The 57,671-nt window shown below is 58.0% G+C and carries 54 protein-coding genes (2 of these 54 cut by a window edge); 17 read left to right on the plus strand and 37 right to left on the minus strand.

Translation table 11 applies throughout. The features are described from left to right. Positions 1 to 407, plus strand: partial view of a UDP-N-acetylglucosamine 1-carboxyvinyltransferase gene (murA, locus tag PKO02S_RS00550; RefSeq protein ID WP_127578929.1) — the 3' portion only. Its footprint begins 880 nt before the window's first position; only the last 407 of its 1,287 coding nucleotides appear in the window; its start codon lies off the left edge, out of view; it ends in the stop codon at positions 405 to 407. A gap of 94 nt (positions 408 to 501) precedes the next feature. Here murA and PKO02S_RS00555 read toward each other — a convergent pair whose 3' ends face one another. Next, positions 502 to 1,035, minus strand: a complete 534-nt coding sequence (locus tag PKO02S_RS00555) for a YceI family protein (RefSeq protein ID WP_127578931.1) — start codon at positions 1,033 to 1,035, stop codon at positions 502 to 504. Positions 1,036 to 1,238: 203 nt separating this feature from the next. Between PKO02S_RS00555 and PKO02S_RS00560 the strand changes: the two genes are divergently transcribed. From PKO02S_RS00560 to PKO02S_RS00570, 4 genes are all read left to right on the plus strand, one after another. Further along, positions 1,239 to 2,012 (plus strand): hypothetical protein, encoded by a 774-nt coding sequence (locus PKO02S_RS00560; protein ID WP_127578933.1) that lies wholly within the window; start codon positions 1,239 to 1,241, stop codon positions 2,010 to 2,012. Between the two features lie 54 nt (positions 2,013 to 2,066). Continuing rightward, positions 2,067 to 3,023 (plus strand): helix-turn-helix transcriptional regulator, encoded by a 957-nt coding sequence (locus PKO02S_RS00565; RefSeq protein ID WP_127578935.1) that lies wholly within the window; start codon positions 2,067 to 2,069, stop codon positions 3,021 to 3,023. 874 nt (positions 3,024 to 3,897) lie between these two features. After that, positions 3,898 to 4,026 carry a hypothetical protein gene (locus PKO02S_RS33560; protein WP_281280392.1) on the plus strand — a complete coding sequence of 43 codons (129 nt, stop codon included), beginning with the start codon at positions 3,898 to 3,900 and terminating at the stop codon, positions 4,024 to 4,026. 18 nt (positions 4,027 to 4,044) lie between these two features. Further along, positions 4,045 to 4,305, plus strand: a complete 261-nt coding sequence (locus PKO02S_RS00570; RefSeq protein ID WP_174819861.1) for a hypothetical protein — start codon at positions 4,045 to 4,047, stop codon at positions 4,303 to 4,305. Positions 4,306 to 4,392: 87 nt separating this feature from the next. Here the strand turns inward: PKO02S_RS00570 and PKO02S_RS00575 are convergent, their stop codons facing one another. From PKO02S_RS00575 to PKO02S_RS00615, 9 genes are all read right to left on the minus strand, one after another. Next, a complete protein-coding gene (locus PKO02S_RS00575; protein WP_127578937.1) occupies positions 4,393 to 4,572 on the minus strand; it encodes a hypothetical protein in 180 nt (59 codons plus the stop codon). Between the two features lie 314 nt (positions 4,573 to 4,886). Then, on the minus strand, positions 4,887 to 5,582 hold the full coding sequence (locus PKO02S_RS00580; RefSeq protein ID WP_127578939.1) for a helix-turn-helix transcriptional regulator: 696 nt from the start codon (positions 5,580 to 5,582) through the stop codon (positions 4,887 to 4,889). A 328-nt stretch (positions 5,583 to 5,910) separates the two neighbouring features. Beyond that, positions 5,911 to 8,664, minus strand: coding sequence for a discoidin domain-containing protein (locus PKO02S_RS00585; RefSeq protein ID WP_127578941.1), 2,754 nt, complete (start codon positions 8,662 to 8,664; stop codon positions 5,911 to 5,913). Between the two features lie 126 nt (positions 8,665 to 8,790). Next, entirely contained in the window at positions 8,791 to 10,197 is a 1,407-nt protein-coding gene (locus PKO02S_RS00590; RefSeq protein ID WP_164821221.1) for a sulfatase-like hydrolase/transferase, read from the minus strand. A 78-nt stretch (positions 10,198 to 10,275) separates the two neighbouring features. After that, positions 10,276 to 11,160 carry a carbohydrate ABC transporter permease gene (locus tag PKO02S_RS00595; RefSeq protein WP_218033900.1) on the minus strand — a complete coding sequence of 295 codons (885 nt, stop codon included), beginning with the start codon at positions 11,158 to 11,160 and terminating at the stop codon, positions 10,276 to 10,278. A 51-nt stretch (positions 11,161 to 11,211) separates the two neighbouring features. Continuing rightward, positions 11,212 to 12,111: an ABC transporter permease gene (locus PKO02S_RS00600; RefSeq protein WP_127578947.1), complete on the minus strand. Its 900-nt coding sequence runs from the start codon at positions 12,109 to 12,111 to the stop codon at positions 11,212 to 11,214. A 78-nt stretch (positions 12,112 to 12,189) separates the two neighbouring features. After that, positions 12,190 to 13,893, minus strand: a complete 1,704-nt coding sequence (locus PKO02S_RS00605; RefSeq protein ID WP_127578949.1) for an extracellular solute-binding protein — start codon at positions 13,891 to 13,893, stop codon at positions 12,190 to 12,192. Between the two features lie 117 nt (positions 13,894 to 14,010). After that, on the minus strand, positions 14,011 to 15,660 hold the full coding sequence (locus PKO02S_RS00610) for a response regulator transcription factor (protein WP_127578951.1): 1,650 nt from the start codon (positions 15,658 to 15,660) through the stop codon (positions 14,011 to 14,013). Further along, on the minus strand, positions 15,645 to 17,471 hold the full coding sequence (locus PKO02S_RS00615; protein WP_127578953.1) for a sensor histidine kinase: 1,827 nt from the start codon (positions 17,469 to 17,471) through the stop codon (positions 15,645 to 15,647). The genes PKO02S_RS00610 and PKO02S_RS00615 overlap by 16 nt, the downstream gene beginning before the upstream one ends. A gap of 181 nt (positions 17,472 to 17,652) precedes the next feature. On the opposite strand from PKO02S_RS00615, the gene PKO02S_RS00620 reads away from it, so the two are divergent. Further along, positions 17,653 to 19,704 carry a heparinase II/III domain-containing protein gene (locus tag PKO02S_RS00620; protein WP_127578955.1) on the plus strand — a complete coding sequence of 684 codons (2,052 nt, stop codon included), beginning with the start codon at positions 17,653 to 17,655 and terminating at the stop codon, positions 19,702 to 19,704. Positions 19,705 to 19,803: 99 nt separating this feature from the next. Further along, the gene (locus PKO02S_RS00625; protein ID WP_127578956.1) at positions 19,804 to 21,138 is read left to right on the plus strand and encodes an S-layer homology domain-containing protein; all 1,335 of its coding nucleotides are present in this window, start codon (positions 19,804 to 19,806) and stop codon (positions 21,136 to 21,138) included. Between the two features lie 186 nt (positions 21,139 to 21,324). On the opposite strand, the gene PKO02S_RS00630 is transcribed toward PKO02S_RS00625, so the two are convergent. From PKO02S_RS00630 to PKO02S_RS00710, 17 genes are all read right to left on the minus strand, one after another. Next, complete coding sequence (locus PKO02S_RS00630) at positions 21,325 to 22,233, minus strand: glycoside hydrolase family protein (RefSeq protein ID WP_127578958.1); 909 nt, start codon at positions 22,231 to 22,233, stop codon at positions 21,325 to 21,327. A 15-nt stretch (positions 22,234 to 22,248) separates the two neighbouring features. After that, complete coding sequence (locus PKO02S_RS00635; protein WP_127578960.1) at positions 22,249 to 22,452, minus strand: hypothetical protein; 204 nt, start codon at positions 22,450 to 22,452, stop codon at positions 22,249 to 22,251. 200 nt (positions 22,453 to 22,652) lie between these two features. Next, positions 22,653 to 23,531 (minus strand): PHP domain-containing protein, encoded by an 879-nt coding sequence (locus PKO02S_RS00640; protein WP_127578962.1) that lies wholly within the window; start codon positions 23,529 to 23,531, stop codon positions 22,653 to 22,655. Then, entirely contained in the window at positions 23,528 to 24,484 is a 957-nt protein-coding gene (locus PKO02S_RS00645) for a sugar phosphate isomerase/epimerase family protein (RefSeq protein WP_127578964.1), read from the minus strand. The genes PKO02S_RS00640 and PKO02S_RS00645 overlap by 4 nt, the downstream gene beginning before the upstream one ends. Beyond that, entirely contained in the window at positions 24,474 to 25,694 is a 1,221-nt protein-coding gene (locus tag PKO02S_RS00650) for an alpha-D-ribose 1-methylphosphonate 5-triphosphate diphosphatase (protein ID WP_127578966.1), read from the minus strand. Before PKO02S_RS00650 ends, PKO02S_RS00645 begins: the two co-directional genes overlap by 11 nt. Positions 25,695 to 25,706: 12 nt before the next feature. Beyond that, entirely contained in the window at positions 25,707 to 26,417 is a 711-nt protein-coding gene (phnL, locus tag PKO02S_RS00655; RefSeq protein ID WP_127578968.1) for a phosphonate C-P lyase system protein PhnL, read from the minus strand. A gap of 25 nt (positions 26,418 to 26,442) precedes the next feature. Then, positions 26,443 to 27,342 (minus strand): ATP-binding cassette domain-containing protein, encoded by a 900-nt coding sequence (locus PKO02S_RS00660; protein WP_127578970.1) that lies wholly within the window; start codon positions 27,340 to 27,342, stop codon positions 26,443 to 26,445. Positions 27,343 to 27,345: 3 nt separating this feature from the next. Further along, on the minus strand, positions 27,346 to 28,221 hold the full coding sequence (locus PKO02S_RS00665; protein WP_246066773.1) for an alpha-D-ribose 1-methylphosphonate 5-phosphate C-P-lyase PhnJ: 876 nt from the start codon (positions 28,219 to 28,221) through the stop codon (positions 27,346 to 27,348). Then, a complete protein-coding gene (locus PKO02S_RS00670) occupies positions 28,172 to 29,377 on the minus strand; it encodes a carbon-phosphorus lyase complex subunit PhnI (RefSeq protein WP_127578972.1) in 1,206 nt (401 codons plus the stop codon). The genes PKO02S_RS00665 and PKO02S_RS00670 overlap by 50 nt, the downstream gene beginning before the upstream one ends. 1 nt (position 29,378) lies before the next feature. After that, positions 29,379 to 30,113, minus strand: a complete 735-nt coding sequence (phnH, locus tag PKO02S_RS00675) for a phosphonate C-P lyase system protein PhnH (protein ID WP_127578974.1) — start codon at positions 30,111 to 30,113, stop codon at positions 29,379 to 29,381. Beyond that, positions 30,100 to 30,537 carry a phosphonate C-P lyase system protein PhnG gene (phnG, locus tag PKO02S_RS00680; protein WP_127578976.1) on the minus strand — a complete coding sequence of 146 codons (438 nt, stop codon included), beginning with the start codon at positions 30,535 to 30,537 and terminating at the stop codon, positions 30,100 to 30,102. The genes phnH and phnG overlap by 14 nt, the downstream gene beginning before the upstream one ends. Positions 30,538 to 30,542: 5 nt before the next feature. Continuing rightward, on the minus strand, positions 30,543 to 31,385 hold the full coding sequence (phnE, locus tag PKO02S_RS00685) for a phosphonate ABC transporter, permease protein PhnE (RefSeq protein WP_127578978.1): 843 nt from the start codon (positions 31,383 to 31,385) through the stop codon (positions 30,543 to 30,545). Beyond that, a complete protein-coding gene (phnE, locus tag PKO02S_RS00690; protein WP_127578980.1) occupies positions 31,382 to 32,170 on the minus strand; it encodes a phosphonate ABC transporter, permease protein PhnE in 789 nt (262 codons plus the stop codon). Before phnE (PKO02S_RS00690) ends, phnE (PKO02S_RS00685) begins: the two co-directional genes overlap by 4 nt. A 24-nt stretch (positions 32,171 to 32,194) precedes the next feature. After that, positions 32,195 to 32,938: a phosphonate ABC transporter ATP-binding protein gene (gene phnC, locus PKO02S_RS00695; RefSeq protein ID WP_127578982.1), complete on the minus strand. Its 744-nt coding sequence runs from the start codon at positions 32,936 to 32,938 to the stop codon at positions 32,195 to 32,197. Between the two features lie 24 nt (positions 32,939 to 32,962). Continuing rightward, positions 32,963 to 33,949, minus strand: a complete 987-nt coding sequence (locus PKO02S_RS00700) for a phosphate/phosphite/phosphonate ABC transporter substrate-binding protein (protein WP_246066774.1) — start codon at positions 33,947 to 33,949, stop codon at positions 32,963 to 32,965. Between the two features lie 22 nt (positions 33,950 to 33,971). Next, positions 33,972 to 34,721: a phosphonate metabolism transcriptional regulator PhnF gene (gene phnF, locus PKO02S_RS00705; protein ID WP_127578984.1), complete on the minus strand. Its 750-nt coding sequence runs from the start codon at positions 34,719 to 34,721 to the stop codon at positions 33,972 to 33,974. 883 nt (positions 34,722 to 35,604) lie between these two features. Next, the gene (locus PKO02S_RS00710; protein ID WP_307720002.1) at positions 35,605 to 36,249 is read right to left on the minus strand and encodes a DapH/DapD/GlmU-related protein; all 645 of its coding nucleotides are present in this window, start codon (positions 36,247 to 36,249) and stop codon (positions 35,605 to 35,607) included. A 174-nt stretch (positions 36,250 to 36,423) separates the two neighbouring features. On the opposite strand from PKO02S_RS00710, the gene PKO02S_RS00715 reads away from it, so the two are divergent. Next, a complete protein-coding gene (locus PKO02S_RS00715; RefSeq protein ID WP_127578986.1) occupies positions 36,424 to 37,158 on the plus strand; it encodes a YwaF family protein in 735 nt (244 codons plus the stop codon). Positions 37,159 to 37,170: 12 nt separating this feature from the next. Here PKO02S_RS00715 and PKO02S_RS00720 read toward each other — a convergent pair whose 3' ends face one another. Next, on the minus strand, positions 37,171 to 37,467 hold the full coding sequence (locus PKO02S_RS00720; RefSeq protein ID WP_127579133.1) for a DUF6509 family protein: 297 nt from the start codon (positions 37,465 to 37,467) through the stop codon (positions 37,171 to 37,173). 178 nt (positions 37,468 to 37,645) lie between these two features. On the opposite strand from PKO02S_RS00720, the gene PKO02S_RS00725 reads away from it, so the two are divergent. Continuing rightward, entirely contained in the window at positions 37,646 to 38,128 is a 483-nt protein-coding gene (locus PKO02S_RS00725; protein ID WP_127578988.1) for a cupin domain-containing protein, read from the plus strand. A 131-nt stretch (positions 38,129 to 38,259) separates the two neighbouring features. On the opposite strand, the gene pyk is transcribed toward PKO02S_RS00725, so the two are convergent. Beyond that, the gene (gene pyk / locus PKO02S_RS00730; RefSeq protein WP_127579135.1) at positions 38,260 to 39,693 is read right to left on the minus strand and encodes a pyruvate kinase; all 1,434 of its coding nucleotides are present in this window, start codon (positions 39,691 to 39,693) and stop codon (positions 38,260 to 38,262) included. A gap of 133 nt (positions 39,694 to 39,826) precedes the next feature. Between pyk and PKO02S_RS00735 the strand changes: the two genes are divergently transcribed. After that, positions 39,827 to 40,657: a helix-turn-helix domain-containing protein gene (locus PKO02S_RS00735; RefSeq protein ID WP_127578990.1), complete on the plus strand. Its 831-nt coding sequence runs from the start codon at positions 39,827 to 39,829 to the stop codon at positions 40,655 to 40,657. Between the two features lie 18 nt (positions 40,658 to 40,675). On the opposite strand, the gene PKO02S_RS00740 is transcribed toward PKO02S_RS00735, so the two are convergent. Further along, positions 40,676 to 41,428, minus strand: coding sequence for a DUF975 family protein (locus PKO02S_RS00740; protein WP_127578992.1), 753 nt, complete (start codon positions 41,426 to 41,428; stop codon positions 40,676 to 40,678). A 100-nt stretch (positions 41,429 to 41,528) separates the two neighbouring features. On the opposite strand from PKO02S_RS00740, the gene PKO02S_RS00745 reads away from it, so the two are divergent. Further along, complete coding sequence (locus PKO02S_RS00745; protein ID WP_281280393.1) at positions 41,529 to 42,077, plus strand: GNAT family N-acetyltransferase; 549 nt, start codon at positions 41,529 to 41,531, stop codon at positions 42,075 to 42,077. 19 nt (positions 42,078 to 42,096) lie between these two features. On the opposite strand, the gene PKO02S_RS00750 is transcribed toward PKO02S_RS00745, so the two are convergent. After that, entirely contained in the window at positions 42,097 to 42,855 is a 759-nt protein-coding gene (locus tag PKO02S_RS00750; RefSeq protein ID WP_127578993.1) for an aminoglycoside 3'-phosphotransferase, read from the minus strand. A gap of 321 nt (positions 42,856 to 43,176) precedes the next feature. Between PKO02S_RS00750 and PKO02S_RS00755 the strand changes: the two genes are divergently transcribed. After that, a complete protein-coding gene (locus tag PKO02S_RS00755) occupies positions 43,177 to 45,786 on the plus strand; it encodes an ATP-binding protein (protein ID WP_127578994.1) in 2,610 nt (869 codons plus the stop codon). 79 nt (positions 45,787 to 45,865) lie between these two features. Then, on the plus strand, positions 45,866 to 46,711 hold the full coding sequence (locus PKO02S_RS00760) for a hypothetical protein (RefSeq protein WP_127578995.1): 846 nt from the start codon (positions 45,866 to 45,868) through the stop codon (positions 46,709 to 46,711). 175 nt (positions 46,712 to 46,886) lie between these two features. On the opposite strand, the gene PKO02S_RS00765 is transcribed toward PKO02S_RS00760, so the two are convergent. From PKO02S_RS00765 to PKO02S_RS00785, 5 genes are all read right to left on the minus strand, one after another. Then, positions 46,887 to 47,822 (minus strand): PhzF family phenazine biosynthesis protein, encoded by a 936-nt coding sequence (locus PKO02S_RS00765; protein WP_127578997.1) that lies wholly within the window; start codon positions 47,820 to 47,822, stop codon positions 46,887 to 46,889. Then, a complete protein-coding gene (locus PKO02S_RS00770) occupies positions 47,819 to 48,742 on the minus strand; it encodes an NAD-dependent epimerase/dehydratase family protein (RefSeq protein WP_127578999.1) in 924 nt (307 codons plus the stop codon). Before PKO02S_RS00770 ends, PKO02S_RS00765 begins: the two co-directional genes overlap by 4 nt. A gap of 39 nt (positions 48,743 to 48,781) precedes the next feature. Further along, a complete protein-coding gene (locus PKO02S_RS00775; RefSeq protein WP_164821222.1) occupies positions 48,782 to 49,657 on the minus strand; it encodes a GNAT family N-acetyltransferase in 876 nt (291 codons plus the stop codon). A 125-nt stretch (positions 49,658 to 49,782) separates the two neighbouring features. Next, positions 49,783 to 50,652, minus strand: a complete 870-nt coding sequence (locus PKO02S_RS00780) for a phytanoyl-CoA dioxygenase family protein (protein WP_127579003.1) — start codon at positions 50,650 to 50,652, stop codon at positions 49,783 to 49,785. A 104-nt stretch (positions 50,653 to 50,756) separates the two neighbouring features. Next, positions 50,757 to 51,596, minus strand: coding sequence for an AraC family transcriptional regulator (locus PKO02S_RS00785; protein WP_164821223.1), 840 nt, complete (start codon positions 51,594 to 51,596; stop codon positions 50,757 to 50,759). A 161-nt stretch (positions 51,597 to 51,757) separates the two neighbouring features. Here PKO02S_RS00785 and PKO02S_RS00790 point away from each other — a divergent pair, with 161 nt between their 5' ends. From PKO02S_RS00790 to PKO02S_RS00805, 4 genes are all read left to right on the plus strand, one after another. Beyond that, on the plus strand, positions 51,758 to 52,465 hold the full coding sequence (locus PKO02S_RS00790) for a histidine phosphatase family protein (protein WP_127579006.1): 708 nt from the start codon (positions 51,758 to 51,760) through the stop codon (positions 52,463 to 52,465). A gap of 159 nt (positions 52,466 to 52,624) precedes the next feature. Continuing rightward, a complete protein-coding gene (gene ald / locus PKO02S_RS00795) occupies positions 52,625 to 53,755 on the plus strand; it encodes an alanine dehydrogenase (RefSeq protein WP_127579008.1) in 1,131 nt (376 codons plus the stop codon). Between the two features lie 8 nt (positions 53,756 to 53,763). After that, on the plus strand, positions 53,764 to 54,921 hold the full coding sequence (gene alr / locus PKO02S_RS00800) for an alanine racemase (protein WP_127579010.1): 1,158 nt from the start codon (positions 53,764 to 53,766) through the stop codon (positions 54,919 to 54,921). 97 nt (positions 54,922 to 55,018) lie between these two features. Continuing rightward, entirely contained in the window at positions 55,019 to 56,257 is a 1,239-nt protein-coding gene (locus PKO02S_RS00805) for a PucR family transcriptional regulator (RefSeq protein ID WP_127579012.1), read from the plus strand. Between the two features lie 266 nt (positions 56,258 to 56,523). On the opposite strand, the gene PKO02S_RS00810 is transcribed toward PKO02S_RS00805, so the two are convergent. After that, positions 56,524 to 57,671, minus strand: partial view of an IS256 family transposase gene (locus PKO02S_RS00810; RefSeq protein WP_127579014.1) — the 3' portion only. The gene runs 31 nt beyond the window's last position; the window shows 1,148 of its 1,179 coding nt (coding positions 32-1,179); its start codon lies beyond the right edge, outside the window — the gene reads right to left on this strand; the stop codon is at positions 56,524 to 56,526.

Here is a 57,671-nt window from a genome sequence, read left to right on the forward strand (position 1 = left end):
TCCGAACCGCCATGTACCCGGGCTTCGCGACCGACCTGCAGCAGCCGATGACCGGCTTGCTGCTCCAGGCGCGGGGCAAGAGCATCGTCAGCGACCGCATCTACCCGGACCGCTTCGCCCATGTCGCTCAGTTGAAGCGGATGGGCGCCGACATCACCGTCCGCTCCGGCGTGGCGATGATCAAGGGCGGCCTGCCGCTGCGCGGCACGCTCGTTCATGCCTCCGATGTCCGCGCAGGCATCTGCCTCATCATGGCCGGCATGGCCGCCGAGGGCACGACGTCGATCGCGGGCATCCAGCATATCGAGCGTGGCTACGAGAACGTCGTGGGGGCGTTCAATTCGATCGGCGTGCGCATCTCACTCCACGAGTCCGGCGAAGCCGAGGGCATTGCGGACGCGCGATAATGACTGCATAAATTGAAGAAGCGCACCTACATTTTTGCAGGTGCGCTTTTCGTATCTCATTTTGTTGGGTAATCTAATTGTAGATCGTGATGAATTAGGCTTGCTTGAGAGCTTCCAGCTCGATCGAAATTTTCACTTCGTCGCCTACGAGGACGCCGCCAGTCTCAAGCGCCGCGTTCCAAGTTAAGCCGAATTCCGCGCGGCTGATGCTGCCCTTGGCACTGAAGCCGGCACGCTCATTGCCCCATGGGTCTTTGCCGCCGCCTTCGTACGCCACTTCGAACGTCTCGGAGCGGGTAATGCCACGGATCGTCAAATCGCCGACCACATCATATTCGCCTTCGCCGGTCTTGACGATGCCGGTCGAGCGGAACGTCATGTTCGGATGGCTGGCCGCATCGAAGAAATCGGCCGATTTCAAGTGGCCGTCGCGGTCGCCGTTCCGAGTATCAATGCTGTCAATCGCTACGCTGAAGCTGATCGAAGCGGAAGTCAGATCGCTAGGATCGGCCTCAATGGAAGCTTCGAAGCCATGGAACGTTCCTTTTACTTTGGCGATCATCATGTGTTTGACCGAGAAATCAATGCTGCTGTGCGATGCGTCAACTACCCAATTTGCTTTCGACATAATTACAGCCTCCTAGAAATGAGAGTCTATTTACTTACTTTTAATAATGTACTTACTTACTTTGTTTCACCACCTTATTTTATGTAATTGAAGCTCATTTGTCAACTCCAAAAATGGGCGAATTCTTTGCTTGTATCGCGCAACATTTGCGTACGTCCTTTCGTTTGTTAGGTCAAAATCCAATCCGAAAGGAAGCTTCGAGTATGTCCAACGCTCGTTCAACTATTCGTGCTGCGGGGCTGGCCGGCCTTGTCTGCCTCTTATTGGCGGGATGCACCGCTTCGACCGGCGAACCGTCCCCTACTCCGACTCCTTCAGCAAGCGCGCAACCGACGGCAAGTCCGACGATCACTCCTGTTCCTTCGGTCACTGCAACCGCGACCCCTACAGCTACACCGACGGTGTCCGTCAAACCGAGCACAACTCCAACTCCATCGACAAAACCGATCCATGGAAATGTCCCGTCTGCTGAAGCGCAGAAACTGATTGCCGATCGAACCGCAGCCGTCATTCAAGCTCTCAAGAAGCAGGACATGAAGCAGCTCGCCGGTTTTGCGCATCCGGAGAAAGGCATCCGTTTTTCCCCATACACGCATGTCGATCTGACGAATGATCTCGTTGTTGCCGCTTCTTCGTTTGGCGGCGCGATGACGGACGTGACGGTGCGCAATTGGGGCTCCTACGACGGGTCAGGCGAGCCGATTCAGCTGAAGTTCTCCGATTATTATGCCAAATTCGTCTATAACCATGATTTCGCGAACCCGGAAACGATCGGCTATAACCAAGAGATCGGCAAAGGCAACATGATCAACAATACTCGGACTGCGTACCCAGCCGCTATTATTGTGGAGTATCATTTTAGCGGGTTCGACCCTGCGGTGCAGGGACATGATTGGGCGAGCCTGAAGCTGGTATATGAGCATTTTGGCGGCAACTGGATGCTGGTCGGCATTGTGCATGATCAGTGGACGATCTAGCCTGGTTTCGCTATAGTAGGAGGATGACTGGATCGTCTGGAGGAAAAAGGCTCTATGAAATTGGATCGGCTGTTGGCGATCACGATGCTGCTCTTGAATCGCGGACGGGTCAGCGCCAAGCAATTGGCAGACCGCTTCGAGGTGTCGCTGCGCACCGTCTATCGAGATATGGAAACGATCAATCAAGCCGGCATTCCGATCGTCTCCTACGCGGGCACATCCGGCGGCTACGAGATTATGGAGCAATATCGGCTGGAGCGGCAATATTTGACGGTCGATGAGCTGCGATCCATCGTGGTCGCGTTGAAAGGGTTCGGGCAGTCGCTCGGCGAGGACGATGTGGACCATCTGCTGGATAAGGTCGGCGCGCTGATGCAGAAAAGCGAACCGACCTCGCATGGAGCGGGGACCGGGGTGATGGAGGAGCAGGTGGTCATCGACCTGAGTCCATGGAGACGCAATGCCGAGGCCAAGGAGAAGCTGGTCCACCTGCGGCAAGCGATTCGGGATAATCGGATCGTCCACTTCGATTATGTGAACGGACAAGGGGAGCATGCGGGGCGAAGCTGCGAACCGATGAGCGTCGTGCTGAAGGGGTATGTCTGGTACTTGTACGGCTACTGCTTGCTGCGCGGCGATTTCCGCGTGTTCCGTTTGTCGCGCATCACGAAGCTGGGCCTGAGCGCCACCCGGTTTGTTCGTCGTGCCATCCCGGAGGGAGAGGTGCTGTTCCGCTGGGAGCGGCACCCGGGCGAGCCGGACCGGTGCATCCCGCTCGTACTGGCGTTCAAGCCGCGAGCGAGTGCCAAGGTGCACGATCACTATGCAGAGTCGCAGATCGAGCTGCAGCCGGACGGCAGCCTGCTCGTGCATGCGAAGGCGCCGGACGAGCCTTGGCTGTACAGCATCCTGCTGGCGTTCGGCGCCGATGTGCAGGTGATCGAGCCGGCGGCGGTGGCGCACAAGCTGCGGCAGCTGGCGCTGGACATAGCGGAGCTGTACGCGAGGTGACGGGGCGGCTGGCAGCTGGATGGCGGCGGCGGAATGCGGTTGATCGAGCTGGCGGCGGTAGTCGGATGGCGGCGCCACTCCACGGCCACTATAGCCCACCACTCTCCGTCCACCACTACCGCCATTCCACGGCCACTGTAACCCGCTACTACTCTCCATCTACCACCACCGCCATTCCACGACTACTGCAGCCCACCACTCTCCGTCCACCACCGCCACTCCACGGCCACAGTAACCCGCTACTCTCCATCCACCACCACCGCCACTCCACGGCGCAGGTACCTCTCTCCTCTCCAGCACTTTTCACTTTGCGCACCAACCGGTCGCTGTTAAGCAGCATAAGTAACTTCCCAGCACCCAGTAACCCAGCAACAACTTAGCACTCCCCACGTATACCCCATCTATTTCCACTTCTTATACTCAATTTCCAATATTCACCTTTCCCTTCAACTAAATTTCCTTCCATCGCGAACAAGAATGAAATCTATGAACCTACGTACATAACTCAGGAAGCTGGCTTCACGAATTGTATACTTGAGTTCATAGATTAAGGTTACTGGTGGTATTTTGCGTATTTTAGTTCACAGGAAGCGAAGTTTGGTTCATAGCAAGCTAACCATGCGCCGTCGGAGCGCTTCCCTACGCCAAATAGCGACCTGGCGTATCGTTATCCCGCCCAACCAGCACCACTAGCAGCAGCAGCAGCAACCCAGCGCCACCCCGACACAACCACGTAACACCCCCTTCCCCTACCCACCACGCTACTCCCACGCCGGATAAGCCTGAATGCAGCCGCAAAGCCGCCTTGGCAGGAACGTGGATGGACATCTGACATATGATACTATATGCTGACGAAAAGAATGGGTGGAGCGGGATGAGTTCGGACGACAACAAGCGGATCATTACGTGGATTGTCATTATAGTGGTGCTGTACGCCTTTTTCACCGGGATCGGCGAAGGGGAAGACGAATTCGGAGGGGAAGGCGAGACGATCATCGTCTAAGCTGGAGGGTGCGGGGCCATGGCCAAAAAAGGCAACGGGATCCGAAAATACGCACAAAAAGCGTGTAACGACAGGCTCACGCCCCAACAAATTGCGGTCGTTGTGGGCTTGCTGACGAATGCGCTCGAGGTAGACTCGATCTTGATCGACCGAAATCAACGGATCGAGATCGTTCTGGAAGGCTCTTTCCGCCGGAAAACAAAAGTGGATCAAATCGCCGAGGATCTGGATGATGTCAGTGTAACGGAATTGATCAATGCCTTCATACGCAAATATTAAGAGCCGCCCCTGACGACGAGGTCAGTGAAGCGGCTCTTTATAGTTACAGCTTCCCGTAGGCACGCAAGGAGATCAGCCTGTCCACCGTCAGGCTGCCCGCCACTCCAGCTCGCATCCCAGGCTGACCGTCGGCCAGTGGATCGCCCAGCCCCCGTCCTCGCGCTGCTGCGCGGCGAGCGCCTGCAAATGCCGCTCCACATCCCCCACGGCGACGCAGGGGCGGGCATAGCTGTCCGGGCGAGGCGCCCAGTCCAGCACCTTGTGCACGTAGCCGCTGGCCTCCGGGTCGCGTTCGATCGGGCCGGGCTGCTGCAGCCTGCCTGCAGCAATGCCTCCGGGCCGGCGGCACGCTCGCGGTCTGGCGTATGCTGCAGGAACGTGAGCCACTGCACGCCGTCATGGAACCCATGCGGCAGCTCCCCCTCGACCTCGCGCCATACAAACTCGACTGTTCGTGAGAACCACAGCTCAGAGGCGATGTCGGCGCGATCCCCAACGCCGATCGACGACTGGCCGCCGGACAAAGCTCCACCCGATTGAGCCCCGACCTCGCTTGCATCACCGCCCCGACCTCGCTTGCATCACCGCCTCAACCTCACTTGCATCACCGCCTCAACCTCGCTTGCATCACCGTTCCCACCAGTCACCTCTCCTTCCCCATCCTCCTCCAGCTCATCGAACCGATCCGCACGGAACGACCGCACTTCCTCGTGCGTCTCCGAGTACGCCTCGCAATACCAGAACCCATACGCCGCATAGACACGGCTAGGGACAAGCGTCACCCAGCGCCGATGGTTCGCTGAGCGGTATAGCGCCCGAATGCGCCGCCCTCCCGCCTTCACCGCGTCGATCAGCAGCGGCAGCAAAGCCGCCTTCACCTTGCGCTCCGGCACCTGCAACTCCAACTGCCCGAGCATCGCCTCGATCTCGGTTCGCGTCCGCTCCGGTAGCACGGCGCGGATTTTATCCATCACCGTCCATCTCGCGCGATTGAAAGGCGTGTCGCCCATCTTGGTCATCGCCTGCAAGGCAAGCAGCACCGTGAGTGCCTCCTGATCGTCCATCTGCAACGGCGGCAGCTGAAAGCCGTCCATAAGCCGGTATCCGCCGCTCGGCCCGGGGACGGTATACAGCGGAACGCCCATCTCCGCCAGCGACTGCATGTCGCGAATGACGGTCCGCTTGGATACCTCCAGCCGGTCAGCCAGCGCTTGCGCGGTAGCGGGCCGTTGCTGCAGCGCGATAAGGATGGCCATCAGCCGGTCGGATCGTTTCACAGCAAGCAGCACCTCCCCGATTTCGCTAAGATAATTCTAGTATACCATCCAAATGGTGACAGCTATGCTGTGGGTATAGAACTTGTTTGCGGACAATAGATACGCTATTTGTGATGAAATGGCTTGTTTGGATTAGTGAGCGGACACAGAAGCCCTTATGGGGGCTCCAGTTGAGGTTTGGTATGTCGAAATGACGAAATAAGAGCATCTGTGTCCGCCAAAGTCAGCAAACGGTCCTTTTTGGGGGTAATAAGCGCATCTGTGTCCACAAACCCGAAAAAAATCCCCGGACCCAAACAACAGGATCCGAGGAGGACTGACTCGCCCATTACTGCATATAGTTCACTTTCACAAAAATCGGCGTCTCGCTGACGTTCACCGTCACCGCGTGGCTCGAGATCGTCAAGCCGCTGGAAACGCCGTCCGTATCCCCGCCCGCCATCGTGACGAGCGTCGCCGACGTGGCGGAAGTCGACAGCGGCAGCGAATACCCGCTCACGGTCGTGCCGTTGCTGGTCGGCGCCCATACCGCATACACGCCGCTGTTGTCCGTCGCACTCTTGAACTTGTAGACCTTCACATTCGGGTTGCCCGAGCTCAGCTCGCCAAGGTAACGGTTGCCGGTCAGCGTATTCCGCATCGTGTACACGTAGTACCAGGACAGTTTTGGAGTCCAGTCGTTTTTCGGACCTACCAGTCCGGAGGTGGAATATTTGCCGTTGTCAGCGTCCACGTCGCGCAGCATATACATCATCGCACGATCGATGCCCGATGCGGCAAGCGCCAGATAGGAGCGCACGAGCCAATCCGCCTGCACCTCCACGTTCGTCTTCGTCCCGATCACAGGGGCGCCCTGCGGAGAGGACGGATGCGTGTCATAGCCGAACTCCGACACCCACACTTCTTTACCCGGCATATACGTATCGCGATAATCAACCAGCTCTTTCGTCATGCCCTTCAGATTGCAATCCTCCGGACTGATCCCCTTGGTCTTCGCCGTATTCTGGCAGTACATATGGAAGTTCAGCACATCGGCCGGGAAGGAGCCGTCGCTCCGGTTGTACTTGCTCCAAGCTTCCATCGCCCGCAAGTAGTCGAACCGGTAACCCGCCAAGCCGCCCATAACGACCTTCATACTTGGATCGGCCGTCTTGATGCCAAACGTATTGCCCATCGTACCTACATGCCCGTCGTAGTCAGCGCTCAGCATGGCGGCATATTCGTAAGGCGTCCAATACGCTTTGCGCGCGCCCCAGTCGCCGTTCGGCTCGTTCCAGTCCTCGATATAGTCGATCAGGTTAAGTCCGCTGACGCGAGGCTGGCCTGCCGTTAGCTTCAGCTTCCCATCGGCTACGCTTGTGCCGCCGTATCGGGCTGCGAACTGGAACAGATGATCCGCGCGCGCCGCATAGGAAGCCGGAACAATGGCGCTTAGTCCGTTCGGCACGGTCATCGGCGTGTTGTAGTCGGTCGAGACGAGCCAGGCCGGTTTGGCTTTCTGAGCGGGACTCACCGTCATGCCTGCATTTTTCATATCCGTGTAAAAAGTATCGAAGTTGACGCCCGGAATATTGGATGGAGCAAAATTGTTCGTATCGCTCGGATAAGCGGTCGCCGCCGTTTCCCAATCCCAGTTATGGTATTCCCGCACGACCTTCAGCACCTCTTGGACGCTGAGCGGATCGTCGTGGAACGCGTTCATCCCCATCAAGTCCTCCATCACCGGCTTCGTATGCGGGGTTGGCGTAGGGGGCGTATCCGGCGTACCGATAGGGTATCCGTAAACAACGACCTCCCTCACAATGGCTCCGGCATTGACGAATGTGAAGCGGAGGTAACGGGTATCGGTATTGACGTCCTTGTTCTTCCAAAGGTTGTTGCCGACCAAATTGTCCGTAAACGCCGGAGTCCAATTGAACGGAGTCCCCGTGGAGACGGTGAAAGCATTCGTGGCGGAGCCGTTCGTATCGTAGAAATACACCTTCGTAATATGGTATTCCTGCCCCAAATCCAAGTAAGCCGAAGCCGGCAGCCACCAGCTCTCGCCAGGGTGTTCGTCGCCATACTTCTTGCCGAACAAGTACCAGCCCGTCGTCGGAACGCCGCCCGTACCATTCATCGGATCGCCCGCAACCGTCTGTTCGTCGATCAGCGTGCCTGCATTCTCATGGGCGATCTCGTTCAGCAGCATCGATTGGGTCAGCACGAGCTTCTGGGCCACAGGACCGGAGGAGGAAGTAGTCCCGCTAGGCACGTTGGACAAGGCGGAAGTATTCGGCACCTCGTCGTTCGTCTTCATCGCAAAATAATACGTCGTGCTCGGAGACAAGCCGGTTACCGTCATCGATTGGCTCGTTCCCGCTGCGGCCGGGGTCGGCTCCCCCGTCACCGCAGTGGCGCTCGACCAATTGCCGGCTGTGATCGTCGACGTGCTGTAGCGGATATCGTACGAAGCCGCCGTTCCCGTACCCCCGTCATCGCCAGGCGCCGTCCAGGTCAACTGCACGGAGCTCGACGTCGTCGTGCCGACCGCCAAGTTCGTTATCGCCGATGGGGGCGTCGTATCCCCGCCGCTAGTCGGCTCGCCGTACACTTGCAGATCGTAGAAGGAAGCCCAGCCGGTGCTGGCCCCGCTGATCGTCACGCGCACATACCGAGCCGTCGCCGTGAACAGATCGTTCGTATCCCCTGTCGTCGTATTGCCCGATTTGTCCACCACGGTCGAATAAGTGACATCGTCGGCGCTCACCTCAAGGATGTACTTGAAGTAGCGGGTCCCGCTCAAATACCAGTTCACGGCGACCCGGGTCAAATCATAGCTCGCCCCTAGGTCCACCTTCCACCATTGGGGATACGTGGCGTTGACCGCCGTCCAGCGGGTGCCGAGGTCGCCGTCGTTGCCGTTGGCGGGCACATTGCCCGTCTGATTGGAGCTTGCGGTTGCGGTTTTGCCTTGGGAGATCAGCGTTTCTACCGCCCCTGCGGGCAGGACAGGCAAGAGCAGCGTCACCAGCATGACGGTAATCAACAATCGAATCAGCGTGATCTGGGTGCGGTTGCGAGGAATACCCCTATTTCCCATAAATCATCATCCCTTCTCGATTCTAAAATGTTCTTGCATCCTTCGAAAAGCAAATGGCTAACAGCGTCAGCCCGCCGACCTACATCATCCGATCACCTCCTCAGAGGAGCCACTCGCCATAGCAGCTTAATGCCAGCCGTACACGTTCGTTCTTCTCAGCTCACGGTCGGTCTGCTGCGCAACATTCAAGTTGACGAGACGACCGTCGGCCACATATTCATTCCCCTCTTCCTGCAAATGAGCGAGGAACCGCTCCCGTACGCTCGCCAGCAGCTCAAGATTGCCGTTCAACGGATGCTGCTCCAGCCGGTCATGAACCGCATCGAACAGCAGCTCCTTGCCATCCTCGGCAAAATACAAATACTTGTACCCGCCCGTGTGGAACATATGCGAATGTCCGATTTGCCCGTGCAGCTCATGCCGGACCTCCCCGGCTTCTCCTCGAATCAGCGGCAACAAGTCTCTGCCTGTAATGTCGGCCGGCGTCTCAGCTCCGGCGATACTGCAAAACGTAGCGAACAGATCGTCCAAACCGACCAGAGCCTCGCAGGTCTCCCCCAAGCCAAGCGAGAAATCGCGCGGCGGGCAAATAATAAGCGGCACATTCGCAGAAGGCTCCATAAACGTCGACTTTCCCGAATCGTCCAGATCGCCGAGCATTTCCCCATGATCGCTGGCATAGACGATCCAGGTGTTGTCGAGCTGCCCCTCCGAGCGGAGCTTGCCGAGCAGCCGGCCGATCTGATGGTCGATGTGCGTCACCATGCCGTAGTAGACACCCCGGGCTTTACGCAACGCCTTCGACTTCATCCTCACCGAATTCCACACCTCGCGGTGTCGGCGCAGCCCATACGGACACAGCTCCTCATGAATCCATTCCGGCACATTAGGCTCAGGGACGTCCTCGTGGTCGTACATCGAATAATAAGGCTCATGCACCGTGTTGGGGGGATGCGGATCGATGACGGAGGCCCATAGGAAAAACGGCTGCGTCCGGTCCCGGTATTCAAGAAACCGGATCGACCGGTCCATGACCCAATTCGTCATCGTCCACTCCTGGGGGACATGGCTCCAGTCCGGGAACGGCTCATTCATCCCGATGCCGGACCGGTCGGCGCGACCGATGCCTGTCCTGGCCCTCGCCCAGTCGTTGAACTCCGCCTCGCCTTCCACCCCTTCGAATCCGCCGCGAAACGTCGGCTCCGTATGCCAATGCGTCTTGCCGACGATCTGCGTCTGGTAGCCGGCTCTCGTCAGCAGACTGCCGAGGAACAGCTCGCGCGGCCGGTCGATCCGGTACTGCTGCGCATACTCCGGCATCCCGTACCGGTGGGATTGGATGCCGGTCACGATCGTCGTCCGCTGCGGGATGCATACCGGACAATCGGCATACGCCCGGTCGAACCGGACCCCGGACATCGCCAGCTTGTCGAGATGCGGCGTGCGAACGCAAGGGTGGCCGGCGCAGCCCAAAGTATCGCCTCGATGCTGATCGGACGTAATGAATACGATGTTCGGTTTCGACTGCTGCAACTGCGACTGCCTCCTTTCAACCAACCTTACCGTCGCCTTTATTGGCCCATTCAAGCTTACTGCCAAGCTTCTCTGAACCTACTCCTTCACGGAGCCCATCACAATGCCTTTCATAAAATACCGCTGCAGGAACGGATACACGAGCAGGATCGGCAAAGCACCCAGAAACACCTGCGCCGCCCGCACCGTGCGGTCCGAAATGTTGTCGAGCTCGGCGAGCTCGGACGCGGAGATCGTGCTGAGGTCCCGCTGGACGATGACCGTCTGCAAATAGCTGGACAGCGGATACCGATTCGTGTCGTTCATGTAGATGATGCCGTCGAACCAGGCGTTCCAATGGCTGACGGCCGTGAACAGCCCGACGGTCGCGATCGCCGGCACCGAGACGGGCAGCACGATGCGCCACATCGTCTGCATATGGCTCGCGCCGTCGATGTACGCGGCTTCGAGCAGCTCCTTCGGAATGCCGCGGAAGAAGTTCAGCAGCAGGATGACGTTGAAGATCGGCACCGCATGCGGCAGGACGAGCGACCATACCGAGTTAAGCAAACCAAGCTTTTGAATGAGAATATAAGTCGGAATCAGGCCGCCCTGGAACAGCATCGTGAAGACGAAGATCCAGACGTACAGCGTGCGGAACCGGAACTCCGAAGACTCTTTGGACAAAGGATACGCGAGCAGCACGGTCAGCAGCATCGAGATCGGAACGGCCAGCAATTCCCGGTAGCCGGTCATGAGCAGCGATAGGAGAAATTCCGGTTTGGCAGCGACGAACGAATAAGCCTTGAACGTAAACTCGACGGGCCACAGGACGACCTTGCCGGCTTGGGCGGCTGTGCTGGAGCTTAGCGATACGGCGAGCACCTGCAGCATCGGCATGAAGCACAGGAAGGTCAGGATCGCCAGAAACGTGTAATTGCACGCTTCGAATACTTTCCGTCCCAACGATTTCTGGTAGATCAAGGTCGAGCCTCCTTTCATGTCGGCAGCTGCCTGTGTGAGGAATAGAAGCTATTAAAAAATGCGATAATTCGCGAATCGATAGGCGAGCACGTACGAAAGAGAGATGAGCAGGAACGAGATGAACGATTTGAACAACCCGACCGCCGTAGCCACGCCGAACTGGAAGTCTACCAGCCCTAGCCGATAAACGAGCGTGTCGATAATGTCGCCTGTTTCATAGACGCCCGGACTATACAGGTTATACACCTGATCAAATCCGGCATTCAGAATGCCCCCGATTCCAAGCGTCGTCATCAGTACGATGACCGGTAGCATACCCGGCAGCGTAATGTACCAAGTCTGCTTCCATCGCCCGGCTCCATCGATGACCGCCGCCTCGTAGAGCGCCGGGTTGATGCTAGTCAGCGCCGCGAGATAGACGATCGTGCCGAAGCCGAAATCCTTCCACACATCCGACAATACGAGCACATACGGGAACCAGTCGGCGTTGCCCAGGAAAAAAACCGGCTTGATGCCGAACCAGCCCATCATCTGATTCACGAGCCCCTTGGACGGCGACAAAATATCGAGCATAATGCCGGCCAGGATAACCCAGGACAAAAAGTGAGGCAAGTAAATGATCGTCTGAATCGAGCGTTTCACAAGCTGCTTGCCGATCTCGTTCAACAACAGCGACATGGTAATCGGGGCGACGAGACCCATGATGATTTTCATAACGGCAATCCAGATCGTATTCCTTAACACATTGGAAAATTGAGGCAGCTTGAAAATGTATTCAAAATTGTCGAACCCGCTCCAGGAGGAGCCGAACAGTCCTCGGGTCGGCATGAAATCCTGGAAGGCGATCACGAGCCCGGCCATCGGACCGTAGCTGAACACCAGCACGAGGAGGAGACCCGGAACGATCATAAGATGCAAGAGGAGCTGATCCTGTCTGCCTCTGCGGAACATGCCGCTTCACCCGCTTTCTGAAAGCTTCCGGAGGAAGGAGGCAAGCCGGCTCGAACAATGCCTGCCTCCCGCAACGGATTATTTTTTATTCGCGTACCAGGCGTTCACTTCTTCGATGATTTTATCGCCGCCCAGCGACTTCCAATCCTTCACGAACTTGTCGAACTCGTCGATCGAGCTGCCCGTGATGATCTTCGTGATCGTCTGAATCTCCATATCCTTGAGCGTCGAGCCTTTGTCCACCATCGTCTTCGTAGGAGGGCCATAGAACTCGTTGAACAACGGCAGCTTGTTGTTCGCGTAGTGGCCGATGACCGAGTAGGAGCCTTCGGGACCGAACGTCCGATCGCGGAAATATTGGGCCGGGTCGCCTTTTTTGTACAGCTGGATGGCGTCGAAGTAGTTTTTCTCCTCCGGCGTCAGCTTCGAGACATCGTTCGTCTTAAGCGCATCCGATACGTTGATCTGCGCCTTCAGGTTCGTATTCGGCAAGCCGCCGGAAACCGGGGAATACTGGAACATCGTGTAGGCGACGCCGTCTATCGATGTGGAATGGAACTTCTGCGGCTCCTGCTTCGGCCCTACCACTTTCTCGTAGTAGTAGTTTAGCAGCTTGACGAGCGCTTCCGGATTTTTGGACTTGGCGTTCACGATGTAGAAAGAGCTAGGCGCGGCGGTGACCGCCATCGGGCGAGCCGGGTTGCCGTCGATGGACGGAATCGGATACGGCTTCCATTCGCCTTCCGGCACCGCCTTCTTGAAGTCGCGGAGCGGCCAGCCGATCGTCGAGAACGTCCCGAAGTGGATGCCGGTTTTGTTGTTCATCTCATTCTCGGCCGACTTGGCGGGATCATAAACGGCGAATTCCGGATCGATCGCGCCTGCCTTGAACAGCTCCTGCAGCTTGGCGAGCGCCTGCTTCATCTCCGGCTGGATCGAGCCGTAACCGAGTTTGCCTTCTTTGTCCTTGACCCACATCGTGTTGCCGTTGACATTGTAGCCGTAAGCGCGATACATGTTGAGGAAGCCGTCGATGCCGGAGAAGCCGGAGTAAATGTCCTTGTTCAGGTTCAAGCCGAACGTGTCCTTCTTTCCGTTGCCGTCCGGATCCTTGTTCGTAAAGGCGTCGATGATCGTGAACAGATCGTTGGCAGTCTTAGGCTCGGGCAAGTTCAGCTTCTTCAGCCAATCCACGCGCACCCACAGCATCGGCGCGTTGTCGATTCCTCCGCTCTGAGCGGGAATTGCCATCAGCTTGCCCTTGAACGTAGCGGCGTCGAGGTCCTCCTTCGGCTTCGCCTGCTTGAGCAGCGGACTCGCGTATTTGTCGAATGCCTCCGTCAGGTCCTTCAGCTTGCCGCCTTCCAACAGCAGTTGAAGCTGGCGACTGTCCACTTGGAGGAAATCCGGCAAATCGTCCGAGATGATCGAGACGTTCAGCTTCTGGTCGTACTGATTCGCCGCCACCTTCCACTTGTTCACCACTTTGATGCCGAGATCCGCCTCGAACGAATCGGTCCAGATGTTCTTGTCGAGCGACTGGCCTGCCGGGAACTTCAGTCCCTCTACCTCCTTGCGCACCGTCGAGAATTCGATCGGTGTCTCGTATTTGCCGAACGGATCGGCCTTCACCGCTTCGCTCGCCTTCGGGCTGCCGGACGATGCCGGCGTCGTCTCGGTCGATCCGGACGGCGACTCCTTGGTGCATGCCGACGTCAACGCCACGGCCAGCGACAGAGTTAGCATTACAGCCGTCTTCGACGTCTTCTTGCTCGCTTTCATAGTAGTACCTCCCTCGATTCTCTATCAGTTCCCCTTGCAAGTTTCATTATAGGAGAACCGGTTCCGGCTCACTATTGTCTCCTCTGACCTTTCGTTATCTTCAATTGACCACATCGCTCAGCCGTTCAAATCTCGGAATTCCTGAGGCGAGAGACTCGTCATTTTACGGAAAAAACGGGTGAAATAAGGGGCGGACGGGAAGCCGACCTGGAGTCCGATCTCGTGGATTTTCAGGTGGGGCTGCAAAAGCAGCTCCTTGGCCTTGTGCAATCTCGTGTCCGCAATATGCTCCGAAATCCCTTTGCCGGTCGTCTGCTTGTAAAATCGGGACAAATAGGAAGGCGCCAAATAGACGAGCTCGGCTAGCCGCGCCAGCGACAAATCGCCGGATAGATGACTCTCGATATAGTCGTGAAGCCGTTTGACGATATCGTAGATTTGCTTGTTCCTTACATTCATTTTCCGTTCGAACAGGTGCTCGCTCACGTGCTCAAGGAATCGCCTCGCATCGTCCCAGGAGCTGTGGCTGTCGAGCGAGACGAGCCGCTGCAGCGGAATTTTGTCGGTCACTTCGGCCATCATCGACCAGCGGTTTAAGTAGGAGAAGATCATCGCGACGATCGAGTAATACAGCTCCAGCGCGATACTGGATGCTGCACGGTCCGGATCGAGCTTCGTGATCTGCCGGAACATCTCGAAATAAGCGTCCCTGTCGGCTTCGTCCAAATATTTCTCCAGCAGCTGCACCCGCTTCGCCTGCGATCGCTCCGTCTCGCTGCCAGCGCCAGGCGTGCCCCCGTCCGGCAGGAAGCCATCGGTCAGGAACAGCTCCGTGCCGAGACCGATGCCTTGCAGGAACATCGAATCGAGCGCGCGGAACCTGGTGGCGAGTGACTCCCAGCCCGTCGGCGCTTCTGCCGCGATGAAGGAGCAAGGCAGCTTCAATACTTGCTTGCAGGCGGTCTGGATTTGCTCCACGGAGCCGCGAATGTAGCGAATCCAATTGCTCCAGTCGGGCACTTCAGCCTTGGCGAGCCTGTCTTCGGCGGGAGGCTGCATGAGCCAAATCGAGCGGTTGCGCTCATAAACGATATGATGCGCCTTGACGGCTCCGGCAAGGAATTCCTCGAGGATATTGTTGACCGCGTACATATAGAGCGCCTTGTCCGACGGCGACTCGGCATTATTCCACTCGTCGATCCGACCCGCCAGGCAGTAGACGGGCAAGCCAGGGTCCAGTGCAACGGCGAGCTCGCGGAATTTGGCGCTGCGCGACTTTTCCCGGCTCTCCTGGCCTTCCAGCAGGGCAAGGAAGTATTCGTTTCGCAGCACGGGGATCGCCTCGGCGATGTACGCTTTGGCCTTCACGACCGTCTCGCTGTTCGCCACTTCCTCCTCGGCCAGCTTGATCGCCTTCTCGATGGCGCTCCTTATGGCTGGGTCGCCCTCCGTCTTCAGCACGTAGTCGATCGCTCCGTTGCGGACGGAGGCCTGAATGTAGACCGGGTCGTGATAGCCGGTCAGGAAGACGACCTTGCAGCGCGGCCAGCGCGCCACGATCGCCTGCTGCAGCTCGAGGCCGGTCATCTCCGGCATCCGGATATCGGTCAGCACGATGTCGATGCGGATTCGATCGAGCCACTCCAGCGCTTCCGGTGCGGAGTAGGCTTTGTATACCTCGATTTCGGCATCCAGCTTTTCCTTGAGCATTTCGGACAGACCGTCAACTATGATGCGCTCGTCGTCTACAATCAGGATTCGGTACATGCGGGCTCCTCCTCACATGCGCATGGGATGTCCAGTTCAACTTTCAAGCCGCCATACTCCGAGACGGACAGACGAATGCCGCAGTCTTCTCCATAGAGCAGCCTCAATCGCCGGTGCACATTGGTCAAGCCGGTTCCTTCCACTTCCATATCCCGCTCGTATAAGCTGATATTCAACCGCTCCACTTCGCCATCGGTCATCCGGCTGCCGTTGTCTTCGATTGCTATGGTCAGGCGGTCGCCTCGTTTGTAGTTGTAGCTCATGACCAGAATCCCGTCCTCGCGTTTATTTTCCAGCCCATGCTTGTATGCATTCTCTACGATCGGCTGCAGGATCAGCTTGGGCACGATGAGATGCGCCGCCTCCGGCGGGAGAGGCTCTATCCGGATCGCGATTCGGTCGTCAAAGCGGATGTTCTGTATTTTAGCGTATGTCTCGGTATGTTTGACCTCCAGCTCGAGCGGCACCTCATCGGATTGATGGCGGGCGATGTATTGGAAATATTCGCCTAAGTAGCTGCTGAACCGGGCGACGTTCTCCGTATCCTCGATATTGGCCAGACGGTACAGAATAAAATAGGTGTTGTACAGAAAATGAGGGTTGATCTGCGACTGCAGCTGCTTCAGCTCCGAGCTTCGAGCGCGCAGCTTCTGCTCGTACACCTGATGGATCAGCACGTCCAATCGGTCCGCCATTTGGTTGTATTGCTCGTAAAGATAGCCGAACTCATCCCTTCGGCCGGTGTGGCGAATCGGCTCGAGCTTGCCCTGCTCCGCGCGGCGGAACGAACGGACTAGCGCCGAAAGCGGCTTGTGGAGGACGCGGTAGATCCAGTACGAGAACAGCAGAATGATCGCGACGGAAGCGATGGACAGCTGGACAATCCACCAGCGATAGGCATCCAGTTCGCCGAATACTTCCCGCTCGGCCACGTAGGTGACAAGTGTCGCCTTGAGCCCCGGCGAGTAGCGGTAGGCCGCGAGGTAAGGCGTGCTGTCGAGCACGATTTGCTTGCGTCCCGTCCTCGGCTGCTCCGTTGCCGGGGGGATGGAAGCTATTAGGGACTCGACGATCCGCTGGTCGGCGCCGTCCGATACGAGCGGTCCGCCTTCGGCTCGCAGCAGCGCGGCCCCCGATTGGGCATAGTCGGCCATCTGGCCGAGCGCTTGCTTCAGCATGCGGGTGGAGAGCTCGACCGTCAGGACGATTTCCGGCTTGTAGGTCTCGGTGCTGAGGAGCCTTTCCGGGTACGACATGCTCTCGAGCCATCGGTCGTTCCACTGGAGGGACACCTGCCCTTCCATCCCGCTGACCGATTCCACGACCGCCCTATATTCTTCCATGGGGAGCGAGCCGTAATAGCTGTTGGAGATCATTCTGTCTATGGCAGGAATGTAGGCGTTGATTTTGTCGACGTAGACGCTTGTCCCGCGGATCAGCTCCAGACTGCGCCGGATGCGCAGCGTCATCTGGCTGCGGTCGTAGACCGGCAGGATCGGGTTCTGATAGGCGATCCCTTGCAGGTCTTTGTCCAGCAGCATTTCTCTCTGCAGCCGCCGGATCCGGTCCATATCGGTCTCGAGCAAGTTCGAATAGTAGTCTACCTTGGACTCCAACGAGCGGACGAGCTGCTCCTTGACGCTGTTTTTTCCCTGATCGATAAAATGAAGACTGATCAAATTGAGCGGAATGATGAGCAATAAAAACGCCACTACCAGCTTGTGAAATATCGTAAAACTCCCGCCCCATGCGCGCCGCATCGGCACCCCTCCGCCTTGTCTCGAATCGCCTGCTGTTTGCTTTGTGTCCATTCTATATCAGAACCACCGGTCCATCTATGCTCTATTATGGATCGATTCGGGATGGCCGTCTTGGCTCGATCGGCAAGTAGGCGACAAAAGACAACGAAAGAAGAAATATGGACATTTACCCGTGCAGGAGCGATCCCGTAAGGTGAAGGGAAACAAGTTCTCATAGGAGGATTGCGGCGGCATGACGGAAACTGTACTTTCCCGCTATCGTTATTGGGAGGAGCCTCGCCTGTTGGAGGCGGAAAATTATAGACCGCTCCCGGATGCTGACGATCGTGAGGTGTGGGAGGCGGTCGACGCGGAAGCGGCGGCGATGTGGCGAGAGGCGGCAGAGGCGCTGGCTGAGTATGCTTGGCCGGCGCTGCCCGCCAGCTTATACGCGGCTTACCACCGGGAAGGCGATTTGATGGCTTATTTGCATCCGTACTGGGAACGTCGTTCGGTGCTCGGCACTTTGGTGGTTGCTGAATGTTTGGAGGGACGCGGTCGTTATATGGATGCGATTATGAACGGCCTCGTCTGCATCTGCGAAGAGACGACTTGGGTCGTCCCGCATCATAATCCGAGCGTCGGACGAGGAAGTGTGGAGTGTCTGCCGGCGAGCGTCGACCATAAGGTCGAGCTGGCCAGCGGGGAGACGGCGGCGCTGCTGGCGTTGGCCGTTTATTTGCTGCGCAGGCGGCTGCTGGAGACCGGAGGCGGGCGGCTCGTCGAGCGCGTGGCGGAGGAAGTGCGCGTGCGTGTGATCGACCCCTACATAAGCCGGGACGATTATTGGTGGATGGGGTTCACGGAAGCGAAGCAGCTGAACAACTGGAACCCGTGGTGCAACAGCAACGTGCTGCTCGCCTTGCTGCTGCTGGAGCCGGCCCCGGCCGCGCGCAGCCAGGGCGTGGAACGGATTGTCCGCAGCCTGGACGCATATGTGCGCCGCTTCCCGGCGGACGGGTGCTGCCAGGAAGGGCCGATGTATTGGGGCGGCTCGGGCGGGATGTTGGCTCGTTGTTTGGAGCTGTTGGGCGGGGGATTGACGGATGGCAGAGAATTGGCGGATGGCGCGAGGTCGGCGGATGGCGGGGGTTCGACAGTCGGCCGGGGCTCGGCGGATGGCGGGGATTTGACAGTCGGCGGGAGTTCGGCGGATGGCGGGGGCGTGACGGGAGAAGGTGCTGGGGGGCATGGCGTGTTTGACGACCCCCTCATCCGCAGCATCGGCCAGTACTTCTACAAGGTGCATGTCCACGACGGCTATTTCGTCAATTTCGCCGACGGCGATGCGGTGCTGGCGATCAGCGGCAGCGCGTACACGTATGGACGGCATATCGGGGACGAGCGGCTGGTGCGGCTCGGCGCCGCAGCTCCGTTGTGCAAGCCGGAGCTGCACAACTGGTTCTCGTTGTACCAGCATGTCCGCGACTTGCTGGACGAGAAAGTGAAGAAGCGGCTGGCCGCTTCGGCCCCCTATGTGAGGGACGCCTGGATGCCCGACAGCGGCGTGTTCGCCGTGCGGGAGCATGAGGGCCGTCCCGACGGGCTGTTCCTCGCCGCTAAGGGCGGGCATAACGGCGAGCCGCACAACCACAACGACGTGGGCAGCTTCGTCGTCTATGCGGACGGGCAGCCGGTGCTGATCGATATCGGCACGGAGCTGTATACTTCCAAGACGTTCAGCCCGCAGCGCTATGAGTTGTGGTATTTGCAGTCGGCGTATCATAACTTGCCGACGATTCGGGGTTGGATGCAGCAGGATGGCGATCGGTTCAGAGCGCAGGATGTTCGGGCGACATTGGGGGAGGCATGTGCCGAGCTGGAAATGGAACTGGCGAACGCCTACCCCGAGGAGGCGGGGATCACCTCTTGGCGGCGGACGCTGCGGCTGTCGCGTGAAGAGGCAAGTACTCGCGGGAGTGTCGGCGGATTTGTAACCATTGTCGACAAGTTTGATTTGCGCGAGCCTACGGAAGAGGTGGCCTACAGCTTAATTACTCCCTGGAAGCCCGAAGCAGGAGATGACGGATCGTTCCGTCTTGCCTATTCCGACCGACGTCACGTCCTTGTTCGGTACGAAGCCCCTTCTCTTCGGTTTCGCTGTGAAGAAATGGTGTTGGCGGACGAGCGTCTTCGGCGCAATTGGGGCGATCGGCTGTACCGGGTTTTGCTAGAGGAGACGAGTACCGTTCGAGCTGGGAGCCGATCGCTTTTGATGGCGATTGATGCCAATTCACATCCATAGCCGTTGGTGGAGCTCCCACATACTAGCAGGTTTTTTCGTTTTCCACTCGAATTCATAAGGTGATTCCAATATCCAATAACGGAAAAACGAGGGATTGCCTTGAAAAATAACGGCAGAACTACAAGAAGCAGTAAAATAACGCGGCTTGCAATCGGATTTCTCCTTTTATGGACCGCACTTGCAGGCCAGCCCTACTTCAACGTACACAAGGCGGTTGCCGCAGCTGAAGCTCAGCCTGTTTTCACCGATCTCGAGAATGCTTACGCCAAACAAGAAATAATGGCCCTCGTACAGTCCGGCGTGCTGTCCGGGTACGACGATGGAACTTTCGCGCCGAACCGCTCCTTGAGCCGTGCTGAATTAGCTAAAGTTTTGGCCAAGATCATGCATCTGGAGGAAGACCTCCACGCAGCGGCTAAGTTCCGGGATGTCCCTGTCGACAGTTGGTATGCCGGCTATGTTGGAGCGCTTGTTCGAAGCGATGTGACGAACGGCACCACCGAAATCTCCTTCAGCCCTCATGCCACAGTCAGCCGCGAAGAGTTGATCGTATTCTTCTTACGCGCTTGGAAAATGGACCAATTGGCTTCTTCCTCATCAGCACCTCTAGCCTATAACGATTCCGCTGCGATTTCACCCTGGGCCGAAGCTTCCATTCGTGTAGCGGCTCAGATCGGAATTATTCAGGAAAAAGACAACGGTTTGGCCAAGTCGAGTCTCGCGCCTACCGCACCGGCGGAACGGCAGTTTCTTGCTCGGTTAGCTTATGAATTCAGCGTACACTATGAGCTTTATAGGGAGAAAGCGAAATCTCTAATTCAACGAGCTCCTAATTTGAATCCTGTACTAAAGCCAATCGAACCGCTTGTTTTATCCACGGGCGGGGCATCCAAGACGTACCGCGGAGAAGACTTGGCGAGCGACCCGGAATCTACCCCTCTACATATTTCATCCGCTACTTTGGATCTTCCTAAACACGCCAGAATCGAATTATCACCGGATGGGGTGTTAACGGTACATCCTATGGTTTCTGGGTACGCCAAAATTATGATTAAGATAGCCGATACCGATGGTGGAATTGTCGAGACTGAGATTAAACTGACTATTAAAACGGGCGATAACCTTCCTGCAGAAACAACTGTACACACCGTCGGCCGCTCCACCAGAACGCCTTCTTTCACATTGCTGGCCACAGACATTCGTACGACTCCTGACTACGAGGGCATGTATATCGAATCGGCCAAAGCAGCTACGGATGGGATTGCAGCGTTAAGCGTAGAAAATGGTGCTTTGGTGATCAAACCGCTCGCAGCAGGAACTACGGCTATTACGGTTTCCATCAGAAACAAATATGGGTTAAATACGTACAGCTTCAATCTTACCTTGGTGGAGCCCGACCCTAGTAAACAAAGACCACCAGTGCAGTCACACTAAATGTTTTGCGGACACAGCGGACCTTATTTCGCTCAAATGGGGCTTTACTCGAACGAATGCGGACACAGGAGTCCTTATTCCCTCGTTTCACCCTCCCAATCTTTCTTTTGAGCAAAATAAGGGTTTCTGTGTCCGCCAAAATGGCGAAACAGGCATTTTGATCAAAAATAACGGATCTATTGTCCGCTAAGCAAGAGCAATCGATAAGGACCGGGTTACTTGGATTTCATCCCCTGGCTCCCAGCAGAGAAATAGAGCTTTGTCACTTTCATCGCGGTCCTGCACTTGGATTGTGACTCGGTATCCTGTATCCTGCAACCGAATCGTAATGGGGGAGTCCGTGTGCAGTCTGTAGGTGAACCATCTACCGGCGTGCTGCTCCCATTCGATGCGGATGGATGTCTGAGAGCCTGGAATGACGGACGGAATCGACCCGCGGGCGCTGCTCAATCCGGCCGGCCGGAAAGCCAGCTCATACAGCTCGGGCTGATCCAGCTCTGGGACGGCAGCCAGGCCAAGGGAGAGCCGGCTGAGCAGCCAGGTGGGGGTCGCCGACCGGCCGTGGCAATGGCTCCAACGCGTGTCGAACACCTCGAGCAGCGTCGTCGCGCCTTGATCCAGCATCCACCCCCAGCACCGCCTGACCTGCTCCAGCACAAACTCCGCCTCCCCTTCCCGCCATAACGCCTGCAACGAGAAATGCTCGAAATTCGGCGTAATAAGCCTGTCGTGACTGGCGGACGGATGCGCCAGACGCGGTGCGTCTTCACAGTTGGGGAAGCAGCTCAGCATATGCTCTTTGACGAAGAGGACCGCTCGCTGCCTTGCTTCGCCTTGGAGCATGCCGAAGAGGAGGCCGATTACATTGGCGTGATACCCGGGTGGCCTTGGATCAGGCTGTACAGCTTGGCGCTGAATGCCGGTGTCTGCCAGCGGAACAGACTTCATCAGCAGCCCCTCGACATTGAAAGCTTCGACCGGCAATGCCAGCAGCCTGGGCAGTTGAAGCGGCACGCGTTCGATATTGTCCTCTCCCAGAGGACAATAGACGATTCGCGGCTGCACCCAGCCTTCCCCGTCCAGGGGGACGCTCAAGTCCGGCTCCAGCCGTTACTCCGGATGATCCGGCGCGAACCGTGCCGGTCCTTCCGCCAACTCCACGCCATCGATATAGAGCCGAAAAAAGCTGCAGCCAAACAGCTCCAATCGGAACAGACCCGACTGCTCAACGGTCAGCATGGCCTGGAACAACACAAACACATTTTCATCACGCGACGGCTTCGGATGCCACATACAAACCGTATTGGAGATCATGCCCCGCTACCTCTCAGCAATATGGTCTTGTTTTACATCGCCGCGACCGTCCCTTCCATGCTCAACATGTACAATCGCATGTACAAAATATTCATGGATTCGCTATTGTGCTGAAATCGGCGCTCGGACGGGGAGTTATTACGCAAAACGGAAAACTCCCCGCCCCCGGCCCATGGCCGGAAACGGGGAGTCCACAAAACTTAACGCGCTTCGCGGCGGCTCAATCGCCGCTCCTCAAGTGCGTGCAGGCACTCGGTGCCTGCGTCGATGCACCCCAGCGGATACGCCGCGTTGCCGTATCCGCCGTGAAAATCGGAGCCGCCGGTCGCGACGAGCCCGTACTGCTCCGCATACCAGCGCGCCTTCTGCTCCTCGGCGCGGTTGTGCGAGGGATGCAGCGCTTCGATGCCCTCCAGCCCGGCGGCGGCCCAGCCCTCGATCGCCTCATAGTTGTGCAGTTGACCAGGATGCGCCAACACCGCCACGCCGCCTGCGTCGCGGATAGCGCGGATCGCCTCGACCGCATCCACATACTTGAGCGGCACAAGCGCGCTGCCCGTCCGCTCCTGCTCGTCCGAGCGGCTGAACAGCTGCTTGTACAGCACTCCGAACAGCTCCGGGCTTTGCCCGCTGTCGACAAGCGCGTGCATGATGTGCTGCTTGTACACGCACGAACCGCCTTGCGCATAGCCCAGCACCTGCTCCCACGACAACCGGTACCCCGCCTCGACGAGCCGCTGCACCATGCGAAACGAGGCTTGATGGCGCTGCTCGACGATCGGTCCGCACAGCCGCGCCAGAGCCGGATGCCCCGGCTGGATGTAGTAACCGAGAATATGCGCCCGGCGCCCGCGCTCGTAATCGTAGGCGGAGATCTCAATGCCGGGGATGATCGTGATCCCGACCCGCTCGCCCAGCTCCATAGCTTCCTGCACGCCGAGCGTCGTGTCGTGGTCCGTAATCGCGAGATGCGAGATCCCCGCAGCCACCGCCGCCGACAGCACCTCGTTCACGGTCATCGTGTTGTCCGACGCCTTCGTATGGCAATGCAAATCGATTTTACCCGTCCCCTCCGTCATCCGAACACCGCCGCCTTTCCAACGAACGATCTCAGATCCTTGTACGTCTCCGACAAATAAACCCAATCCGACTCATACTTCTCGCGAATTTCGTGGATCATGTACACTTCCCGCTCGCTCTTCACCAGCTGCTGCGCGATTGTTTCCATCGGGACGAGCCCTTCGCCGATCGGCATGTGCATGTCGCCTCGGCCGAGAGGCAGAAGCTCGAATTGATTTTTTTCCGTCGAAAAGCTCGGTTTGCCGTAGTTATCGTGGATATGAAGATGGGTCACATGAGGCAAGATGGCCGCCATCTCCTGCTGCAGGTCCAAGCCGTACATGCCCATCGACAAATACAGATGACCCACGTCGAGCGCAATACCGACTCGCGGATGGTCGATCGCCGCCACCTGCTTCGCAAGCGCACCCGGCAGCACGGAATAGCAGTAATCCGGGCATTCGAGATAGGGCCGCATGTTCTCCATACCGATGTCCACATTCAACTGCTCCGCCCGATCGCCGGCCTGACGCAGGAAGGCTTCCTCTTCCTTCAGCAGCTGCTGCTTCTGCAGACTCGTGTGCAGCGGCCAAGTATGGGGGAACAAAAACTGCTCCTCGCCTACATACCGCCCCACATGGTACACCATAACTTCTCCGCCGAGCGCCCCGGTCGCTTCCAGCGAAGCCAGGAACAGCTTCTTCTCAAAAGCCGGATCGTCCGGGCGGAACAAGTTCAGATCGAACGGCGCATGCAAAGTATAGTGCAAATCAAAGCTTTGCAGCAGCTCGGCGTAGGCATCCAGTCGGCCGGCATCGATCTCTCCGTTCCGGATGATCTGGAGCCCGGTAATCGGGATTTCGACCGTATCGAAGCCCGCTTCGCACACCCGCGCCAATTTTTCCTTTAATCGTTCTAAACGGCTCACCGCGTCGCAGCTCATCAGACTGACGCCGATTCCTCTAAGCTTCAATGCGCTCGGCCCCTCTCACCGACAAGGCGGTCGGTTCCGTACCGGATATATAGTCCATCTGGCAGACGACTTGCCCGCGGACGATCACCTTCTCGATGACCGGGAACGAGGCCGTCTCCCGAACGATCAGCAGATCGGCTTCCTTGCCGACCTCGATCGAACCTTGGTCTCGATCGGTCCGCAGCGCCCGCGCCGGATTCAGCGACACCATGTTGACCGCCTCCACGATGCCGAGCCCTTGCTTGTGCAGCAGGAAAACGGCTCGCAGCATCGCTGGCGGATAATAGTCCGAGCACAAAATGTCCACAACGCCGGCCCGGATCGCTTCCTGAGCGGACAAATTGTTGCTGTGCGAGCGGCCGAGCATGACGTTCGGCGCGCCCATCACCACGAACAGCCCGCGCCGCTTCGCCTCGACGGCGATCTCGAGATCGATGGGGAACTCGCTGATGGTGCCGCGCCAAGCTTGCACCTGATCCAGCTTCTCCATCGTGTCATCGTCATGGGAAGCTAGCGGAATCCCTCGCTCAAAGGCGAAATCGGCCAACCGCTGCAGCTCGGCGACGCCTACCTTCGGTCGGCTGCGCCGTTCCGCGAGAATGGCGTCGACTTCCTCCTCCGTCTTCTTTTGCCGCTCCATGATGAACTTTTTCTGCACGTCGGTGTTCCGATACTGGCCTTGCCCCGGGGTATGATCCATAAACGAAATTTGATCGACTAGCCCGTTCGCAATGAATTCCTCCACATAGGGAGGAGCGGTATCATTCGTGATTTCCACCCGGACGTGAACGCGATGATGGATCATATGCTCCTGCCGGCGCAGTTCGTTCAGCCTCCGGACGGTTTCCAGCACATTGTGATTTTTGCGCGCTTCGTTGCTGGTGTTGTCTCCCCACATGCTGAGGGAATGATAGATCGTCGTGACGCCTTGGCCGACCAGCTTCCGCTCCAGTTCCCGGTAGGAAAAGTCAAGAGCGAACCGGCTCGTCGGGCGAGGCTGCATCTCATGCTCGATCGCATCGCTGTGCGTATCGAGCATGCCGGGCAGCACCCAGCAGCCGCTTGCGTCGATCGTCGTGGAGGAAATCGATCCCGCTGCATAAGGACGAATGTCCGCAATCCGGCCTTCTTCGACGACAACCGTCCCATTCTCGATCACTCCGGAAGGCGTCACTATGCGCCCGCCGCGAATCGTTGCATTCCCTTTCATCGTAAACGCCTCCTAGGGGGTGGACTGTACAAGAACCGGATTGCCGAGGGCGCTCATGTCCAGGATGCGGTCGGCCACTTTGCCCATCACATCCCAGTCGTGAAACACCCCGATCATCGTAGTCCCTTCTTGCTTCATTTCTCTCAAAATCGCGAGCACCCGCTGCTTCGTCTCGTTGTCGAGCGAAGCGGTAGGCTCGTCGAGAATCATAAGCCGCGGCCGGACCACGAAAGCCCGGGCCAAGTTCACCCGCTGCTGCTCCCCGCCGCTGAATGTGGCCGGATACGCCTGCCAAAGCGATTCCGGGATGTTCAGCCGGGCGAGCAGCTCCTTCGCCGCAAACCGGGCGTTCTCGAGCGAGAAGCCTTTCGGCAGCAGCCGCTCCGCTACGACATCGAGCGCGGAGATGCGGGGAATCACTTTCAGAAACTGCGAGACGTAGCTGATTTCATGCAGACGCAGGTGCGTGATTTGACGTTCGGTCGCTTGCGCGAGATCGATCTGCCCGTACAGCGCCGAGTCGTACCAAACCTCGCCGGCTGTCGGCAAGTAGGTACGGTACAAGCATTTCAGCACCGAAGACTTGCCGATGCCGCTCGGTCCGGCGATACCCATGAATTGGCCTTTGTCGACATGGAACGATAAATCCGTGAACGGATTGACTTTCATTTCGTGAGAGAGCGACAGCTCGAATTGTTTGCTGAGGCCGATTGCGCGTAGCATGCGATTCACCGCTTTCCGTTGGATTCTACAGCAGGGAGTGAACCAAGAGCTGGGTGTATGGATGCTGGGGATCCTCCAGAATTTGGTCTGTCAGCCCTTGCTCCACGATCAGCCCCTGGCGCAGCACCATCGTCCGGTCCGACAGCATGCGGATGACGCCCAGATCGTGCGAGACGACGATCATCGCCACTTGCAGCTCGCGTTGGATGCTGCGGATCAGGTCGAGCACCTTGGCCTGAACGGACAAGTCGAGACCGGTCGTCACCTCGTCGAGCAGCAAAAGCGGCGGATTGTTCGCCAGCGCCTTCGAAATTTGCACGCGCTGCTGCATGCCGCCGCTGAAGTTCTTCGGCGGCTCATCCATGCGCGAGAGCGGAATTTCGACCTGCTGCAGCAGCTGCGAGGCGCGCTCCCGGATACGGCCGACATGGTACTGGTCGGCGGCGAACAGCTTCTCGGCGATGTTGCCGCTGCTCGAGAAATTCATGCGCAAGCCAAGGTACGGATTCTGGTACACCATGCCCATGATGTGATTGCGGATATAGCGCTTCTGTTGGGCCGACTTCTCGAACAAATTGGCTTCCCCATTCTCGAAGTTAGCAATCGTCATTTCGCCGGAAGTCGTCGTCTCGTCGAAGTACAGGCACTTGACGAGCGTGCTCTTGCCGGAGCCGCTCTCGCCGACGACGCCGAGAATCTCGCCCGGGTGCAGCTCGAAGCTGAGGCTGCGGCAAGCCCAGATGCTGCCGCAATACTTACAGCGGCTCGCCTCCCGCTCGTCGGTGGAAGGCATGCGGCAATGGTCGCAGCCGGCGCCGAATCGTTTGCTAAGTCCTCTGACCGAGAGCAAAGGCGTCTCATGCCATATGGAGGCTGGAGCCGGAACCCCGCGCAGCAAAGGGGCAGTCTGATTTGTAATGGCCATCGCTTACGCCCTCCCTTCCTGCTGCTTGCAATAGGCGGTATCCGAGCATTGGTAAATCGTCTGTCCGGACGCCTCATCCTGCACTTCGTCAAGGAACGTATGCGTGCTGCCGCAGCGGCGACATGCCGCGTCGTGGAACGATTCCACGCCGAACGGATAATCGTCGAATTGCAGCGGTACGACCCGCGTATACGGAGGAATCGCGTACACCTTTTTCTCCCGTCCTGCTCCGAAAAGCGTCAGGTGCTCGCTCATATGCAGCTTCTCGGTATCCCAACGCGGGATCGGGCTAGGCGCCATGATGTAGCGGTCATGCACCATCACGGGGTAATCCGCGCCAAGCGTAATGTCGCCCCACTTCACAATGCTCTCGTACAAAGTCAGCCACATCGCGCTGTAATCCATCTCCGCATGGCGGATTCGGGTCAGCTCCTCGCTCCGCTCGACCTTGCGCAGCGGCTCCGGCTGCGGCACCTGCAGCACGAGCACTTGATGCCGGGTCAGCCGCTCCTCGGGGATGCGGTGGCGCGACTGAATGATCGACGCTTCCGCCGTCGCTTCGGTCGTCGGGATGCCGCTCGTCGCCTCCACGAGCCGGCGGATGCTGACCGCGTTCACGCTGTCGTCGTTGCCCTGGTCGATCACCTTGAGGCAGTCCTCCCGGCCGAGCAGCGACAGCGTAAGCTGCAAGCCGCCCGTCCCCCAGCCGCGGCCGATCGGCATCTCGCGGGAAGCGAAGGCGACTTGGTAACCCGGGATCGCGACTGCTTTCAGCGACTTGCGGCGAATTTCGCGTTTCGAGCCTTCATCGAGAAAGGCAAAGTTATAGTCAGCCGATTGGAAGCTTCTCCGGCTCGGCATGTTTTCCACTTGCTGCATGCGGCTCACCCTCCTCCTTGGACATCGATTGGGTCTTCCGATCGGCGTTCTCCTGCTGCCGGCCCTTCACTTTGCGGATTTGATCCAACGAGGATTGGAACGTAATGTAGTGCGGCAGCTTCAGGTGGGACACAAAGCCGCTCGACTCGACGGAATCGATATGCGTCAGCACGAATTCTTCATCTTGCGCAGGCGCCGTGCCTGCCGTCTCCAGGCTGCGCTCGAGAATCGCCATCGAAATGCCCTTCAGCTCGTTTTGTCCGAAACAAAGCCCGTAGCCCAGCAAAAATTGTACTTCTCCCGACGCGGTGTCCTGCTTGAACGAATTGATCGTTTCGACTTCGGTCAGCATAATTTCGCCGATATAGACGCTTTCTTGCTCTTCTTCCGATCCGCCGTACGGGTATGGAATGCTGACGGCGGAATAGCCGACCCGCAGCTCGCCGATCGTCGGATGCACGATGCCGTAGCCGCGCATGCTGCTGTACGCCAGCGCCGTCATCGCCCCGGTCTCGCCGCGGGCGAGCGATTGCAGCCGGGCCGCGCGCGTCGAAGGCTTCGTGAGTTTCTGCCGCGTGATGTCGAACGGCTCCTCATCCGCAGCCGAACCCGACTTCACGGCCATCAACCCTTGCTCACGCAGCAAATCGGCGACCTTGCGCAGCGTCAAGCTTTGCGGCTCCCACTGCAGCTCGGCGCTGCGATCCGCCATGTATTCCTCTACGAACGCCGCCAAATCCCGATCATCTTCGGTACGGAGCGAGAAGTTCAGCATGCGGTGGGTGTAGTCATAGGTCGGGCCGAGAATTTGGCCGCCGGGTACGTCGCGGAACGACGACGAGATGCGGCGGATAACCCGCATTTCGCCCGGCTCGACCGTCAGCGAATAATGATTGCGCGGCAGCGTCGAGCGGTAAGCCCGCAGCAGAAAGGCGGCCTCAGCGGGATCGCCTTCGGCCTGCTTCAAGGCGATCGCCGCATACTCCGGCGCGTACAAGCCGCCTTCGCCCATGACGCGGTCGATCAGAAACCGCAGTTGCTTCTCAATCAGGCTAATGTCGATGCTATGTTCTGAGCCTTGCAAGCGGTACAGGTGATTCAGTCGATTCGCTTCCGCGATCGCTTCCTGTCCGCCCGTAACGGCAACGTATGCCATGTCAGCCACACACTCCTTTCACAACCGACGTTCTGGGCAAGGCGACCACTTTCCCATCCGTCGTGAACAGCACCATATCGACGCCCATCGGATATTCCGCATTGACGCGGGCACGCTCCTCGAGCCATACAGCCGACAGCCCCTTCACGCACAGGCAGCGCTCGTCGAACACTCCGGGGCCACTGATCATCCAGCAGTCCAGGCCGCTGCCGCGATCGCAGTCTGACTCGCAGCAGCCGCTGCCGGACGATGCTCCTGCCTCTGCTCCTGCCTCTGCCTCTGCTTCCGTTTCTACTTCCTCTCCCCCCGCCGACGCCAGTTCCTCCACCAGCACGAACAGCGTGGCGCCGTCCTCCGGTCGAATGAGCGACCCCCGCTTTACAGCGCCCATCAGCTGGCGGATCCGTTCCTCGCTTTCGCTCCCGCTGACGAAGAGGTACTCGGCCTGCGAGACGGATTGGATCCGGCTGAACATTTGGCGGCGAATGTGCTCCTCCAGCTCCGCCTTGCCCGGCCCCAGCTTCAGCTCAACCGCGAAGCCCACTTCCCCGTCGAGCAAAGTCCACGCCAGACACGCGATCATGGCAGGCAGCGGCGAGTCGGCCGGCAGCTTCGACGACGCCTTCTCCAGGCTGCTGATCTCCCCGGGACGGGACATCGCCTCCAGCAGCTGGCGGTAAATAAACTGCGTATCATGAACCCGATCGAATGTCGGCAGCTCTTTAACGTTTGGCATTGTATTCCTCCATCGTGTCGAAGTTCACCTTCGTGTTCAGCGACTGCGTATAGACGCGGCGATGAACGGCGGCAATGCGCTGCTCTTCCGCCAGCAGCTCCGCATACCAAGCTTCCGATTCCGGCAGCTTCGCCTGAAAAGCCCCGTCCACGACGGCCAGCTGATAAGCCCGCTCCGGCTCTTCCCCCATCAGCACGCCGAAGCCGTACACGCCGCCGATCGAGATTGTGCATTCGGTCACCAGCACCTCGCCGAGATAAAAAGGCTTTTGCGACACGGAATCGTTCGCCTTCGTCATCACGAGGCTTTTCTCCGGCGGTCTGACTTCCTCCACCTCGTAGCGCTCTTCAATCTGCCTGCACAGCCGCTCCAGCAAAGCGCGGTCCCCCTCGATCAGAATGCGGGAAATTTGCCATTTCTTCATCGTTGTCAGGCCCTCCTTCGGATTTTGGACTTCAACCGGTTGCTGAAAAACTCGACGCTGAACACCATGAGAAAAATAAGGATGCCCACGAACCCGACCGTGTCGAACTCATACGCGCGCATCGCATTCGATATTTCCCAGCCGATCCCCCCGGCCCCCACCGCACCGAGAATGACGGATTCGCCAATATCAATTTCCAGCCGGAAGACGCTCCACGCCAGAAAAGAAGTGATCACGTTCGGCAGCACGCCTTGCGCCATAATCTGAATCCAGCTCGCCCCGGTCGCCCGCATCGCCTCGAGTGCGCCTTCCTCCACCTCCTCGATCGATTGCGAGAACACCTTCACAAGCATGCCGACGGCATGGACCGCGATGGCCAGAATGCCCGGGAACGGACCAAGCCCGACTGCCACGATGAACACCAGCGCCCACACAAGCGTCGGCACCGCGCGCAGGAACGAGGCGAAGCCCTTGATCAGCCAGGAAAGCCTAGGCGACACATTGCGTGCGGCCAGAAACGAAAGCACGAAGGCGATCGCCACCGACAGCACCGTTCCGACAAGCGCCACCTGCAGGGTGACGAGCCCCGAGGCCAGAATACCTTTCCAATCGGACCAATTTGGTGGAAACATTTTGGCGAAAGACCCGATAAATTTCAACGTGCCTTGATAAATGCGGTAATAATCGAAATTCAGCTGAATGAGGCAGAAGACGAAAAACAACGCGCCGAACGCGGCCGCTCCGACGAGCACCGGGTCCTTCCTCGGCTTCGGCGGAAAACCGCTGCTGATCGGCTGCCCGCCGCGTCCCGCCAGCTTGCCCGCGGTCTGGGTCCATTCCGAGCTCATAGAATTCGCTCCCTAATTTTACTTGTCGTCCATTCCGTGACGAAGATGATGACGATGACCATCAGGATCGCCAGGCTCACTTCCTTGTATTGGAACAGCTTGATCCCTTTCTGGATCGCAAAGCCGAGTCCGCCGCCGCCGACCATCCCGATAATCGTGGACGCCCGGATGTTCAGCTCCAGCTTGTACAGCGACCAGCCGATGAAACCCGGCATAAATTGCGGCATGACTGCCTGGCCAAGCACTTGCATCGTAGAGGCTCCGGTCGCGCGGATCGCCTCCACCTGCTTCATGTCGATCTCCTCCAGTACTTCCGCATAGGCGCGGGTTAACGTCCCGATCGAGGTGATGATGAGCGCCATACAGCCAACCGTTGTACCGAGGCCGTAGGCGAAGACGAGCAGGATCGCCCAGATCAGCGTCGGGATGTTGCGCATGACGGAGCAGAACGCCCGAACGGCGACCTGCACCAGTCGATGCGGCGAAGTCGTGCCGGCCGCCAGGAAGGCTAGCAGCATGGACAGGAAAGCACCCACCACCATCGCCACGAAGCTGATGTAGATCGTATCCAGGGCCGGGCCGATGAGATTGCCGATCGTTGTGAAATCCGGAGGGAGGAAATCGAACAAGATGAAGCGAACGATCTCGCTCCCTCCTTCCGACAGAGCGCCGATGGAGAAGTTCGTCTCGACGGCCGACCATACAGTTAGAGCCAGTATGCAGGCGGCTATGGTCCACGCTTGCAGCTTCTTGCGCTGCTGCAGCTCCTTCAACCGATCTTCCATTGCTTTTCGCAGCTCCTCGTCACTCTATTTCTGATAAATGTGCTGAATGGCTTGCTCGGTCAATTGCTCCGGCTTCCCGTCGAACGCGACGCTGCCTTTGTGGATGCCGATGATGCGGGTAGCGTATTTCTTGGCCACTTCGACCTGATGCAGGTTCACGACGCAGGTGATGCCATCTTCCCGGCAAATCGTGTACAAGTGGCTCATGATCGTCTCCGATGTGACCGGGTCCAGGCTGGCGATCGGTTCATCGGCGAGGATTAGCTGGGGCTGCTGCGACAGCGCCCGTGCGATACCGACCCGCTGCTGCTGTCCGCCGCTTAGCTCGTCGGCACGCTTGTAGATTTGCTGGTCCAGGCCGAGCCGGTGGAGAATCCGTTTCGCTTCCTCGATGTCCTTTTTGGCAAACAGACCGAGCGTTCCCGTCACGGCATTCATATACCCGAGCCGACCGTGCAGCACGTTGCGCAGCACCGACACCCGTTCGATCAGGTTGAAGCTTTGGAAAATCATCCCGACCTCACGACGCAGCCGCCGCACTTGCCGCTGGTTCGCCCGGGTGGCGTCCATGCTGTTGAAGAGGACCGTGCCGTCCGAAGGCTGGACAAGTCGGTTGATGCAGCGCAGCAGTGTGCTCTTGCCCGCGCCGCTCGAGCCGATGATGACGACGAATTCGCCGCGGTTCACTTGGAGATTGACGTCTTTTAGTGCGGTCGTGCCGTCGCTGTACACTTTTTTCAAGTTGCGAATTTCGAGTAATGCCGCCATGTGCCGCCCTCCCGCTCTCATTACTTATTTCAGCATTTGCTCCGGAGTCATGTTGAGCGCTTTCGCCGTATCCCGCACGATTTGGTAGTCTTTGTCCTCAATCGGGAAAAAGCGCTGCGTCCCGTTGGCGAAAAATCCGGCCTCGACTCCGCTGTGATTGTGGTACTCGAACATGAACGCCTTGACCTTCTCCACCAGTTCGGCCGGCAAGTCTTTGCGGTACGCGTATGGGCTTGTAGGAATCGGGTCGGATGTAGCTAAGATACGATAATCGGATGCTTTCACGAGACCGGCGTCGACGACCTTCTTGATGCATGTGTCGCACACGCCCGCTCCGTCCGCCGCTTTGTTAGCGATGGCCAGAATCGACTTGTCGTGGCCGCCGGAGAACGAGACGTTGGAGAAAAACGATTCGATCGCTTCATTCTTCACACCTAGCTTGTTGATGAACATGGCGCGCGGGAACAAGTGGCCGGATGTGGAAGCCGGGTCGGCGAACAGGAATGTTTTGCCCTTCAGATCGGCCATCGTCTGCGCCTTGGAGTCGGTCGGGACGACAATCATGCTATGGTAGAAGGCGGCTTCCTTGCTCGTAGCCTTGACGGCGAACGGAACTGCGCCGCTGCGCTCGGAGGCAATGATGTAAGCAAAAGGACCGAACGATGCGATGTCGATCTTCTTCGTGCGCATCGCTTCAATAACAGCGGTGTAGTCATCGCCTACGAACAGCTCGGTCTTGATGCCGAGGGCGGCGCCGAGGTCTTGCACGAATTTCTTGTTGCCGCGGGACAGTTTTCCTTCCTCCTCACCGGGCAGGACACCGATGCGGAGCACGTCCGGCATTTCGGACTTCGTGGCCTTTGCAGTCGGTTGAGCGCCGTTTACTTGCTGGCCGTCTTGGTTGGATTTCTCGCCGCATGCCGCCGCCGCGATGAGGATGAGCAAAGCGGCTAGGATGAGGGGCAGTCTCTGCTTGCGCTTCAAGGATTCCAATAAACGTTTCACGAACATGTTCGATTCCCTCCAGGAACGGTTAGATATGATTCGGTTCAAATTGGATCGATACCCGGCACAAGTCGCCGCGGTATTTGGCCGATGTGTACTCGACCAGTTGATGGTCGTCGTCGCGCATTAAGCTTTCGATATGCAGCAGGTTCGTGTTGGCGGAAATGTGCAGGTGGCTCGCTTCCATCGCCGTGGGGTACGTGGCTTGGAACGTCGACCAGATGCGGTGGAGCTTGACGCCGTACATTTGCTCAAGCATCGCGTAGAGCGAGCCGAGCGCCGCCGTATGCTGCAGCAAGCCGGGGAAACGCTTGACGGGCAGCCAAGTGACGTTCCAAGTAAGCGGCACGCTGTCGGCGAAGCGAAGAATTTCGAGCCGGTACACTTCCTCGTCCGTGCTGAGTTGGAGCGCCTTGGCTACCGTTTCCGGAGCGGGCAGCTGCTCTTGGCGGAGCAGCTTCGCCAGCGGGGTGCAGCCGAGGTGGGCGATGACGTTCGAGTAGCGGGTGCTGGGCGTGATTGTATATTGAATGTCAAGCGGTTTCTCGCATACAAAATGACCTTTGCCTTGGTTGGAACGGATGACGCCGGTGTGCAGCAAAATGTTCAGCGCTTGGCGGATCGTGTAGCGGTTTTCCCGGAATCGGCCGCAAAGCTGGGCTTCTGACGGCAGCCGGTCGTCCAGGCGGTACATGCCTTCTTCGATTTCGGATTGAATGATATCGGCGATTTCCAGATAACGGGGAGTGGCGCGCCTCGATGTGGACTCCCGTATCATGTTTGGGTTCACCTCCGTTCCTCGTTTCGTCCTTGCCACAACCGTAACTTGTCGACATCAGCGCAGTGTTATCCTTATATAGAAATCGTGTAAATATAATTGGAAATGTTCTAGATTGCGAGAGGCGGTAGATAGAGGCGATTACAGTACTGGCGGGGGTGTAGGAGGTGCGGAAGTGCGAGGGCATGGGGGTTGGAAAAGACTCGTTCTGCTACAAATCGTCGCTCGTGCTGGTGGGGGTTGGTGGAGAGTTGTTACTCGAAACGGACTCATTGTGCTGAGATCGGCGCTCGGACGGGAAGTTGTTACTCAAGTAGACCAAATATATCCCTACTTAGTCCGCTGCCAACCGCTCTACCCACCAAATGGAACAAATATTCCCCTACTTCGCCCGCCAGCGCCTGCTTTCTCCACCAAGTAGACCAAATTTCCCTCACCTACCCCACCTAACCCGCCGCCAACCGCTCCACCCTCTTCCGTCCTCTACGATATGAACCTAAGTTCACTGTTCGGGAAGCTGGCTTCGCGGACTATGGACTTAGGTTCATAGTTGAGCGAGATCAGCGCCTGCTAACGAAATTCGGTTCATAAGAAGTGAACTTAGGTTCATGGAGTTAGGCCACACCCTCCTGCTCTACGCCAAAAAATGCTCCTCTCCCGGAAATAGATTCGATTTCATGCCAAGGACCTGCAGCGAATATCTGAGTACCAAAGTAAACAGATAAGGAAGCAAATTTCGCAAAGTGGACTCCATCTGGAGCATCTGAGTACCAAAGTAAACAAAACGCGAAGCCGGCTTCGCGTTTTGTTTACTTGAGTACTCAGCTTGCCCTTAGAAGACGGAAGATGCGAAATAAGGTAAACAGATGGAGTACTTAGGTACTCAGCCCTTCCCGTACCGCGCCAAAAACGCCTCCACATCGTTCAACTGCTCGAACCTGGCTTCCAGCTCCTCCCGCGACCAGTCCCACCAGGCGACGTCCAGCAAACAGCGCGCCGTCTCCGGATCGAACCGCTCCCGTATCCGCTTTGCCGGCACACCGGCCACAATCGTGTAAGGCGCGACATCCTTGGTCACGACCGCCCCCGACCCGACCACCGCGCCGGTCCCGATCGTCACTCCCGGCATAACCGTCACGCCGTGGCCGATCCACACATCGTGCCCGATCATAACCTTGTGCGACCGCCGCCAGTCGAAAAACTCAGCGTCATCCGCCTCGGCGAACCCATATGACACCCGGCGGTAAGTCGAATGATGCTGGGTCACGCGCCACATCGGATGGTTGCCCGGGTTGATGCACACATGGGACGCAATCGAGCAAAATTTGCCAATCTCCGCGTAATTAATCTGCACTTGGTCGACGCAATAGCTGTAGTCGCCGAACTCCACTTCGTTCAGCCGGCTCCCGGCCCCGATCGCCGTCCATTCGCCGACATAGCTCTTGTGCAGCGAGGCCGTCTCGTGAATCGTCGGTTCGACCGACAGACGTTTCCCCTGATGCGTCTTATTAAAATAAGTCATCGCCATCCTCGTCGTCTCCTCTCACACTTAACAAGTCGACTCCAGTATAACTTGGCGATATGTAGCGCCTTTTAAGCTCGCTTAAAGGTTGTGTAAACGAATGAACGCCGCCACCCACTTCTACCAAACAACCATTTGAGGTAAACTGTTGGAAAGACAAAGGTTGGGGGGGGGGATTCAATGGGACGATTTTGGGATGCGAGCAGTCCGGCCCTATTTACCGCTTTTTCCGTCTCCCACTATATAGTGCTGGTCTTGACGGTGTTGCTGCTGTTCGCCATGTACCGGCTCCGGTTCTGGTTGAAGGAAGGCCGTCGAGCGGCTCTGGGCCGTTACATCCTGGCGGCTATCTTAGCGATCTGTGAAATCACCCTGAACATCTGGTTCGTGACCGAGGACGTATTCAGCCTGAAATCGACACTCCCGCTGGAGCTATGCAGCATTTCTCTGCTGTTGTGCATTTTCATGCTGCTCTTTCGAAATCGGCTGGTCTTCCAAATTGTGTACTTCACCGGGATTGGCGGCGCCATGCAAGCGCTCCTGACCCCCGTCCTGTATTATGCGTTTCCCCACTATTTGTTCTTGGAGTTTTTCATCGCCCATATCGCCATCATCGCCGCCGTCTTGTACATGGTCTGGGTGGAAGGGTTCCGTCCAACGCTCAAGTCGATCGGGATTACGATGCTGTTCCTGAACGTGATGCTCGTTATCGTCTGGAGCGTCAACCATTGGACCGGCGGAAACTACATGTTCGTCGCCCGCAAACCGGAGACCGCGTCGCTGCTTGATCTTCTCGGGCCCTATCCGTGGTATTTGCTCTCCATGGAAGCGGTCGCCATCGTGGTGTTCGGACTTCTCTATTTGCCGTTTGCACGCCGACACCGCCCCACCTCTCAGAAGCAAAAAGGGACGTGAAGAGCCTCCGCTCTACTCGTCCCCTTCTATGTAATGCTCCCGGCAGAACGACTCGACCAGCGCCGCCTCGTCCTCTTCCAGCTCGAAATCGATGTAATGGTTCGTGCTTCTATCCAAAAACTCGTATTTCGCCACACCCTGCCGCGCCTCCTCCACGCGATACACGACACGCAGATTCAACCCATTTTCCGAGTAAAGCTCGTCTTCCTCATCCACCTCTAGCTCTAGAATAAACTCATAGCGGCTGCCGGCCAAAATCCCGAACGGGTCCTTCACGCGCTCAACCGTATACTCCGTAATGGAAAACATCGAATCCACCGACCTCATCTTCCGTCAACAAAATTAAGAACGAATCCATTATAACGGAGCGATCGCAAAAAGGGAAAAGCACACCTCGGAAACCGCCTTCATACCGAATGGTTCTTTATCGCTCTACAGGAAACATATGTATGTGGGGATGGAGCATCCCTTGGAAGGAGTCTTGACCATGAGTCAGAAGCAACGGACTTGCCGCTCGCAGCGTTCCTCCCGCACATATGCCGGCAGGCAAGGGTTCGATTATGCAGAGGCGATCTCGGCGGAGACCGTCGGGTCGGAAGGAATTTGTATGCATCTATTGACCTTACCGCCACTTATTCGAGCAAAAGCATATCTGCACGAGCATCACGAGACCGCCCTCTACATCATGGAAGGCCGAGCGGGCATGTGGTATGGCGACCATCTGGATCAGCACACGGAAGCAGAGGAAGGCGGCTTTCTGTATATCCCGGCGGGCATGCCGCACCTCCCTTACAACCCCAGCGCCTCCGAACCATGCGCCGCCCTGCTCGCCCGTACCGATCCGAACGGGCAGGAAAGCGTCGTCCTGCTGCCAGAGCCGGAAGCGCTATGGGACGCACGCCTCCGCAGAGATGAAGCGAAAGCCGTAAGCGGTCGATCTCGCCCCTCCGCTAACAGTAGCCAGTTGTAGCCAACCGCAGCCAGCCACAACAAAGCTACCTACACAACCACAGCCAGCCTCAGCTACCTGCAAGCGATCGCTGCCTTCCGCAGCTTCATACGCTCCTAGTCACTCCGCATCGTTGGATCAAACCGCGTCCCTTACACCTGCTGCACCTGGATCAAATTCGTCGCCCCGGTCCGGCCGATCGGCACACCCGCGGTAATGACCACATAATCGCCCTTCTCAACAAGGCCGGTCTTCACGCTTTGGTCCAGCACCGTGCGGAACATCGCGTCCATCGATTCGCGCACCGTGCCGAGCACGGGATACACGCCCCACACCAGAGCCAGACGGCTCAGCACGTTCTCGTCCGCCGTGATGGCGACGATCGGCGCGTCCGGCCGATGTTTGGACACCATACGCGCCGTGAAGCCGGTCTCCGTCGGCGTCAGGATCGCCTTCGCAAGCAGCGTGCGCGACGCATCGACGGCCGAGCGGCTGATCACATCGGTCACTGAATCGCCTCCGGCCGACGCCGTCGTCCGCCGTCCCGCTACGCCACCGCCGCCGCTCTCCGAAGCGAGCATCGACTCCGCCTTCATCGCGATCGTCGCCATCGTGCGCACCGACTCGACCGGATAACGACCGGCAGCCGTCTCGCCGGACAGCATGATCGCATCCGTCCCCTCGAGGACGGAGTTCGCCACATCGCTCGCTTCCGCCCGCGTCGGACGAGGGTTCACTTGCATCGAGTCGAGCATGTGCGTGGCGACGATAACCGGCTTGCCGGCCACGTTGCACCGCTCGATCATCCGCTTCTGAATGAGCGGCACGTCCTCCACCGGAATCTCGACGCCCAAATCCCCGCGCGCTACCATAATGCCGTCGGACGCCTCGAGGATGGCATCCAGATTTTCGACCCCTTCCATATTCTCGATCTTGGAAATAATCTGCACATGCCCCGCGCCATGCTCCTCCAGCAGATGCCGCACCTGCAGCACATCGTTCGCGCTCCGCACGAAGGACATGGCGATCATGTCGACACGCTGCTCCACGCCGAAAGCGATATGGCGAATGTCTCGCTCTGTCACACCAGGCAGCGTCGTTTTTACGCCCGGCAGGTTGACGCCCTTGCGCGGTTTGATCGTCCCTCCGTTCAGGATGCGGCAGTGCACCTCCGTCTCCTCGACGTTTTCCACATGCAGCTCGATTAGTCCGTCGTCGATCAGAATCCGGTTGCCCGGTCGGATCACCTTCGGCAGCTCGTTATAGTTCACCGGCAGTCGCTCGGCATCGCCCAGCACCTCGTCGGTCGTCAGCGTCAGCGCGTCCCCGGTTTTCAGCGAATACGATGCTTCCTTCAGTTTGCCGATGCGGATTTCCGGCCCCTTGATATCCATCAAGATCGGCACCACAACTCCGCTCTCCTTAGCCGCCTGACGCACGCGATTCATCCGTCCCTCGTGATCCTCCAGCTCTCCGTGCGCCATATTGATCCGGGCTACATTCATGCCGCAAGCGATCATCTCCTTCAGTGTCTCCACTTGATCGCAAGCCGGTCCCATCGTACATACCATTTTCGTTTTGCGCAGCTTCATGCTTGTCCGTCCTCTTTCCGTTGTAAAATGAATGGTTCTATTGTAATGCGGATCGGTTTGCGCGAAAATGAACTATAGTATGGTTAGTGCATTATAGTATGCTAACCGTCAGAGAAGAGGAATCGTTATGCTGCGGCTCACGGAGTTTCGCAATGACCAGGGGATGGAGTGGTTTGAAGAGTCGCACAGGCATGCCGTCGAGGCGGGTGTGAGCTTAGGAACAAGTGCGGGTGCGGGCGGCGGACGGTATGCGCTTGTACTGGTAAGCTACGGCAAATGCGTCTATTGGATTGATCAGGAGAAAGTCATTTTGGAAAAAGGCGATTTGCTGCTTCTTCCACCGACGGCCGGCTTTTATGGCAAAAGCATCCCGACCATTATGCACGAGAAGTATGTGCTGGCGTTCGAGGTGTCCGACCCGGAGCGGCTGGGGCTCCCACTTGTGCTGCGTCGGTTTTGGCTGAAGAGCAAGTCGGGTTTGTACGAATATATGCTGGATCGCGTGCGGCGGGGATATACGGAGTGGGAGGAGCGGGAGCGGTATGCGGATGTGCGGGCGGCATCGATCGTGCTGGAGCTGCTGGCGCTGTGGAATCGGGAGCTGGACGAGCAACGGGTGGAGTCCGAGGTGTATCGGCATGCAGAGCGGATGAAGAGCTACATTCAGGAGCGGTATCGGGAAAAAATTACGAAGGACGAGCTGGGGGACTGGATTTCGCGAAGCCCGAACTATGCCGCCGCGATTTTCCGCCAAGCAACAGGGCAGACGATCAGCGAATTCGTCCATGCCGTTCGGATGAAACGGGCGGTGTATTTGTTGCGCGACTCCTTGCTCACGGTGGCCGAAATCGCCGAATGGCTAGGCTACAAGGATGTGTCGTATTTCCAGCGCACCTTCAAGCGGCTGATGGGAGCTACGCCTTCCTTCTACATGAAAGAAAGGCGCTCTGGTCCTTAATCGGCTTGGGCAAATCGCCTAAACGTTCACCAAATTCAATTCCTCCGGCGAGCAAAGACCCTCTTCCAGCGCCTCGCGGCGAATGGCCAAATACAGCTCCGCCTTGACGGCGTTGTAATACGGCATCACGAACAGCACGCCTACGACACAAGCTAAAGTACCGAGCAAATACCAGCCGATAAACGACAAATCCAATACGAAAATACGCAGCTTGTGGCCCCGCGTCATCCGATTGCTCAGCTCAACCGCACGTTTCCGCCCGATCGTCGGATTGTCCGCCAACAAATAAGGCACCATGCTGTACGCATAGGCTTTCACGATACCCGGAATCACCAACAGCAAAAACCAGAGGAAATTGAGCAGCTTCGCCCATAACATGGAGACGACGGCGGCCATATAGCGCCCTTTGCCGAATCCGAATCCGAGCTCGTTCATGTTGGCATCGCCTTCGGCCGATCGGATGAAATATTTGCGCACGCCAACCGTGAACGGAGACGTTACGAAAATATGAAACGCCAGCATAAACAGCCCGACTACGATGGCGACCACGATGCCTATGAGGAGGATCATTCCCCATATTCCGTCATCCATCCCCCCGATTTCCGTCCGAATCGAGCTTCCTCTACTTCCGCCGCTCACTTGGGACGAGCAGCTCGGAAGTCCGCCGGTTATGAACGCCAGCAGCAGGCTCACCAGAAATCCTTTCCAATACGACGTTCTTAAGCTTTGCTTCGCCCGGTACTTCAGCTCTTGCCTAGTCCAAGTCCCCATTCAAACCCCTCCATCAACTTGTCTACTACATTCCTATTCGGTTGCAGTCCATATTCTACCATGGAAATGTAGGGAAGGGATGGTATGATAAAAATAAATTTTGAAGTGGAAAGCAGGGATACCGGTGCACATTAGGACGGAGACGAAAGAAGAGCTTGCCGAAGTATTTCGGCTTCATTATGAGGCGTTCGGCAAGCGGGAGAACGAGTCCAGGTTAGCGGAGCGGATCCGCCATTCCTCGGGATTTATCCCCGAGCTATCGCTCGTAGCGGAGCTGGACGGGAAAGTGGTCGGGCATGTGCTGATCAGTAAAGCGGAAGTGATCGAGCCGGTGACGGACAACCGCGCCGAAGTGCTGGTGCTCGCTCCGATCGGCGTTCATCCGGACTATCAGCAGCAAGGAGTCGGCGGCAAGCTGATTCAGGCAGGGTTCGAGAAAAGCCGGGCACTCGGCTATTCCCACATATTCCTGATCGGCCATCCGTCGTATTATCCGAGGTTCGGGTTCCGGCCGGCCAAGCCTCTCGGCTTCGAGCTCAAGCAGTTTCCGGTGCCGGAGAATGTGTTTATGGTGTACGAATTGCAGTCTGAAGGGAGCACACAGCCGATTCGAGGCGAGCTGCGATATCCGCAGGCTTTTATGGGATGAGCAACGGGACGTATGGCTACTAACCGAGCAGTTGCGCCAATCGCGAACAAGCCTCAAGCCGTCTCGGATCAAACTCCGCCCGACCGTAAGCATCCAGGAACCGATCGCCGTAGCGGTCGGTTTTCAAGTTGTAGCCGAGCGTCCACAGTCCCCAGTACAAGTCCCAATGCCGATCTCCGATGCCGCCGTAGTCCAAATCGAAAAACGCTCGAAACTGATAGTCCTCCATGATGATGTTGGGCAAACAGTAGTCGCCATGGATAATGACAAAGGAATCGCGCGGCGAGGGCTGTTCCAGCAACGCCAGTAGTCGGTTGTCCGCCTCCTGGAGCCCCTCCGGATGTTTATCCCCCGCCTCGCGCACCATCTCCGCCATCCGCTCGGGATACGGACACCCGGTAACCGGCAGCTCGTGCAGCATCCGCAGATGCCGGCCGAACGCTTCCGCCAGCCGGTCAGGATCGTCCCGATGGCCGCCGGACACGCCGTCTTCTCCTTCTGCCGCTTCCGATAGGAAATAGTCGAATTGGTCGTCCTGGACGTACGCGACAGCCTCCGGTGCCATCCCGTGCCCATGTAGAAAGCCCATCATCACATATTCTTTTTCCAGCGATCCTCGGGCACTGATTTTCAAAAAGGCTTTCCGTTCGCTACCTTGTACGAGATATGTTCGTGCCTGCTCGGAGCAACTGCTATCCTGAAAAACGGAGTCCCGAATCCATGGCTGCAGCTCCTGAGGCATCGTTGCGATGTCCACCTGTGCTTCGTGTCGCTTCATTATCACTCCACCTACTTTCCCAACACTGACTCAAGCATTCGTCTACTCCGTCGTCAAACCCTGCCGAATCGCCGGCCACGCTTGCATCGCCAATCCCCGTCTCTCCTGCAGTACCCCCACTATAGCACATCGAATGCCGCTCTCCCCGGAAAGTATCGTTATAAGGAATAGCTCCCTCAATTAACAAATATATTAATTTTTCGACTTAGCTCCATAGCCAAACCTGACATTGCCATGTAATATATAAGATAGAAGCCCTATAGTTTCGACAAACGGAAAGGTCTTTGTTCCTATGCAAATTTCACATTAGGGGGGAGCTTTGTGCTAAGGGAATGGATCCTGAATTTTGCTATCATTAGTGTCTTCGCCTTCCTGGTGGAGCCCTATTTGCTGCGCAAAGACGCGGTTGTCCGGTCGCAATGGCTGTACAAGCTGTATGTCGGAGCCCTTCATGGCGGGTTGGGCGTCATCTTGCTGTTCTTCAGCGTGACGGTCGACGCGCGCACCATGCTTAATTTCAGAGGCATCGCCTACTTGTTAGCTTCGTTCCTAGGCGGACCGATCTCGGCCATCGTCACGTATGGGGTTATTCAACTCGGGCGTCTGCTCGTCGAGGGCTGGACCCAGAGCTGGATCCAGATTGCAATCGGGATTACGGCGACGCTCGGAACCGGCTATTTGTTCGTCAAGCTGCCCACTTACAGAACCAAATGGATCGGCGGCTCCTTATTCTTGCTCTTGTACTTCTACATTGGCATCTGGTTGATCGGGTCCATCTCCTTCCACGCCGTCTGGCAATATATCGTCTACCAATTCGTTTTCGCCATGCTGATCGCCTTGTTCCTCCGGTACCTGATGGTCGCGCTCGACGACAAGCTCCGCATCCAGCAGCTCGAACAGGAGATGCTTGATATGCTGCGCACGCAGCCGGGGTTTATGTTCAAGTTTGTGCGTATAAAAGATCGTTTCACTTACGTCCTGGCCGAGGGCGAGCTGCTCGGACAGCTGAAGCTCGAGCCGAACGACTTGATCGGGCGATCGGTTGAGGACGTTTCCGGCTTCGATGTCAGCTTCGCCGAGCACCTGAACAAACAATACGAACGCGCCTGGTCCGGCGAACGAGTCACCTATGAGACCGACTTCCGAGGCTTCAACCTGCTCCTGACGCTTCAGCCGATTTTCCGCCAGGGGGCAGTGGACGCCGTCATCGGCAACGCCGTCGATATTTCGGAGCGCCGCCATGCGGAGCGGACCTTGCAGGTTAGCGAGGAGCGATACCGCCTGCTGGTCGAGAATTCGCAAGATTTTATTCTAAGCTTTGCGATTGATGGTCGGCTCACGTCGGTAAATCAGAAGTTTTGTCGGTTCACGGGGGAAACGCCGGACTCGCTGCTGGGCAGCGCGCTGCTGGACTGGGTGCCATTCGAGGAGGCGACGGCATGGGAAGACCATTTTACGCGGACGGTTCGTCTGCAGACGATGCAGCAGTTCGAGCTGACGCTGAAGCTGCCGGGACAGCCGCATCTGTCCACCTACACGGCATCGCTGGCACCGATTATCAGCGATAATCGGCGCACGATCGGAGTGACCGGCACGATTCACGATCAGACGGAGCTGAAGCGCCGCGAGGCAGCAGACGCCTCCAACCGGGCGAAGAGCCAGTTCCTGGCCCGCATGAGCCACGAGATCCGAACCCCGATCAACGCGATCATCGGCTTGAATTATTTACTCCAGCAAACCCCGTTGAGCGGCCAGCAGCAAGACTATCTGAGCAAATCGCTCCTGTCCGCGCAAAACCTGCTGACCTTGATCAATTCGGTACTGGACTTCTCCAAAGCGGAGGCGCACCGCATCGAGCTGGAGCGTATCGGCTTCGAGCCTCGAGCCTTGATCCACGATCTGCAGCATATGGTAGAGGACAAAATAAAGCTTAAGGGGCTTCGCCTCCAGCTCGAGCTGGCGCAGGATGTGCCCCGGGTGATGGTTGGAGACCCGTTCCGGCTGACGCAGGTGCTGCTCAATCTGACGCAGAACGCGATCAAATTCACGTCCATCGGCAGCATCACTGTGACCGTCTTATTGGAGGAGCGGCAATTGGACGGCATCACTCTACGCTTCGAAGTCCGCGATACGGGGATCGGCATGTCCGAGCAGCAGCAGCAGCATTTATTCGAAGAGTTCATGCAAGCCGATATGTCGACGACGCGGAAATATGGAGGTACTGGGCTAGGACTGGCCATCTCCAAAAATTTGGTCGAGCTGATGGGTGGAACGATTCAGGTGCAGAGCGAGCAGGGGCGGGGCAGCTGCTTTGCCTTCACGGTGAAGCTCGGGGTCGCGGATGTAGCTGAGGATACGGAGCGGTATAAGGAGTTGGAGCCGTTGGCCGGCGGGTGGCTGGAAGTTGCGGCAGCGGCGGCCCAGGAAGATCCAGGAGACAATACGGGCGTAGATGCAAATACCGAAGCTAACGCTAAAGCTGATGCTAATGCCAATGCTAGCGTGATACCGACACCGACAGCGCGAGCTCATGCTTCGCTAAACGGGGCCTCCATCCTGCTCGTTGAGGACAACGCGATCAATCAGCTAGTGGCGATGACGATTCTGGAGAGAATGGAAGCTCGCGTGGATGTGGCGGAGAACGGACAGGAAGCGGTCAGCCGGGTTGCCGATCGCACCTATGATGCGATTTTGATGGATTTGCAGATGCCCGTGATGGACGGTTACGAGGCGACGGAGCGAATGCGGCGGATGGCGCATCTGAACCAAACGCCGATCATCGCCATCACAGCGGAAGTGATGAACGGCATCCAGGAGCAGGTATTCTCGATCGGCATGAACGGCTATGTCACCAAACCTTTCGAGCCTGGGGAGCTGTTCCGTGTGTTGCAGGAAGCGATTCGCAGCCCCGACCAATCGCAAGCCGGCTAGAGCGAAATTCCGGGCTCTAGGGAATCGGCGCCCTTTTGTGGTAAAATAGAGGGGTACGATAGAAAGGTGGAGATGCGACATGTCCTATTCGTTCATTATTGAACCTAATACATACACAGCCTTCGAGGATGAGACCGATCAGTTGGACCAGTGCAAGAGCTGGGGCTTGCTGTCCGACAAGGCCGCCAAGACCAAAATATTCCTCTACAAAGGCAACGGAAAACAGCTGAATTGCAGCATTGTGGGTTATGTAGACGCTTATACCGCCGTCGTCTCCTTCGACAATGGGGACAAGCACTGCATCCACCCCGCTTTCCTCAAGGAGATGCAAGCGTCCACGTATGGCCAGCGCGCGGTGATCGGGATTGCGGCCGATAATTCCGGTGCAGCGGTCAACGGCGGAGGAGCCGAGTCGGAAGCTGCAGCGGTCAACGCGGCGCCGGGGGCGCCCGTGGAGGAAGCTCCGGCAGCGGTCAACGTGGCGGCGCCTGCACCGGTGGAGGAAGCTTCGGCAGCGGCACCCGAGGCAGCTCCGGCGCCAGGGAAACCTGCAGCGGCGGCGACGGCAGCTTCAAGCGCTGCTCCAGCCAAGGAGCCGGCGGCCGGCAAGAAGCCGAAGGCATCCGGCAAAGTCCAGCTCCCGGAGGAGAAGGTCAAGATGACGGCGGTCGTGAAGGAGTTTACAACAGTTCCGAATCACTTCGCCGACGAAGACGACGAGGTGATCATCTACGACGCGGTCGCGATCGTAGAGCCGGAGCTCGAGCTCGGCATGGCTTGGTCCAGCTACAGCGCTACGCTCAAGAAGCTGGAGCTGGAAGTCGGCGACTCGCTCACATTCGAGTGCAAGATCGTGGCCAAGAAGCTGACCAAACACCCTGTCCCTTACAAAATCAACAACCCTTCCCGGATTCAGAAGGTGTAGTCGGTCGGTCAGCCTAACGCGTTGCGTTCTCGCCACATATCAGGCCCCCGGGCCATCGGCCAAAACGCGCCGGTTGCTCCCCGATAGCATTTCCCATATCGCTATATCCCCGAAACCGCTCCGCTTGGAGCGGTTTTGTTGCGAATAAGATGATCCCGTAGTTACTGCTTAGCTCTCAGTCCACTTTATCTTGGCCTGTCTTCAGCGAAATTTCGAGATCCCCGACGTAAACCGCCTGCCCCCGGATTCGCACATCCATCCGCCCCTCCGCGTCGCGAGCGACCAACGCTTGAACACGACCGTCGCGACCGATTTCCTGGCCTTGCTCGATCAGCAGCTGCAGTCCGCCTTCGTCAGCGCCGGTCACCGCCCCCAAATAAGTCGCATAATAAGCGCCCATCACGCCGGAAGCGGTCCCAGTGACCGGATCTTCCACCGTCCCCGAGTAGGGTGAGGAGAAATGGCGGGCATGCATCTGCGCAGAGGGATCATACGTCTCCAAGCAGAACGGATGCAGCGAAGCTCGCGGCATCTCGGTCAGTAGCCCGGGGAACCGCGCATTACCCGGCTTCATCCTGCGGAACGCCTCCAGCGTGCGGACCGGCACCAGCAAAGTCCAGATACCGGTGCTGCCGTACACAATCGGGAGCGCCTTATCCAGATCGGCCTCCTCCAGGCCGATCGCCCCTGCCAGCTCGGCTGGCGAGCCGCCGAACGGCACGAATTGCGGCGGCGCCTGCTTCATCGTAATCCACCAGTCGTCCTCGCCGGCCCCCTGCTCGAGCCGGATCGGCAGCACGCCGGCCTTGGTCTCGATCGTCAACTCCTCCCGATCGCCAATTAGGCCGCGCGTCTTCAGCGCGTAGATCGTAGCCATCGTCGCGTGACCGCATAAATTCATTTCATGCCCCGGCGTGAAATACCGAATCCGCCAATCGGCCACCTCTGAGCGCACAAGGAACGAGGTCTCATTGAAGCCGACTTGTGCAGCGATGTCGAGCATTTCCGCTTCGGTGAACGCCTCCCCATCCAGCACAAGGCCGGCGGGATTCCCCTTGTTCGGCGTTCGCGAGAAAGCGTCGTAATGATGAACTGTCACCTTCCTGCTCAATCGCGATCACCTCCGCCATTCCCCAGTTGATCCACATACATCCGCAGCAATCCGGGCAAGTAGTCGTCGAGCTGCTCGAAGGTGAAGCCCAGTCCCGACGCCCGGGAAACTTCAAGCGTCCAGGAGCCTGGCAGCGTGTACGGCGATGTACTCGACGGCTCCGCCTCCCGCACGAACCGCGCGCCTGTCCCGACGCCTGCGATCGCTCGGATCCTCTCCAACAGCACCCGGTGCGTAATAAACCCGTACGAACCGGCATTGATCGGACCCGACCAGTCCGCTTCGCCCGCCCATTTCAAGAAAGAGGCAGCCTCCTCCGAGGAAATGAAAGCCAGGAAAGCGTCCGCATCCGCCACACCAATCTCCGCACCCGCACACACCCGCTCCACAAGAAACCGCAATCGGTTCGAATAGTCGTCAGGACCGATCACATAGGGGAACCGCACCGCCGTAACCGGCACCGACACCTGTTGGAACAAGTACGCCTCAGCTTCTCTTTTCGCCAGCCGATACCCTTCCATGCCGCCACGATAAGCCGCTCTGTCTCCTAGCGTATAGGCAAAACGAGCAGGATCGAAGTCAGCCTCTGTCTTCCCGATGCCCAGCTCGTACACCGCCATAGTCGACGTGAACACATACCGTCCGATGCGGCCGTTCACCGTCTCCCACACATCGGCTGCTTCCTTCGGCGCATAGCAGGTTTGGTCGTAAAGAATGTCCCACTCTCCGGTCTTCAGGGCGCTCCCCACGCTACTGCGATCCTGCCGATCCAGCTGAACGCGCCGAACCGCATCCCCGAACGGATCCTGGGTACGCCCCCTCGTCGCTATCGTGACGTCAGCGCCATCCTCCACCAGCTTTGCTACAAGCCTTTTGCCGAAAAACTGCGTGCCTCCCAGCACCAATACTTTCTTCTCCACGTATGCACCCCCTCAGCCATTTGTAAAATCAACCGGCGCTCAACGATCGCGAAACCGGTAAAGGATCGAATCTTGAATCGGCCGATAGCCGATGTCCATATATATTTTGTTCGACGTCGGATTCGCCAGATCGGTGTATAGGCTGCAGAAGCGGAAGCCCTGCTCCAGCAGCAGCTGGCTCAGCGAGGCTACACAGGAGGACGCGTAACCCATCTTGCGATGCTCCGGCGGCGTATAGACGATCGCGATGACGATGCCGTTCCGCGTCGGTCTCGACCGCTTCGCCATGCTCACGATGCCGGCTTCCGTGCGCCACAAGTAAATCGAGCGGCTGCGAATATCGTCCGCCGCTTTCTGCAAGGCAGCCTCCCGGGACAGCGCCTCGCCGACCGCCGCCGAGAAAGCGAACAGCCAGTCCGCAACCAACTGCTGATGCTCCGCTTCGGCGCACACGAGCTCGCCGGGGCCGACCATGCCAGGGCACACTTGATCGAGCCGATATATTTTTTGATTCATTTTCACAATCGCAATCTGTCTCGACTTCGCCGCCCAAGCCTTGGCAATCGCCTCGGAGGCTTCTAGAGGACCGACAATCCCAGGCAAGCTCCAGCCGGATTGCAGCACATGGGTCGTCAAACTAGCCGCCGATAGCGCCGCACTCCCATCGCCCTGAGCCGAAATGGAAGCTACAACGAGATTGATCGGATTGAGCAGCGCCGCCAGACAGAGGGCTCCCTCATCGTCTTCGACCGTCATCAAGACGTTCCCTTCCGCCGACTCGCCCCGCCGCTCTTTGTCCCGAAGCATGTATAGCAGACCCAGAATCAGGTTGTTCGCCGATTCATCACGCTCCAACGGTTCTTCCACGCGCTGCATAAAATGCCGCACCGATTCGTACTCGACGGTTGTCCGCATCCGGATCGCCTCCATGAATAAGTTGCGCTTTATTGTAAGCGAATGTCCGGAGAATGGCAATAGGAGCCCGGCGTCTCCTCGACACCAAGCTCCTATCAAGAGGATATTAGACCGATTGGAGTCGATCAGCACTCCGCGCCGGTCATTTCGTTCGTAAACATTCGTTTGTATTCCTGAGGCGTCAGCTTGACCGCGGATTGCGGCGCATAATGGATCTGCAGCGCGCGGCGGCGCTTCGGGGAGAAGTTCGGCGGCGTCCCATGATGCAGCAGCCCGGAGAAAATAAGCATCCCGCCCGGCTTGAGCGGCACCGCCACGTCTCGATTCACTTGGACCGCGACGTCGCACAGCTGCCAGTCTCGCACGGCATAGTGCGGAACCCCGCCTTCCCGATGGGAGTACGGGATCACATGCATGCAGCCGTTGTCCAGCTCCGCCGGGTCAAGCGCCATCCACAGGCCGATGACCGACTTGTCGTAAGCCAGCGGCCCGTACGCCATATCCTGGTGCCAAGGCTTCTCGGCGCCTCCGGTCGGCGGCTTCAGGATCGCTTGATCCTGTGCGAGCTTGGCCGGCTCTCCGAACAGCTTGGCCATCGCCTCCATGATGCCTTCCTTGTAGGCGATCGCGTGCAGCCGCGGCTCATGATCGATATAGTCGTACACCTTGCGCGCCGCCAGCTCGACCTCCTCCAGCGTGTGCAGCTCGCTTCTCGGCTTGACGAACTGCACCTTCGAGCCCTTCGAGGCTCCGGACAAAATATCCATCAGCGCCTCGATCGAGGTGCCGACCTCTTCCGGCGACAACGCCTCTTCCACGACCAAGTAGCCTTGCTCCCAGAACCTTCGCACATCGGCGTCCGTCAAATCTTCCAGTCGTCCGATCGGCTTTTCCTCGAATTGGTCATACCGATACATGTTGGTTGCTATGTTCTGCGCGAGCTGCACTTCATCTTCATTTTCGTAAGCATACAACGTCTTTTGCGTCTTGCTCATGGCCCATCCCCCCGCTAGAATCAATATATTTCATAGCTCTAGCTTACAGGCTGGCCGCGGTCGGTGAACATAGAGCGAGCTTGCAATCCTTTGTACTCAAACGGCTATTGGCGCCTCTTCAGGGGATGGGATTGGGGCGGGTCCGATTTCAGCGAAAAGGCGGAAGGCGGCTCCCCGAACTGCTTCTTGAACTGCTTGCTGAACAGGAAAATGGAAGCATACCCAAGCGCGTCCGACACCTGCGACACATTCATCGTCGTCTCTGTAAGCAAATGTTTGGCTCGCTGGAGCCGGATCCGGGTGATGTATTCTTTGACGGATGTGCCGGTGTATTGCTTGAAAATTTTGTTCATATACGCGGGGGTTAGCCCGACGAGCTCGGCCAGTTCCTCATGCGGCAGGCGACGACCGCCCTCCTCTTGAATCCGATGCATGATGCGAGAGACCGCTTGCCGCTGCTTGTGCGACAGAGCCGACGCTGTGTCGGACGACTGCCGCCTGGAACGATACATTCGGATCAGCACCTGCTTGATCGCGCTGTCGAATTCCTGCTCCGACCACGCATCCTGCTGGTAACGGCAATCCAGCGCCTGGTGCAGCAGCCGCTCGAACTCCGCCGTATCCTCGATGTAGGCGACTCGCTCAGGCAACAGATCGGGTGTGATCGTGCTTCGCTCTTTCCCCAGCGTGTACACGTCGAAATGGATGAAAATAACGGTCAACCGATGCTCTAGATCCTGCTCGGCGGAAGGTTTGTCGCCCGGATGCACGAGAAAGCACGCGCCTGGACGGATCGGGTGGACTTGGCCGTTCAGCCTCATTTCGCCGCGGCCGGCTACAACATACCAGAGGTCGTAATCGCCGAGCGGCGCGGGATTCCAGTTCCAGCCGACCTCGCAGCGGGCGATGCCGGAATTTTGATTGTTTTGTAGCCCAAAGTTCATCAAGGGATCTTCTCCCCTCTCAAGCATGGTGTAGGTTACTCCTATTATACAGGCAGACGGCGGCAGGCACGCGAATTTTTGCATGGCGGCGGAAACGCTTGTCTAGCGCTGGGACGCCCCCTATACTGAGGGGGAATGGAAACCTTATCTTGGAGGCTGTTATGAAAATTTATATGATCCGCCACGCCGAACCGGATTACCCGAACCATACGATTACCGCTCCCGGCCACCTGGAAGCCCAAGCGCTTGCCGAACGGCTGAGCCGGACGAAGCTTGACCGGATCTACAGCTCGCCGCTCGGGCGGGCGAAGCACACGATGCAATATACGGCGGACAAGGTCGGCATGGAGCCGGTCATTTTGCCTTGGACGACCGAGCTCGACGGTGTGCGCATCGACAACGCCGCCGGCGAGTCCGTTGTCGCTTGGAACGCCGACAGCACTTGGGTGCGCGAGCATCGGCCGTACCCTTCGAGCGAAGACTGGCAGCACAAGGCGCCGTTCAATACCCCGCAAATCAATGAGAAATACCGGGATATCCAGACGAATTCGGACCGCTTCTTCGAGGAGAACGGCTATAAGCGCGAAGGCGGCCGCTATAAAATCGTGGAGCGCAACCCCGATACGATCGCGATGTTTTGCCACCTCGGCTTCGGGCTCGCTTGGCTATCGCATCTGCTGGAGCTGCCGCTCCCGATGGTGTGGGCCGGCTTCTGGATCGCGCCAAGCTCGGTGACGACCATCGTCATGGAGGAGCGTTCGCACGGCTGGGCGGTGCCGCGTTGCTATGGCGTCGGCGATGTCGGCCATCTGTATCAAGCCGGCTTACCGATCAGCCAGGCGGGGCTGACCGCCGACAATATCGATTGATGAAGAAGCTCCCGCCGGTCAGGATGGGGGCTTTCGTTTTTTTCCACAAATGCGGTTGATACATTTCTCTTTTTCCCATAAAGTCGTATCGGTGGAGCCAGCCTTATACTGAATTCATAGTAGCATGAGATTGCGCAAATAAAGGAGCTGGCAGACACTATGAAAATCGGCATTCCCCGGGAAATGAAGAGCAATGAAAATCGCGTGGCGCTTACCCCTAACGGAGCGGCGGCTTTGCAAGCAGCAGGACATCAAGTGTACGTCGAGCGGCAGGCCGGTGCGGGCAGCGGATTCGGCGACGAGGCGTATGTGGCGGCAGGGGCGATTGTTGCGGCTACTGCTGAAGAAGTATGGACGGCTGCCGATATGATCATGAAGGTCAAGGAGCCGCTGCCGGAGGAGTATCGTTTTTTTCGCGAAGGGCTGATTCTGTTCACTTATCTCCATCTGGCTGCCGATCCGGGGCTTGCTAACGCATTGACTGCCTGCGGGGTGACAGCGATTGCCTATGAGACGGTGGAAGTGAACCGGACGCTGCCGCTGCTCGTTCCGATGAGCGAGGTCGCCGGGCGGATGGCGGCGCAGATCGGTGCGCAATACTTGGAGAAGCCGAATGGCGGCAAAGGGATTTTGCTCGGCGGCGTCCCAGGCGTTCGTAAAGGAAAAGTGACAATCATCGGCGGCGGCGTCGTCGGCACGAATGCCGCCAAGATCGCTGTTGGTCTCGGTGCGAACGTCACGATGATCGATGTGAGCCCTGTTCGTCTGCGCGAGCTCGACGATCTGTTCGGTACGCAGGTGCAGACGCTGATGTCGAACCCGGCGCATATCGAAGCGGCCGTGGCGGAAGCGGATCTCGTCATCGGCGCGGTGCTCATCCCGGGCGCACGGGCGCCGAAGCTCGTCAGCGAGGCGATGGTCAAGCGGATGGCGCCGGGTTCGGTCGTGATCGACGTGGCGGTCGACCAGGGCGGCGTCATCGAGACGATCGACCGCGTCACGACGCACCAGGAGCCGACGTACGTGAAGCATGGCGTCGTTCATTATGCCGTGGCGAACATGCCTGGCGCGGTGCCCTATACGTCCACACTGGCGCTCACCAATGTGACGTTGCCTTATGCGCTGCAGATCGCGGGGTACGGCATCGGCGAGGCTTTGAAGCGGAGCGCGCCTTTGACGGCGGGGCTTAATACTTGCGGCGGAGCGGTTACGCATCAAGCGGTGGCCCGTGATCTCGGGATGCCGTACGTGCCGGCTGACCGGGCGTTGGAACGGCTGCTGGTAGGGTGAAGACGGATATGTCTGGCGTGAGGTCCGGCAGCGGCTATCGGCAAACCTGGGCGGAGGTGTCGCTGCAGGCGATTGCTGAGAATACGCGTGCGTTCAAATCTATTCTGGCCGGGAATGGGGGCCGTTGTCAGTTGATGGCGGTCGTGAAGGCGGATGGCTACGGCCATGGCGCGGTGCAGACGGCGATGGCGGCGATGCGGGGTGGAGCGGACCGCCTGGGCGTCGCCTTCGTCGACGAGGCGATCGCCCTGCGCGACGGAGGCGTCGAGGCGCCGATCCTGGTCCTGGGCTACACGCCGCCCGAAGCTATTGCGGCGGCGGTGGAGCATAATGTGGCCGTGACCGTATTCACGGCGGAAGGGGTGAAGGCGGCGGCGGCAGCCGCAGAGCGTCTTGGTATACCCGCCGCCCTTCATCTGAAGGTCGATACGGGGATGAACCGGCTTGGAGTCCGGTCGGCGGAGGAGGCTTTGGAGCTTGCTTTGCTGGCCGTTGCCACGTCCCCTTCTTGGCTCAAGCTCGAGGGGGTGTTTACCCACTTCGCGCAAGCCGACCGCCCGGATACCGAGTTTACTCGGCGGCAGTTCGACCGTTTTATGGAGGTCATTCGGTTGTTGGAGGGTCATGGCATCTCGATCCCTCTGCGGCATTGCTGCAATACGGACGGCACGGCGAGTTATCCGGAGATGCATCTCGACATGGTGCGCGTCGGGATCGGGCTTTATGGAGGCGGAGCGGGAGCGGCACCTGTTCTCAAGTCCAGGCTGAGGGCTACGATGTCGCTACGATCAAGGATCAGCGCGCTGATCCAGCTGGATTCGGGTGAGAGCGTTGGTTATGGCTGCGCGTACGTGGTCGATCGGCGCAGCATCCTTGCCGTTCTGCCTATCGGCTATGCGGACGGGCTGTCGCGCAGCCTGTCCAATCGAGGGACGGTTGCCGTCGCCGGGGGATTCGCGCCGGTCCGCGGCCGAGTGTGCATGGACCAGATGATGATCGATGTAACGGACTTGCCGGACTCTGTCGTGGGGGATGAAGCGGTGATCTTCGGTGATCCCCGGAAAGGTGTTCCTGGTGCGGACGATATCGCCGTCTTGTTGGGGACGATCGATTATGAAGTGTTCTGCTCTGTCAGCAAGCGAGTTCCACGCGTTTATGTAGATTAGTCTTCATTTTCGCCGACGATTCCGAAAGCGATTGCACAAATTTCGAATATCGCTACAATTAGGACTAGGAAACTTGCTGCGAGGAGAACGACTACTAGTGGACGCCCATCCTTTTGACCGGCCCTTCGAGAGCCTCGAAGCGCTGGCCGATACGATATACGAAGTGCTGCGCTGCCCCGTCACGATCGAGGACGCCAATCACCGCCTGCTGGCGTACAGTTCCCATGACACGGAGACCGATCCGGCGCGGACCGCGACGATTATTAGCCGCCGTGTGCCCGAGCAAGTCATCAGCGGCCTGTGGGCATGCGGCGCCATCCCGAAGCTGATGAGCGGCGACGAAGCCGTCCGGATCTCCTCGCTTGACGATGTGGGCCTAGGCGACCGGGTGGCGGTGGCGATCCGCCAGAACGAGGAGACGCTCGGCTACATCTGGCTGCTCGATGTCCATGGACGGTTGGATGAGTCCGGCCTCCGGCAGCTGCAGGCGGCGGCTCAAGCCGCCAAGGTCAAGCTGCTCCAGCTGCGCCAGTCGAGGCACAAGGAAGCCGAGGAGCGCGAGGAGCTGTTCTGGCAGCTGCTGACCGGGCATTACAAACCGGATGTGGCCCATCACAGCCGAACCCATGCGCCTGGCATCACGCTGCCGCCCCAATCGGCCGTGGTGCTGTTTCACTTGCCCGCCGGCCTCGAGCGCGCCGCCAAACAGCAGCTACACTACTTGCTCACGACGACTCAACGTGTCCGCATCCTGCTGCATGTTTTCGCGAGGGACCAGTTGATCGCACTTGTCGCTCCGTCACGGGACAAGGGAGACCTGCACGGGGATTCCGTCGAGTTTGTGCATACGTTTTCCCGGCTCGTGAAGGAGCGCTTCCAGTTGGCCCCCCTCTGCGCCGCTGTCGGCAGCCTCGTGGAGGGATACGCCTCGATCCCTGCGAGCTACCAGCGTGCGCAAGCGATCGTGAAGCTCAAGCTGCAGTTTCCCGATGCGCTCGCGGGCGTGCTGGAGTACGAGGAGCTGGGCTATTATCGCTACATGCCGGCGATGCTCGAGCAAGCGAAGGCGCTGCACGTCCCGCATCGCAGTTTGCGCAAGCTGCAGGCGTACGACGCCGAGCACGACAGCGGGCTCACCGCGACATTGCGCGCTTTTCTCGCCCACAACAGCCATATCAAAGAAACCGCCGAAGCGCTGCACGTTCACGTGAATACGCTCACGTACCGCTTGAAGCGGATTGCAGAGATCGGCGGAATCGACTTGGACGATATGGATCAGAAGGTTTCGCTGTACTTGGAGATGAAGATCGGCGCGTATTTGCGGGACTCGGATTAAATAACGCTGCGCCATAACCCTATTTGCCGTTGAAACCTAACATGGCCCAGAATAGAGTGATGGCATAGCGCTATTTGTCCTGAAACCTGCAGTTTAGACGGTAGTGTCAAGTAGTTTGTGTAATTGATCTTTAAGGGTTGTAGGGATATCCATTGGGACAATGGATATCATTGGTTTTCAAGGTTCAGGGGGGATCCCCCCTGAAAAATTTCCCTTTCATTTCCAATTGAAGAAGTGCATTTTCGGCGGTGACGGGGGTGCCGTTCTCAGGCTTGCTTGGGATACTTCTTCTCAAACAAGAGCTGCAAGGCTTCTTTCGTGTCGGGATCGCCGAACCCTCGGATGACGCGGTTGCTCCAGCGCTCGTTATACGCCGTGGCTTCCAGGTACACGATCTTCTCCGCCGCATCCATACTGGTGAGGCTGTTCATCGGTCGGAGCCGCTTTCGGATTTCTTTGTTCATGCGCTCGATCGGGTTCGACGTGTAGATCGCATACCAAATCATCGGCGGATAATCATAAAAGCGTAGCAATACGGACAACTGGCTCTCCCAGGATTCCATTTCCTTCGGGTACAGTTTCCCCCATTTCGCCTTGACCACATCGAAGTTGGCCAGGGCCACCTCTCGATCCAGCGCGTGGTACACGCTCTGCAGATCGGTCACCATATCCGCCTTGTCCTTGTCGCGGATTTTCGGCAGCGTGTTGCGCATTTTATGCGTGATACAGCGCTGGACGTCCGCTTTCGGGTACGTTTCTTTAAAGGCTTCTTCCAGTCCGGCCAACCCATCGAATACGCCGAGCAGCACTTCGTGGACCCCTCGGTCGTAGAGGTCTCGCAGCACGTCTCGCCAGCCATACGCGCTTTCCTGGCCACCCACGCTGAAGCTGAGAATCTCGCGGTGCCCGGCTTCATCGATCCCCATGGCGATGTAGATCACTTCGCTGGCGACCGTTTGCCGCCTCAGCTTCACATACATCCCATCCAGATAGATGACCGAGTACCGCTTCGCCAGCGGCCGTTGTTGCCAGGCGGCGATATCGTCGACTATCGTTCCGGTGATATTACTGATCGTTGTGGGCGAGTACTGGCCGCCAAACATTTTTTCGATGAAGGCGGCGATATCTCGGGTGCTCATCCCGCCTTTGTACATGTGGATGATCGTGTCTTCCAGCCACGCTTCCCGCCGTTGGTACGGTTCGAACAGCTCCGTCTGGAAGTGACCTTGGCGGTCCCGCGGGACCTGCAAATCGCTAATCACACCGTGCCGCGTTTCCCAGGTGCGGGGATAGTAGCCGTTTCGGCTATTCGCCACATCCGGCTCCTCCACCTGCAAATAGTTTTTAATCTCCTCCTTCATCAACGTCTCCATCTTCTCTTTCAGAAAGCTTAGCATCGTTTGTTCGAGTAGCT

The organism is Paenibacillus koleovorans NBRC 103111, assembly GCF_004000845.1.
Taxonomy (GTDB): Bacteria; Bacillota; Bacilli; order Paenibacillales; family NBRC-103111; genus Paenibacillus_AA; species Paenibacillus_AA koleovorans.

Coding starts and splice junctions, on each gene's coding strand:
- ald (WP_127579008.1), top strand. CDS start 52,625: ATGAAAATCGGCATTCCCCGGGAAATGAAGAGCAATGAAAATCGCGTG.
- phnL (WP_127578968.1), bottom strand. CDS start 26,417: ATGCTACGCGCAATCGGCCTCAGCAAACAATTCGAGCTGTCGCTCTCT.
- phnE (WP_127578978.1), bottom strand. CDS start 31,385: ATGAGCTCGGAATGGACCCAGACCGCGGGCAAGCTGGCGGGACGCGGC.
- phnC (WP_127578982.1), bottom strand. CDS start 32,938: ATGGCGGCATTACTCGAAATTCGCAACTTGAAAAAAGTGTACAGCGAC.
- PKO02S_RS00670 (WP_127578972.1), bottom strand. CDS start 29,377: ATGGCATACGTTGCCGTTACGGGCGGACAGGAAGCGATCGCGGAAGCG.
- PKO02S_RS00565 (WP_127578935.1), top strand. CDS start 2,067: ATGAAATTGGATCGGCTGTTGGCGATCACGATGCTGCTCTTGAATCGC.
- phnH (WP_127578974.1), bottom strand. CDS start 30,113: ATGCCAAACGTTAAAGAGCTGCCGACATTCGATCGGGTTCATGATACG.
- PKO02S_RS00700 (WP_246066774.1), bottom strand. CDS start 33,949: ATGTTCGTGAAACGTTTATTGGAATCCTTGAAGCGCAAGCAGAGACTG.
- PKO02S_RS00775 (WP_164821222.1), bottom strand. CDS start 49,657: ATGCGGACAACCGTCGAGTACGAATCGGTGCGGCATTTTATGCAGCGC.
- PKO02S_RS00725 (WP_127578988.1), top strand. CDS start 37,646: ATGAGTCAGAAGCAACGGACTTGCCGCTCGCAGCGTTCCTCCCGCACA.
- phnE (WP_127578980.1), bottom strand. CDS start 32,170: ATGGAAGATCGGTTGAAGGAGCTGCAGCAGCGCAAGAAGCTGCAAGCG.
- PKO02S_RS00735 (WP_127578990.1), top strand. CDS start 39,827: ATGCTGCGGCTCACGGAGTTTCGCAATGACCAGGGGATGGAGTGGTTT.
- PKO02S_RS00660 (WP_127578970.1), bottom strand. CDS start 27,342: ATGGCCATTACAAATCAGACTGCCCCTTTGCTGCGCGGGGTTCCGGCT.
- PKO02S_RS00610 (WP_127578951.1), bottom strand. CDS start 15,660: ATGTACCGAATCCTGATTGTAGACGACGAGCGCATCATAGTTGACGGT.
- phnF (WP_127578984.1), bottom strand. CDS start 34,721: ATGATACGGGAGTCCACATCGAGGCGCGCCACTCCCCGTTATCTGGAA.
- PKO02S_RS00600 (WP_127578947.1), bottom strand. CDS start 12,111: ATGTTCCGCAGAGGCAGACAGGATCAGCTCCTCTTGCATCTTATGATC.
- PKO02S_RS00560 (WP_127578933.1), top strand. CDS start 1,239: ATGTCCAACGCTCGTTCAACTATTCGTGCTGCGGGGCTGGCCGGCCTT.
- PKO02S_RS00640 (WP_127578962.1), bottom strand. CDS start 23,531: ATGACGGAGGGGACGGGTAAAATCGATTTGCATTGCCATACGAAGGCG.
- PKO02S_RS00615 (WP_127578953.1), bottom strand. CDS start 17,471: ATGGACACAAAGCAAACAGCAGGCGATTCGAGACAAGGCGGAGGGGTG.
- PKO02S_RS00665 (WP_246066773.1), bottom strand. CDS start 28,221: ATGCAGCAAGTGGAAAACATGCCGAGCCGGAGAAGCTTCCAATCGGCT.
- PKO02S_RS00620 (WP_127578955.1), top strand. CDS start 17,653: ATGACGGAAACTGTACTTTCCCGCTATCGTTATTGGGAGGAGCCTCGC.
- PKO02S_RS00710 (WP_307720002.1), bottom strand. CDS start 36,249: ATGGCGATGACTTATTTTAATAAGACGCATCAGGGGAAACGTCTGTCG.
- phnG (WP_127578976.1), bottom strand. CDS start 30,537: ATGAAGAAATGGCAAATTTCCCGCATTCTGATCGAGGGGGACCGCGCT.
- PKO02S_RS00780 (WP_127579003.1), bottom strand. CDS start 50,652: ATGAGCAAGACGCAAAAGACGTTGTATGCTTACGAAAATGAAGATGAA.
- PKO02S_RS33560 (WP_281280392.1), top strand. CDS start 3,898: ATGAGTTCGGACGACAACAAGCGGATCATTACGTGGATTGTCATTATA.
- PKO02S_RS00740 (WP_127578992.1), bottom strand. CDS start 41,428: ATGGGGACTTGGACTAGGCAAGAGCTGAAGTACCGGGCGAAGCAAAGC.
- PKO02S_RS00585 (WP_127578941.1), bottom strand. CDS start 8,664: ATGGGAAATAGGGGTATTCCTCGCAACCGCACCCAGATCACGCTGATT.
- PKO02S_RS00555 (WP_127578931.1), bottom strand. CDS start 1,035: ATGTCGAAAGCAAATTGGGTAGTTGACGCATCGCACAGCAGCATTGAT.
- alr (WP_127579010.1), top strand. CDS start 53,764: ATGTCTGGCGTGAGGTCCGGCAGCGGCTATCGGCAAACCTGGGCGGAG.
- PKO02S_RS00750 (WP_127578993.1), bottom strand. CDS start 42,855: ATGAAGCGACACGAAGCACAGGTGGACATCGCAACGATGCCTCAGGAG.
- PKO02S_RS00605 (WP_127578949.1), bottom strand. CDS start 13,893: ATGAAAGCGAGCAAGAAGACGTCGAAGACGGCTGTAATGCTAACTCTG.
- PKO02S_RS00790 (WP_127579006.1), top strand. CDS start 51,758: ATGAAAATTTATATGATCCGCCACGCCGAACCGGATTACCCGAACCAT.
- PKO02S_RS00720 (WP_127579133.1), bottom strand. CDS start 37,467: ATGTTTTCCATTACGGAGTATACGGTTGAGCGCGTGAAGGACCCGTTC.
- PKO02S_RS00715 (WP_127578986.1), top strand. CDS start 36,424: ATGGGACGATTTTGGGATGCGAGCAGTCCGGCCCTATTTACCGCTTTT.
- PKO02S_RS00785 (WP_164821223.1), bottom strand. CDS start 51,596: ATGAACTTTGGGCTACAAAACAATCAAAATTCCGGCATCGCCCGCTGC.
- PKO02S_RS00760 (WP_127578995.1), top strand. CDS start 45,866: ATGTCCTATTCGTTCATTATTGAACCTAATACATACACAGCCTTCGAG.
- PKO02S_RS00650 (WP_127578966.1), bottom strand. CDS start 25,694: ATGAAAGGGAATGCAACGATTCGCGGCGGGCGCATAGTGACGCCTTCC.
- PKO02S_RS00635 (WP_127578960.1), bottom strand. CDS start 22,452: ATGATCTCCAATACGGTTTGTATGTGGCATCCGAAGCCGTCGCGTGAT.
- PKO02S_RS00570 (WP_174819861.1), top strand. CDS start 4,045: ATGGCCAAAAAAGGCAACGGGATCCGAAAATACGCACAAAAAGCGTGT.